This window comes from Nostoc sp. DedQUE08 (assembly GCF_034530895.1).
GTDB lineage: Bacteria > Cyanobacteriota > Cyanobacteriia > Cyanobacteriales > Nostocaceae > Nostoc.
On sequence record NZ_JAVRCD010000068.1, the window covers coordinates 1 to 43,385 of the forward strand.

Consider the following 43,385-nt stretch of genomic DNA (forward strand, 5'->3'; position numbering starts at 1 on the left):
CATGACCTTTGTGAAGGTTGGCTGCTTGCAAAAGAGACTTAACGGGAAAAGTCAGATATTGCACCTAGCCGTACAATCACAGGTAAGGTAAAAAATGCGTGATAAGTTACTTGTTTTATGGGTTTTGTTACTAAATCAAGGATTATTTTCTATTAATGAGTAATACAATCACGTCAATTAATCTTGGTGCAAAATAATTTAAAATTATTGTGAAATATTTTTGCTATTCGCCTCCCAGCATGAAATGCATAGAGTAATTTCATTATCCCCTAAACGTTTCATAACTTCAGGTGAAAATGACATATTACACTGTTCATCATATTCATAATACATCCACACAGTTATATCATCTTTGTTAACTCCAATGATAGAGAGCTTTTGATATTTTCCTTCTAAAATGTTTAAAAAATCATCTACGAAATTTACTGGAGGGTCTAAAGCTTCTTCAATCAGTGTTTGCTCCCAATATGAATTATTAGAATTAGAAGTGGTATCAACTCCCAAAATATCGTTGACTATTTTTATTTTGTGGTTTCCACAATCAATTCTCAAAATATATGTATACTTCACAACTTGGCTCCAAGTTTTTTTTTATTTACTCATCAAGCAGATCAGGGGCATCAGATACATCAGGTATGTCACTCTTGCCAAAAAAGTCAGATGCTAGAATATCTGTTTTAAAACTTTTTCCTTTAAATTGGCCTGTCCCTGTCAATACTATCTTCCCATTCACAACTTTAATATCGGGGTTCTTACCAACCTTGCCCTGAAATTTCCCTGCTTTGCTTAAAATATTAGGTTTAATATCTTTGTGAAAAACATCACTGTCAGCCTTAACACCATCTCCAAAGTAAATATCTTTACGGGCATTATGTACTAAAATTCCGAGTTCTGAAACATAATATGTATGAAACTCTTCAACACTAAAGTTATAAACCTCAAACTGCCCTTCTCGCTTCTCAATTCTATCAACATCAATAATTCTGCCATCTTCAGTTTGCAGCAATGACCCCACTTGCAAATCTTTAGCTTCCACCCAACCCTTATCAGGTGTCCAGAAAGGATGTTCCCCAGTAGTAGAAATAACTTCCCCATCCACATATAGATCAACTAAAGCAGTAGTTTTGCGTACAAACGTATCCGTTACCTGCCGTGCTTCAATTTCCCCTGGTGTAGTCGGATCATCAGCAATCACCCAATCGCCGACCTTAATATCCTCAATATTCTTTATACCTTCGGTAGTAAGAATTTCTGTACCAGCAACAAAGCAATTCCCGATTTTAGTTCCTGTATCTTGAGTCATTCGCAGGACATTATCAGGGCCTTTAGTAATATCGCCAATGACATCATCAGCACCAGCATTAATCGCCTTATTAGCAGCAAAGAACTTCTTAGTACCTAATATTGCCCCAGCGAAAGGTACATAAGCCAGGAGATTCCAAACATCCTCTCGTTCAAACTTACCGTTATCTTGGTAGCTTTGGTAAAGGTTATAAGTTGACTTAGCTGCATCGTAGGCATCTAACGCATCATCTATACGAGATACCCACTTCAGAGGGCCAACCGCAGTTTTTGCCCACGTCGCAGCCTTCATTCCAGTTATAAAAGATACTCCAATCCCCGCAATATTACCCGCGTTGTAAAGCATGGCGTGTTTTGGTTCAATCTTCTGACCAGTGGTATATTCATAAACATCAGTCAAGAAACCACCAGATACACCGCTAGCAAAACCTGCCCCCCATTCGCCAAACATACCCAGGATTTCTTCACCACTTGCACCATTAGCCGCAGCACCAGCAATGTAACCGACTCCAAAACCAATGCCACTAAATGTAGCCAGTTGCCCTGCAAGGGTAACAGCAGCCATTGCATCTCCCAAAGTGAAATAGCCACTGGGGTCGGTATATCTAACAGGGTTTGCGTGAGCATACTGGTAATCATGCTGACTGTAAGGGTCGTTTAAGTATCCAGGAAACTCATCCTTGGAGATAAACCGTCCTAAACTGGAGTCATAATACCTCGCCCGTAGATAATCCAACCCAGTTGCAGCATCCCGTTGTTCACCTGCAAACCCGAAGGAATTGCCAAAAGTACCTGTCTGATCTAACAATCCACCAAAGGCATCATAAGTGTAGCGGTCGGTAATCAAACCAACATTATCAGTAATTAGCCTAGTTGAACCCAGCCCATCAGTGTGGTAAAAACCTTCTCGACCATCATGGCGCGATTGCACCAATCCCATACCTAATGTATAATCAGTCGTGATTTCCCCAGCAGAGTCATATTCCATCAACACTTGGGGCAAATCCCAAATCGGTGCAGCCAAGTAATTAGTTCTTGCCCCATCAGAGATAGTGGCAACTCGGCTACCAAAGGCATCGTAGATATATTGTTGCTGAGAAATACCAGTTGCAGAAGAACTAATCACCCCAATCAGGCGATTTTCCCCGTCATTAATCCAATTGTAATTGATTGTCTGGCTACTATTAGCACGTTGCTTGAGTGAACCATTATTATCGTAAGTAAAGTTTGTGACTACGCTACCGATTGTTGTATCCTTGAGTCGATTATTGGCATCGTAAGTGTAGGTAGTTGACCCTTCCAGGGAATCAGTTTTGCTTAAACGATTACCTGCTAAATCATAGGAATAGCCAAAAGTGCGGTTGACTGCTGTGGCATCAGTGATTTTTTCTTCAGTCAGACGATAGAGCGAATCGTAAGTATAATCAACGCTGCGACCAGAGTATTCTTCTACTTTCTTACGGTTGCCGACTGCATCAAGGGTATATTTAAAGTCAGAGAATATTGTACCAGTAACGTTTTTCGTTGTTACTTGGGTTAAGCGATCGCGTGTATCATATTGCCGTGATTCAACAGAACCGTTAGCCAACTTCGTTTGAATTAAATTGCCAACAGCATCATAATCGTAATCTGCTAAGGTGCGATTGCCATCTTTAACGGTATCCAAGCGATTGAGCTTGTCATAGCCGTAGCTAGTGATTCCCGCTTGTGTTGTCAAGGATGTAACATTATCTAACAAATCATAGCCGTAGCTAACAAATTGCTGGTCAGGTTGAATGATTTTGGATAAGCGATCGCGCTGGTCATAGTTGTACTGTGTTACCCCGCGTCCATCCGTCACAGTCTTCAACTGGGATGTAATTGAATCGTAAGTGTAAGAGACTGTTGCAACTCTGGGGTCTGTGAAGGTCTTTTGTTGGAGGCGACCTATGGAATCGTAGCTATAGTTAATGGTGTCGCCATTAAAATCTTTTTGACTACTGACTTGTCCAAACTTATCGTAGACAGTTTGATTCCGCTGACCCATTGGCAGAATTGTTGCCGTTAAGCGATAAAAGTCATCATACTCATACTGAGTGATATTTTGATTTGCATCTTGAGTCTGAGTTAAAAGACCGAGATTATTGTAGGTATATTTTGTTTTTGCTTGATTAGCTTGTTCAACTTGAGTTAGTTGACTGAGATTGTCGTAGGTGTACTTAGTGGTATTTAAATTCTCGTCTGTAACACTAGTGACTCGGCTAAATTGGTCATAGCCGATTGAAACTTTATCGCCGTTATTGAAGAGAGTTTCTACCTGCTGGGCATATTCATCGTATTTGTAACGGGTAGAGTGACCAAGGGCATCAGTGACTTTTACTAGATTCTTGCGTTGATCGTATTCAAACTCTGTTCGCTGATTCAGAGCATTAATGACTGCGCTTACTTGACTGAAAGCATCGTATTCATAAGTGGTTGTTTGATTGAGTTCATTTGTTTCGGTCTTGACCCGTCCCAGTTCGTCATAACTTACTTGATAATGAGAGTTATCGAAGAAAACTGTTTCTTTAAGTCGCGCTTTGTCATCATAAACATAGCGGGTTGTGCGAAGGCGGGGATCAGTCACCGTCTCAATTTGCCCACCCTTATTGTAGGTATAGGTGGTGTCATTGGTGAGAATATCCTTTAAGCGAATTAGCTGACCCAGGTCGTTGTAGAAATATTCTTCCCGATTACCATAAACATCAGTTTGGGCTTTGACGCGACTTGCGGCTGAATACTCTGTTTTAACTGTTGGGTTGTCGTCCCAGTTATCGGGTGTTAAATCAGGTAGAATAGTCTTTGCTAAACGACCTAATTCATCGTAGATGTAGCGTGTTTCTAACCCAGTTGGTGAGATTTGTGCTACTAGATTGTTGGCTTGGTCATACTTCTTGATAACTTTCGGGTTATCGCTGTTGTCCAAAGGTGTATTATCTGGCAGCGTCATTTCATCGATGCGAGTGACGACTGACCCAGGTGTGGTTAAGGTATTGTTTTGCCCAGATGTCCCTTGCAAATCGTAGCGGTAGGAAGTGACATTCCCGAATACATCCGTCATTGATGAAACACGCCCAAGAGCGTCATAGCTCATCGATTGGCTGTTGCCTTGGGAAGTTCTACTAGCAATGGTTCGACCATTATCGTCATAGTCATAATCCATCCATTGGCTATATGTCTGCCCATTTAGGATGAATGTGGTTTTTGCTTTGTCGATTCTGCCATTGAGGTCATAGTCAGCTTTAACTTCATTTCCTCGGCTATCAACCATGCGGTTAATATGTCCTGAACTGTCATAGTCAAACTCTGTGACTTGACCATCTGGTGCAGTTTGAAAACGCAGTTGACCTTGTTGGTTGTATGTGTAAGTGGTTTTTAGACCATCTGTATCAATGCTTTCGATTAAATTGCCACGGAGATCGTACTTGGCACTAGTTGTTAAACCTGTTGGCGAAACAATATTATTTGCTTGACCTCTACTGTTATAGGTCATGCGGGTGATGTTGCCATCTTCATCTTCAATGGTCAACAGATTTCTGCGGTTATCGTAGGTATATTCGGTTGTGACACCATCTGCATCAGTTTCACTTAGGAGGTTATTGTCATTGTCATAAGTACGGGTAGTAATTCCCCCCTTAGCATCAATTTCTTGCAGGACATTTCCGCGTTCGTCGTAGATGTAAGTTGTAGAGTACCCGCGTGTATCTTTAACTACCTGCCTGGAGTTATTCGGGTCATAGGACATCTCGACGGCTTTACCGTTAACATCGATGATTTCCTTCAACCGCCCATCATCACCGTACTCGTTCTTAACACCAGTCCTGCCCAAGGGGTCGATGATTTTGTCAAGGTAGTGCTTACGGTCTTGGTCATACTCCATGCGTGTGGTGTTACCTTCTCTATCCGTAACACTAACTAAATCGCCCTGAGCGTTGTAATCGTATCGAATTTGCTTACCAGCCGGGTCAGTCACCGTCGCAATTCTGCCCTGCGCGTCTCTGCCAAAGGTTATTTTTTGCCCCGTAGAACTAGTGATATCCGCATCTGTATAGGTTAACATGTTCCCATTAGTGTCAGTAACAGTGAGCAAATCGCCCGTTGCGGCATCAATTTCATATACCACCCCTTCTTTCGTGGTTAACTTATACTTGCCACCAAATAGCGGATCGGCAGGATTGTAGGGGTTTCCTTGGAAGCCGTAGAATTCGTCGGCATCTTGTTGCTTGGTGATGAAATTGCTTTCAACGGTCAATGTACTCGTTACACCTTTGTCAGCAACAAATTCTGGCTGATAGAAATACTTAGAAAAATAGAGTAAAGAGCCACCATCGACTTGCTCGACTTGCTTGGCCTTAAATGTAAATGCTTCTCGTTTCCCACCAGGGAGAGTTATGTATACTTTAGTACCATTTTTGAAAGGATTTTGGTAGCCCACAAGTTGGCTGTCTTCGCTGGGTGGACGCAGAGAAGTCCGCAAGTCAGTATCTCTGAATTCCATCCGCCAGCCATAACCAAAGTCATCTGTGCTACCAGAATTTAGGCTATCGTAAGTACGAGTTAGGGTAATGGGGATACCAGTAACAGGCACAGTCAAATCTGTAAACGACAACCGGAAATTGCCCAACTTCAAATCCCCAGCAACATCAATCACCTCATCGGCGTAACTGATGTGACCACCATTATCCGCAACTTCCAGCCTGAGAATATACGAGTCATTTTGCAACAGCGATGGGTCGAATTTACCCAAGACACCATTAGCGATCGCACCTGGATCATTAACAAAGGCAATTTCTTTGAATTCACCACCATTAATAGGCGCGACTAATAGGCGGTAGTAGTCTATTTCTCCATCGTCTGAAATCGACCCTTTAATCTCAATGGGAGCGGTAATTAGTTTCCCAGCATTATCTCCCCAATCAAGACTTACTTCGGGAGCAGCGACATCATCAGGGTCGCGTACCAGTACATTAAAGGTGACTTCTTGAGAAGGATTGCCTGCTGTATCTGTAGCGATCGCTCTGGCTATCACTGTTCCTGCCTCGCTAGGAGTGAATCGCGCTATGCCATTGCCATCCAGCACTACTGGTGTATCGTTGATCCACAATCTTAGCCCAGCAACCCTAATATTATCTGTAGCCCTTGCCTGGAAAATGATAGTTTCGCCAGGGTCAACTACATCGTAATTTGCAATGAGTCTAACTTTCGGCGCTTCTGTGTCAGCTGCCACCACAAGGTTATACTCTTGTGGTCTGGACACAACGCCATCACTGACAGTTAAGACAACGTGGTGAGTGCCAACATTATTAGCAGTTGGTGTCCATCGCAAGCGCCCCAAAGCATCGAGGGTCATACCCAAATCACGGGATGCTTGGTCGAGATTATAACTTAGGCGATCGCCATCCACATCGCTAGCAATGATATCGTAAGCATAAGTACTACCAGGGGTTGCAGTTAATTTAGGATTAGACTGAATAACAGGGGCATGATTCTCTCTTGCAGTGAGAGTAAAGCCCTGTGCAGCACCCAAACCAGCAGCGTCCACCGCACCGACAACAATTTTGTAGTTACCAGCAACAGGATTATTCCAAGTCAGCAAACCAGTGCTTGGATCAATGTTGATACCCGTAACACCCGCAGGAACAGAAAGTAACTGATAAGTCAGGCGATCGCCAGCATCTGGGTCAGTAGCCTGTACCTGATAACTGTAAGGACTACCAACTGCGGCTAAGTATACAGGTGTAGAGGTGATACTTGGGGCAGTGTTGATAGCAGTTGCACCCACTTCAATGGCATAAGTTTGAGTGGTTATAGCACCTTGAGCGTCGCGTGCAAAGACTTCAACTTGTTGAGAACCGATTTGCGACGCTTGGGGTGTCCAGCGAATTGTGCCGTTGCTATCAATGGTCATCCCCGCAGGTTTGCGACCTAAGCTGAAGGTAAGGGGGTCGTTTTCTGGATCAGTTGCGACAACAGTGTAAGTGTAAAGCTGATTTTGGGCGGCTCTGGTTATAGGATTGGAGACAATGGCAGAAGGTGTGTTAACTCCAGTAACATGAAGTGTAAATTCTTGAGCAGCATAAAGACCATAAGCATCAGTGAGGCGGACTGTAACTGTATGCTCACCAATCTGGTCTGCTTTGGGTTGCCAGCGTAACGCCCCAGACTGTGGATCGATAACCATACTTGCTGGGGAAGAGTCCAAACTCCACACAAGCAAATCGTTATCTAAGTCGCTGCCAGAAAGGTTGTAAACGTAAGTCCGTTCTAAATTGGTAATGAGGTTAGGAGTGGAAGTAATATTTGGTGCATTGTTAGTGCGAATAGTGGAACTGACAACATCAATATTGAAAGCTTGAGTTATTACTCCACCACGACCATCACTAACTTTAATATTGACAGGGTTAGAACCAATTTGCGTCGCTCCCGGTTGCCATGTGATTCTGCCTTGTTGGTCAATGGTCATACCCTGGGGAGCAGTTTCCAAGGAGATAGTTAGGGGGTCGTAGTTGGGGTCGCTGGCTGTGACTATATAGACGTAGGATTGGCCCAGAACTATACTTTTACGAGGAGTTGAGGAGATAATAGGAAGGTTATTGGATGGAGATGAAGCTGCCCCAACAACAGAAATATTTAAATATTGAGTCGTTTTTCCACCTCTAGTATCGGTGGCAGTGATAGCAAAGAAAAGGTTAGTGCTGTTACCGTTTAAATCACTAGGTTTTGGAGTATATTTAAATACCCCTGTACTACTGTCTATAGTTGCTGTAGCTCCAGGAGGAGTTGAAGTGAGACTATAAGTAATCGCCTCATTTTCAGGGTCTTCTGCATGAACTTGGTACTGAAAAATTTGTCCAACAGCCGTTGTAGTGGATGATGGAGATGTTGTAAAAGTAGGTAGTGTGTTTGGTGGTGCAACGTTGATTTTAAAAGCTTGAATATCTTGTCCGCCTTGATTGTCCTGCACCTGCAATATGACATCGTGCATTCCTTGCTGACTTGTTGTTGGTTGCCAAACAAGAATACCCGTTTTTGAGTCAATAATCATCCCATCCGGGTTGACTAAAAGGTTATAAATAAGGGTGTCTTGATTGGGATCTTTAGCCACAGAGGAATAACGGAAGATTTGTCCACTAATCGCTTCCGTTAATGCTGTACTGACAAATACAGGCGATAAATTATCATTGGTTCCAATCTGATTGCCAAAATTTAAACCAGTAATAACTTGATCGCTTTTAAGAGTAACTTTATGGGTTTTACTTGTGGGGATAGTTTGCGTCCACCCAGACTGAATTTCTTCTGCAACTGTATAAGTTCCAGGATTGAGAGTAAACGAGTAAGCTCCATTAGTATCGCTTAAAGTAAAAGGTTCATAAGCATCGCGTTGACTGTTATTGTTGGTGTCTAAATAAATAGGAACACCTTGAAGAGGTGTAGGTTTTTTACCAGTCCAAATTTCAACGTTGTCTAAACCCCAAGATTCATTTCCAGTTTCACTTTTGACATCGCCGATGAAATTTAGGAGCATTGAACTAGCTGAATGATCGAAAGTGAAGGAGAGTTTATAAACTGAATCAGAGTATTGATTGTATTGAGGAAAAAGCCGTTTTATTTCACTAGCTCCAGTACCAGGAGCATTTAAGGGGCTAGAGGAATCAACAAAAGAATATGGGTAAGCTTGTCGTCGATTATCAACTCCGGTAACAGCGCCAAAAGCTGTCTGTAATAAAAGTTTTTCTTGTGTCTGCGTGTTACTACTGAATGTCAAGCTCCACAGGTCTGGTCCATAGCCATCATTGGGGTTGGTAATGCCAGAAGAGCTGCTTAAGAAACTACCATTCCAGAAACCAACAATGTAAAGGTCGAACGATAATGTAATAATGTCATGTTCGGGCAAATTCTTGAGAGTGAGAACTTGTTTTCTGTCAGGGCGATTGAAAAAGGTTTCAGGGTCATTTGTGGGTGAACCCTGATAAAGTCCGAGAATATGTCTGTTATCCACAGACGTTTCCCGTTTTGGTTGAGACCACTCACTGAGAGTCTTTGTTGAATTTTCAAAATCTTCGTAGTAGACTAGTTTGTCCTTAAGTCTGCCATCATCCTGATGGACTATTCCCATAAGTTGCCCAGGCTTGGTAGAAGATACATTTAATTGAAAGCTCTGGATATCAATCCCACCTCGATTATCTTGCACCTGTAGGGTCACATCGTAAGGTGTGGTATTTGCAACTGGATTATCCCAACTAATACTACCAGTATTGGAGTCAATCTTCATCCCAATTGGTGCAGTGACTAGTGAATAATTTAAGGAGTCATTATCTGGGTCAATAGCTTGTACAGAGTAGGAGTATTTAGGTTTTTGAACTATTGCAGCTAAATCACCTCGCCCAGCATTAAATTCAGAGATAATATTCGAGAAAAGTGTTGTTCGAGCAAAATTGGTATTTGGCTTATAGGAGAAAATATCATCTGTCAAGTTAACTTCGTAACCAAAGAGGTTACTAGTATTGTCCGCAGATGCAAAAGTTATCCCTGCTAGATATTGTCCAGGATCTGATATTAATTGAGTTAATGCACCTGTAGTAATGTTTAAAGTATAAATGCCACTACCACTGCCAAGAGAAGAATAAGTGGTTAAATAAAATTGACCTTGAGCATCTACAGCAATATCTGCTCCATCTAACAAGCTCAAAGGTTGCCCTGAAAACTTTAGGGCTATGGATTTCAAAATAGAGCCATCTAAGGGATTGAGATTGAGCAGTTCGCTTTTTGCAACATCAATAACCCAGAGATTATCATCTAAATCGAAAACAGCACCTCGAATCTCTCTATTAGCCAAAGGTATACCTAATGCCTTTGCTACAGACGTATTAGAGTTAATAGAGATGAGCGTGGAGCCAGTTGAGCTAAGTGCAAAACCCAAAAGTCCGTATTTCTCAGAAACAGCAAGTCCATCCGCATCGATTTGCGAATTGTTGAGAGTTACTACCCCAAGGTCTTTGAAGTTAGAGCCGTCGACGTTGAATGAGAAGAGTTTCGTAGGCGCTTGAGAAGATGCGTTGCTCCCCGGAGCTTGAGATTTTAAACCAAAAACGACTCCATCGAGAGTAGAACTAGGACTATAAACTTGAGTCACCGGTTCACTGATAATAATTGGTGCATGATTACCTGGTTCTGGCTGAACGTTAATCTTGAAGCTTTGATCGGCCACTCCCCCACGTTGATCTACGACACGAATTGTAACAGACACGAATGGAAGGGATTGAAACGATATTGTAGTCGGCACCCAGCTAATTTTTCCCGTACTCCCATCAATTGTCATTCCTGCTGGTGCATTGACAAAAGAATAGGTCAAAGAATCATCATCAGCATCGGAAGCATTGGCTTGGTAAGTATAACTAGTATTAATCGCTGCATCGACCACAGGAGTGGAGGTAAAAACGGGGGGACGATTCGGCGGAGCATCAATTACCGACAAACTGTATTGTTGTTGCGTTATGCCACCATGACCATCACCCACTTCCACGAGAACTGTTTGATTGCCAATATTAGTAGTTGCTGTATTCCAATAAATTAAACCAGTAGTTTGGTCAATGGTCATACCATCAGGTGCAACCAGTAGTTTATAAGTTAAGGAATCACCATTGGGGTCTGTGGCATCAACGTCATAGCTGTAAGAATGACCAGCAATTACTTCTTTATTTGCTTGAGTTAGAATCACAGGTGCAGCGTTTAACTGACTCAACACCGTTAGATCGTAAGTAAACTGCACCCCTTGAGGGTTATAAAATATCAAAGAACGCTCAAAAGTGAGTTCATTAGGGTCAAACTTGGTATCGCCAACCAACTTACTGAAATCATAGTAAGGCAGACCATCAGGCGTAAAACCATCAGGATTGCGAACTAACACTGTGGGGTCACTGATATGATTGACAGCAACAATTAGGGAAGAATCTACGCTGTAAGAGCCGATGTTACGTAAAGCGATGTCTGCATACAGAAGGTGAGTATCAGCGTTGAAGCTGGTGCGGTGATATTCAGTACCTATACTGCTAGAAACATCTACCAATAAGTTAAAATTAGGTGCTGTAGTCTGGCTTATTTGTTGGGGAAAATCTGTTTGTATAGGAGCCTGAGTACCATCAAGTGCATTTGTGAAAGCAAAATCAGTAATCCGCACATTGGTAGTAATGTCACCATCGTTGTTTACCAGACGAAACACCAACTGAGCATTGGTGCCTGGGTTAATACCAGTAAGATTTAAGCTGACAGTATGGGTTGCAGCATCATAACTTGTACCTGCACCTAAAGCAGTAGATTCGCCCTCAGTCCAATTGAAGAAAGCATCGCGCTCACCAGCAGCAGTATGAACTAGGGAATTACCATTGGTATCAACTAATGCCACTTCAAAAGCATCGTTAATTGAATTTACACTAGTAATGTCAAACTGAGGATCAATCTTAAAGCTAAGGATGGAAGGGGTAGATGGAATCAAGAGAGGTAGAGAACGGAAGACTGTAAAATTGTTTTCTTCTATATCATAGATACTAGGAGCAATAATAAAGTCTTGAACTGCTGTTAATCCAGCCGCATCTGTTACCAAAAGGTGAATGTTGCTGTTGAGATTGGAGAGGAAGTCTCTTGGTGTCCCACTCAAAGTTGCAGTTCCATCAAAGTTATCAACTAAAGTTAGCCAGCTTGGGAGATTCTCTGTAGTAATTTTGAGATTATCTCCCGCATCGGGGTCAGCAGCAACAATGTTGTAAGTGTAAAGACTGGCTAAATTGGCTGTAATTACAGGTGTAGTGAGGAATGTGGGAGCTTCATTAACGTTGGTAACAGCGATCGCAAAAACTTGGGTTAAGCTTAAGCCGTTAGCATCAGTACTGGTAACTGTAACAGAGTGCTGAGTACTACTTTCAAAATTGAGTAAAGTACCATCAGCAACTTGCAATTGATTGCCAACAATGCGGAAACGCTCACCAGCATTATCTTGTAATATATAAGTGTAGGTGTCATCAGGATCAGGGTCAACACTACTTAATTGACCAATGACTGTTCCAGTAGAACTGTTTTCTGCAACAGTATTACCTGTTAAGTTAATTGCTGTAGGGGGACTGAAACGGTAGATATTGCTAAGGAAAGTATTTTGATTGCCAGCAATATCAGTTGAACGTGCAGTGAAGGAGTTATCCCCGGTTGCTAAGGAAACATGGGCAAAGGTAAATTGTCCATTGTTGTCTGAAGTTGTTACCGCACCCGTTTGTTCTAAGACTACAGTAGAATTGGCTTCGGCAAGACCAGTTAATGTTACGGTATCAAATTTGGTCTGGAAATCACCAATTACACCAGAGTCAGATACGGCATTGAGATTAAAAATAGGTTCTGATGTAGTGCTGTCAAGAGTGAAGGAAAAGTCAAAAATATTGGATGTGTTTTGAAATTCATCCACTGCTTGCAAATGCAAAGTATGGAATCCATCCGGCAATGTACCACCATATATCTGCTCTAATTGGGCACGAGTCAAAGTAAAACTGCCGTCTGCAATCCTTTGCGCCAGAACATTTACAAAATTAGCGGGTTGTGTGCTGTCAAAACCAGCTTTGAATTCAACTACACGGCTAGCATCAATAACAGTTCCAGTAATTGTGGGGTCAAAAGTAATGGTATCGCTATTGGTTTGACCGTTAGGAGCAGTGTCTCGCTTTAAAGATGCAGTAATAACAGGTGCATCCAGATCAATAATAACTGTTACAGTATATTGAATTGTTTTAATATTGCCGGCGGTATCAGTAGCAGCAATAGTTAAAGTATGTTCTCCATTGCTCAGACCAGTAAAGTCTAAAACTTGGTCAAATCTGCCATTGGCATTAAAATTTAAAGATACATTTTGAAGATTGTCGAAGCGATAGCTTAATGCTGTGACTGGACTACCAGTACCATCAACACTGCCAGTAAGTTTATCTCCCAAATGCAAGTTAGATTGGTTGACAGGAGTGGTTAAACTAACCTGTGGCAAGGCACTGTCTATTGTGACATCTATTGCAGCAGAGGTTTTGGTATTTCCCGCAGTGTCGGTAGCAATGGCGTTGAGTCCGTAGACTCCATCAGTTAATTCTGATGTCGTGATTTGCCAAGTGCCATCTGCGGTTGCAGTTGTCTGTCCTTTGAGTTGACCATTGTTAAATAGTTGGACTCTAGCAAGAGCTTCTGCCGTGCCAATAATAGTAGGAGTAGTGTCAAGAGTAATGCGATCGCTATTACTCAAGCCACTATCGCTATTTGCAGATAGCTTAAGTGTAGGTACAGCAGTAGTGGTATCAAGTGTAAAAGAGATATCAAAGTTATTGGCAACAGAATATTTATCTACTGCTTGTAAGTGTAGAGTGTGATGACCGTCTGGTAAAATCCCGCCATAAATTGTATTTAATCGGTTGGGGCTGAGGGTAAAACTGCCATCAGAGTGCAAATCAGCAATTACATTTAGATAATTGGCTACTTGTGTGTTGTCGAAACCTGCTTTCAATGAAATAATCTGATTGGTTTCAGTAAGCGATACATTTGCGACAGCATTGACAATAGGGGTAACAGTTGTTAATGCATTAATAAAAATGCCACGATTAACAACTTTAACTGTGCCTGTAGTAGTGGGATCGAAGGTAATACCATCAGTGTTGGTTGTGTTGTCAGGAGCTGTATCATGGGCTAAAGCTGCTAAAATAGCAGGTGGTGTGGCAGCAAGATTTACCGTTACAGAAAAGCTAGCAGTAGAGAAATTGCCTGCAAAATCAGTAGCTTTGAGAGTAAAGGTGTGAGGCCCATCGTTGAGTCCAGTAAAATCAAGGGCATGGTCAAAAGCGCCGAGTGGACTAACTGATATGGGCCCAGCAGCTAAATTATCAAAGGCAACTGTGAGTGAGGCAATGGCGGAACCAGTGCCATTAACGATGCCAACAACTCTCGCTTGTGGCGAACCTGGTAGTAAATTGAGCGGCAGGACTGTAGCAGAAAGCGTAGGCGGTAAGATGTCAGGTAGCAAGGACGGTATTGAAAGAGAATTATTAACACTTCCAACTACTGGATCGCTAGTGCCAACGTTAATTAGAGGTGTATTAGTTGTTGCTCCTGTAAGTCGATCGAAACCAGTTTTATTGTCAGACTTTGTAATTTCTGATTGTTGAGATGTAATCAGACTAGAATTTTGCTGATTTTTGAATAAAGGTGAGTAATTGTTGAGATAATTAACGGGATTAGTACGCTTATTAGAGAAGTCTACAGAAGACTTGAACTTTTCCAAGTCATCTGTAGTACCTGTTAATTTTTCCTGACGTGACAACTCTGAAGAAATTGGGTCAGAACCATTAGGAGGTCTGAGTTTTATTTGCAAAGAACTTAGGGCAGAATTGTCATCTAATGCGGCACTTAAAGATGCACTATCTAGTAAAGATAGTGGTAAGATTCCGCCATTAGTAGAAGATGCACTATTAGTTCCTAAATTCTCAGAGCTACCCATGACTAACCCCTTGCCAGTAGTAAATTGTTTACTGTTTTAATTTAATAAAAAGTTCAGACGATTTTGTTTTGGAGTCAATATAGGACTCATATCTGATTTTTGAACAAGATTTCAGATAAAACCCCGATAAAACGGGCTTTTCAGTCTCAGTATGTTTTCAGAAATCAAATAGTAGTCCTATAGCGATAATATATTGTTGACTCCATCTCAAGATACAAGGCGATAAATCTACTTGTTGTGATGATTTTGAATAATGGAAAGCGAGGAGAACACCCAAGAGTTTTCTCCTCATCGTCAATTTTATATATAAATATTAGGCTACTGCACTAGCAGTCATCGTGAATACATTTGGCACCAACGTTGTATTGTCAGGAACTTTAGCTAGAAACTTGGTGCTAATAATCTCTTGATAAGCTGCCAAATCTGCTTGCCAATTATCAATAATTTGATGCAAATTTCCGAGACGTTCTGGTGCAGTTACACTCTTGACTTCATAGCTAAAACTGCCATTGAACAACACAATTGGAGTACTAGTTTCGTCTGGATTCCTTAATGCTGCTTCACTGACAGTCAGATAGAATGGGCAGCGATCCATTGTATAAACTAAGTTTAGTGTCGCTCGTACAGGTGCAGTCCCAACTTCTTGCCAAGGGCCAGGAGAGAGTAACGTTTTAGCTAAATACTGACTAGCTGCATCTTGCTGTCGATCAAAAGTTATGTAGCTTCTGGGATTAAGACCTACAGCTTCGTATTCTACGTTTGGTAGTGTTTGGACATATTTTTTAGCAATGTCTGCAACTATAATTTCTGCTGCTGCTTTACCTTCAATAGCTTCTATAAATATGACTCGCGTCGGTTCAGCTACTATCATCACACCGTTAGTGAAAGCAATTTGGGATACATTCTGAGTCGATATTGGTTGACGAGCCAATTCCCATTCTGCCGGAACTATACCACTATATTTGAGAAAATCTGGATTGAGGAGCGTGGGGTTATGATTTTTTGCAGCAATAATAATTCCCAACTCTTGAGTAATTAAGCTTTGACTCATGATGCTTTTCTAATAACTGTTAATTCAAATACAAAGGTTTTGCGCCAATTGATTCTGACGTAGGCTTGAAACTCTTGGCCCATAATCCATTACTGGACACTAGACACGTTTTTTACGGTCACTTGTAACTTTATACTCTCGTTATTCAGATTTACACCAGCGAATTTATGCTTAAAATTGCTTCGATACTTACTTAAGTACTAACTAAATTAAGTATATTTTTTTGATAAAGTAGCTAATATATTTAGAAAATTTAATTTTTAACAGTTTTTCTAAGTATTTCTAAGTATATGTAACAGGTTTTTTTGGGGAAATATACGTATACTTATCATTGTCATAAATAGAACCTACAATACATGATGCGATAGGGAAATTATTACATAGGTTCCTCTACCCTAACTTTCTAGCACCCTATGGCTCACCTAAGAATTGGCAACCAGATAATTAGCCAAGCAGAAATTACGCATTTGCTAGCTGGCTACCAAATGCTGCCGCAATTGTGCCGTTTGGTGATTATTGAAAGAGCGATCTCTCCTTTTGAACTCACTCCATCAGAAAAACTCGGTGTTATTGAGCAATTCTACCAAAACAATCAACTGACAACACCAGAAGCACAGGCAAAAGTCTTAAAGCATTACAGCATGAGTCTTGAGCAACTAGAAGCTGTTGCCACGCGAGAACTGAGGATTGAGAAGTTCAAGCAAGCCACTTGGGGGACAAAGCTAGAATCTTATTTTTTGCAATGTAAATCTCAGCTAGACAAAGTAATTTATTCCCTAATCCGCACATCTGATGCAGAGGTGGCCCAAGAACTCTATTTCCGCATCAAAGCCCAAGAACAGACATTTGCTGACTGTGCCTCACTGTATTCACAAGGGCAAGAAGCTCAAACAGGAGGAATGTTAGGCCCTGTGACTATAAGTCAACCCCACCCAGCAATAGCACAGAAACTGAGCATTTCACAACCAGGACAGTTATGGCCGCCGATGAAATTGGATGAGTGGTTTGTGATTGTGCGATTAGAAAAACTAATTCCGGCTCAACTAGATGATGCAATGCGCTCTACACTGCTCAATCATCTGTTTGAAACTTGGTTAGCCGAAGAAATCAGCAAAGCGCAATTGACCATACTTGAAGAGGAGGAGTCCGAGAGCGGGAGGTGGGGAGATGGGGAGGTAGGGAGAACAACTTCACCTCATCACCCCATCGCCTCATCACCCCATCCCCCCATCACCCCATTAGATACTGCTCTGTTAACAAGATGATAAAAAGCACTACCACGATTCAAGAATTTCTCGCCAGCATCTACCCATTTAATCAGCTTTCTATAACCAGCGTTGAGAAAATTGCAGAAAAACTTGAACCTTTGCGCTACCGTATGGGGCAAGCAATTTTGGTCAGAGAAACCCTTCCAGCTAGAATAGCAATTCTCTACCAAGGTCAAGCCCGTTTATTGGGATATGCCCCAGGTGCTTCTGCCCCTGATACCCTGCAACTACTAAAACCAGGATCAATCATTGGTTGGGCAAGCTTGCTGCGTGGTGTACCGTGTGAAACTGCGATCGCGTCAGTTGAAACTCTTTGTCTAACCCTAAAAGCCTCGGATTTCTTAAGTTTACTAGAACTTGAACCTACTATAGCGAATGCTTTTTGCAACTATTGCAGCTTAGTTGAAGTTTTTGACCTGTTGGGTACAGAATTAGAACGTCGGGGTAAAATTCCAGATAATCTCAAAGAACTGGCTATTGCTGCAACAAAACAAGCTACTATTCTTAACTTGCCAAATGGGAAAACACCACTCTCTTCATTAGATCCTAACTTGCTGTGGTTAGTTAGCAGTAAAGGGTCTAACTATGTAGTAGGCGATCGCCTAAATCTAACGCAAGCACAAGCCTATATCACAGGGTCAGTTCGCTTAATTGGTTTTACTGATCCTACTCTCTCACTCCCCCACTCCCTCACTCCCTCACTCTCCCCCGACTCATTGTCAGATACTGGAATTTGGGCAAACGCCCCATTCGCTCCAGAGCGCCCAGAAGAAACAGAAGAAGTAGAACCAGGGCAAGGAATTAAATACCCGCATATATCGGGTCGTGGGGCTGTAGATGGAACTCTTGCCTGTTTTCAAATGCTAGCGCAACACTTAAGAATGCCATTTCGCCGCGATGTCTTACGCCGTGCGTTAGTTAGTAATTTTCAGCGTACAGGGAGTACTTCTATTCAATTATGTGGTGCTTTGGCAGAACTAATGGGGCTGACATCTCAACTGGTAAATGTTCCTGCCGTTGCCATATCTAAACTACCGACACCAGTTTTGATTCCCTGGCAAGATAGCTATGTAATTCTTTACAAAGCGACAGAGAAAGAATTAGTTCTCGCTATCCCAGAACAAGGAATTGTCCGTAAAAAGCCAGCCGATTTTGTGGAAACTTGGGGGGAAGAGGGGCAAGTACTTCTACTGCAACCGACCAAAGAAACTCCTCAAAAGCGATTTGGCTTAAGTTGGTTTTTACCTGCCATCAAAAAGCATCGTACTGTTTTTATTGAAGTATTTATTGCTTCATTATTTGTACAACTATTGGGACTAGCAAATCCATTAATCACCCAAGTAATTATTGATAAAGTTATCATTCAAAACGGGATTAATACTCTCAATGTTCTGGGTTTTCTGCTCATAGCAATGGCTATAGTAGAGGGCATTATTACTTGGCTGCGTACCAACTTGTTTGTAGATACCACTAACCGGATCGATTTAAGTTTGGGAAGTGAAGTAATCGACCACCTGTTACGTTTACCACTACGTTATTTTGAGAAGCGCCCTGTTGGGGAAATATCCAGCCGGATCAACGAATTAGAAAATATTCGCTCTTTCCTCACTGGTACTGCCCTGACTGTTGTTCTAGATGCTATTTTCTCTGTTATTTATATTGTAGTAATGATTTTTTATAGCTGGCTGCTAACCATAGTAGCACTGGCAACAGTACCGCTATTTGCTTTGTTAACCTTTATATTTGCACCTATTATTCGCAGCCAAACTAGAACGAAAGCCGAACGCAATGCTGAAACTCAATCTTATTTAGTAGAAGTAATATCAGGCATTCAAACGGTCAAAGCCCAAAATATTGAACTGAATTCTCGCTGGCAATGGCAATCTCGTTATGGAAGATATATTAGTGCAAGTTTTGAGAATGTCCTGACAAGCAATACTGCTAGTTCCCTTTCCAACTTCCTCAATAAACTATCAAGCTTACTTTTATTATGGGTAGGTGCATATTTAGTCTTGCAGCAAAAACTAACTTTGGGACAGTTAATTGCTTTTCGTATTATCGCAGGTTATGTCACAAGTCCTCTACTACGGCTAATTCAACTGTGGCAGAACTTTCAAGAAACTGCTTTATCGTTAGAACGCTTGGCTGATATCCTCGATACTCCCCAAGAAACAGAAATTGCTGGACGTAATAACATCCCCATGCCTGCTATTGTCGGTGCTGTCGAGTACGAAAGTGTTACTTTCAGCTTCGCTAAAAGCCCTAATCCGCAACTCAATAATGTTTATCTTGATATCGAAGCTGGTATGTTTGTTGGAGTTGTGGGACAAAGTGGTGCTGGCAAAAGTACATTAACCAAACTCTTACCTCGACTTTATGAATTAGACTCTGGTCGCATTAAAATTGATGGTTATGACATTAATAAGGTAGAACTCTACTCCCTGCGTCAACAAATCGGTATGGTGTTGCAAGACACTTTGTTATTCGATACCACAGTGCAGGAGAACATTGCCCTGACCATGCCTGATGCCACACCATCAGAAATTGTAGAGGCTGCTAAAATTGCTTGCGCTCACGATTTTATTATGAATCTACCATCGGGTTATGAAACCCGTGTTGGAGAGAGAGGTTCAGCTTTATCTGGTGGACAAAGACAACGAATTGCGATCGCTCGGACTGTACTACAAAACCCACCACTGTTGATTCTGGATGAAGCTACCAGCGCACTCGATTATGCTACTGAACGTCAGGTGTGCTTGAATTTAGCCCAGGTATTTAAGGGAAGAACAGTATTTTTCATTACTCATAGGCTAGGAACAATTCAAAATGCCGATGTAATTTTAATGATGAGTCAGGGACAGATTGCTGAAAAAGGTACTCATGCAGAATTAATCGGGATGAATGGATTGTATTACTGTCTCTATCAACAGCAGTCAGCAATTTCTGAATAATTTTTCTATTTCATTTAGCAATCAGCAACCTAATAGAGAATTAACTAAATTTATTCAGCCTCTTACGTACTAAATAATAACTTATTACTAATTATGAATACTAATGGCACAAATGGAAACGGTAAGTCTTCACATAACGGTCAGAATGGAAACGGTAAACAAAGCTCTAATACAAATGGTTCATCTCCACTAAAACAGATAACTTCTTTACAGGATTTAGAAAAGTTATCACCAGAAATATCTAATCTTCAAGCAAAACCCCCCTCAACAGCACCGCGTTATGTTCCGAAATTCGATCAACCTGTAATTCTTAGACAATCTCGCAAGTGGTCACGTGCTATTCTTTGGGGTCTGATGGCTGTTACAACTGGTACAATTGTCTGGGCAAACATCGCCAAAATTGAAGAAGCAGTTTCCGCTACTGGTAAGTTAGAGCCTACAGGCACAGTTAAAGAAATACAGGCCCCTGTTGGTGGCGTAGTTAAAGAAATTTACGTTGAAGATGGACAGCAGGTTAAACTTGGTGAACATCTTCTCAGTCTTGACCCCACTACTGCTAATGCCCAACTTGACTCTTTAAAGAAAATTCGCTCATCTCTAGTTCAAGAAAATCAATTTTATCAATCTCAAATGACAGGTGGGGCTACAGTTACTGCCACCGATGTTAAAGTTTCAAATCAAATGCTTGACCTGACCAAAAGTCGCGCTATTCTAGTTGCAGAAAACCGATTATATCGTGCCCAACTAGATGGTACAGGTTCTACCAGTGGACTTTCTATAGAGCAAAAAGAGCGTCTAGTATCCACCTCTTCGGAATTGGATGCGCGTGTGACTGCTGCAAAGCTGGAAGTTGAACAATTAAGTCGCCAACTCAAACAAACTGAGATTAAGCTGGCTTCTACTAAAGACACTTTGGTAATGAACCAAGGTATTCTCGACAATATTACCCCGTTAATGAATGATGGGGCAATTTCCAAAATTCAATATTTCAAGCAACAAGAAGAAGTGAGAAATGCTCAATCGGAAATTGACCAACTTACCCAAGAAGGATTTCGTTTACAATCTGCTATTAACCAAGCACAAGCTAAGTTGCAATCAACTGTAGCTATTTCTCGTAAAGATTGGCTCACCCAAATTGCAGATAATAACAAAAAAATTTCCGAGATTGATTCTCAGCTTACTAAAGCCATAGTCGAAAATAATAAGAAAATTGCCGAAAATGATTCTCAGTTGAGTCAAACTCAAATGAATCTTCAATATCAGTCAATCAATTCCCCAGTTAATGGTACAGTTTTTGAACTTAAGGCACATACACCAGGATTTGTAGTCACATCCAGCGAACCAATTCTCAAAATTGTTCCTGATGATGCTCTGATTGCTAAAGTTTACATCACCAACAAAGATATTGGTTTTGTTAAAGAGGGGATGACAGTTGATGTCAGAATTGATTCATTTCCTTTTAGTGAGTTTGGCGATGTCAAAGGTAAACTAGTATGGATTGGATCTGATGCCTTACCACCAGACCAAATTTATCCTTTCTATCGTTTCCCTGCTAAAGTACGCCTGGAGCAACAATCGATTTCAATTAATGGGCGTAAAGTACTTCTGCAATCTGGGATGTCAGTCAGTGGTAATATTAAACTGCGAGAACGGACGGTGATGAGCATATTTACAGATATGTTTAGCTCTAGTGTCGAAAGTTTCAAGTTTGTTCGTTAAGCCAGTAAATGTGCTTTGAATCATAATTTTTCATGAAAATAGCAATTCTTCCTCCTGTTGCTGATAATAGTTTTAGAGCTAATTATCTAAGAGGTTGATTGTGGTCTTTGCTCAAAGCAGTCCCCCAGAAGTAATAACAAGTCGCCTTGCTTTAGACGAGTATCGGGCTATGGAAGAAACAAACCCAGAACGCCATGAATACCGCAACGGAGAGATTATTACTATGTCGGGAGGGTCAGAATCTCACAGTGCCATCGCCAGCAACTTCTTAATTTACCTGGGGTTTTTACTGAGAGACACCGATTTTCGTTTGTATAACAGCGACTTGAGAGTTTGGATTCCCGAATATCAGTGTGAGACTTATACCGATTTGATGGTTGTTAATGGTGAACCAGAGTTCAATGGCAATCGCAATGATGAAATTCTCAATCCAATGCTTATTGTCGAAGTTCTATCGCCCTTGACTGAAGCTTATGATCGAGGGGACAAGTTCAGAAAATATCGCTCGATTGCTAGCTTTTGTGAATATCTGCTTGTGAGCCAAACTGAACCATACATTGAACAGTATCACAACTTGGATCGTAACAGTAACGATCGCTGGCTATGGCAAGTTCACTCTCACCAAGAGATGACGATTATGCTACACAGTTTAAACGTAGAAATTCCCCTGACTGAAATCTATCGTCGCATTAATTTTTAAGGCTGCTTAACTCTCTTGGAACTAATTAGTGGGACTCGTTACCAAAAGAAGCACTCCCAAGGAAACTAGAAAAAGCAACTAACATCCAACCGAAACAAATATGTCTTTGAGTTTGCCAATCGTATCTCTCTTCTATTATCGGGATTGTGTTAGCTTCAACAATTTCTAATCCCCAGTAGCCTAACGCACTGATGCCAAACAACATAGCGCTGACGATAGACAATTTAGCGATGACTTGGAAAATGTAATTGCTTAAAGTGGGTAGTACCTGAAAGGATTGTCTGTGACGGTTGTGGATAGTGAGTTCACTTGGAGCTACAACCAAAACACGTCTTGGTTTTTGTTGAGTGAGTTGAGAGACAACTTGTTTATTATCAGTCATGGGTTAAACCAAAGCCTTTGGTTGTAGCTAGATTAGTTTCAGTAATTATATTGTAAACTTTCGTCAGTTGAATGTGGTGGAATTTACATAAAATTTCTATATTTAGAAAAGATATTCTAGTGGTTAAATGAGGCCATACGCAAAAACCCAGAGGACAAACAAGCGATTAAGCTGAAAGTCAGTTAAAAATATCCCCCAGCGCATACCGCACTAAGGGATATACTTAATCAATCCGCATCGTTAAAGTAAATCGGCTCTACATGATCCAATACAGATTCATCAGCGATAATCTGTGTTCGGGTGCTAAGTGATGTAACCTGTATATCCACTTCAGGGAAATTAATGCCTAACTGGTCACATATTTCCCTTGTTTTTCTTTCTTGAGAAGTTATCTCTTGTTGGGTATAAGTAAAATGTCCGTAAGGATTCAGGTCTAATATTGGGGAAGCAAAGAAGGGGGAGATTGAGAATTAATAGAGTCAGCCATTAGTGCTTGTGCAAAAAAATCAATTACAGACCGACCTTGACGGCGACAAGTCTGCACTACCGTCAACAAATTGGCAGTGTGTTGAAACCGCTCCATTGAACGTGAACCACCACTAACCTTACGTTTTGTCACAGCTAAACGCAGCGATCGCTCAGCCTGATTATTATCAGGAGGGACTTCAGGATAGTCAAGGAAATACCACCATTGATGAGCTTTATCTCGCAAGGAACGTAAAAGCTGGCCTGCTGTAGCTCCTGCCTTATCAATCCATTGCTCAATTGAGGATTGCAACTTTGATTTGAATTGATTGACCCAATCGTTGTAATTGGTGGAGTTAAGAGTCTCAAACCATCGCCCATAACTTCTAAAGGCTTCATCAATTAAATCAACAAACGCTTCACCAATAGCTTGGTTGTGAAGACCGGGAAGCTGAATTAACTTTTTGAAGTGGCGGCGTAGATGCGCCAAGCATTTCTGTTGGGCAAAAGCTTGATAGCCATTGTAAACACTATAGTTATCAGAACTGATGACACCTTGATATTGAGTTCCTAAAATGGCTTCTAGTTCGGCTCTAGAACGAGTATCAGCCGCAGTAAACAGGCAGAATTCTGAATTGGCAACTACCCACAACCATTCTTTAACTCCCTTGACTGACCAAGGCGTTTCATCTACATGAACGTTAGGTTGCGTCTGTTTTACCCAACTACTCAATTCATTAATGCTCGGTTCAATTGCTTGAGTAATTCGTTCATTGGTGGTGACTAAAGTTCCCAACCCAATTTCAATCTCCCCAAGTTCCCAGAGCATTTCTTGTTGTTTTTCATAAGGCAGATGTGCATAATTATTTGCCCATCCTAAAAACGCCTGTAATCTTATCCCTAAATCTTGCCCTGGGATAATATCTTCTGGCCAAGCGGCTGTTTGTACATTTTTACAGCACTCACACACGCAGGTGTGACGTTGATATTCAACTATTTCAATTGGACGTTCTACTAGTTGCGCTACAGATTGTTTTTCTACTTTTACTGCCACAGGAGCAAATGCTTTGTGACCACAACACAGACAGTCCGTAGGACGTAAAATTTCATAACGATCTATTCTCCCAAAACCCTTACGGGTCTTACCTTGATGCCCTGGTTGCCCGCCTGGTCTCTTTTTTGGCTGATTTGATTGGTCTTGTGGAGGAGCTTTTTTGTTTTCACTCTTTTTGTGAATATCTCCAGATGGCGGTTTCGACGAATTTGAGCTATCTAAATCTCGGCTAACTTTTAAACGTTCTACTTCTTGCTGTAGTTGTAAGATTGTTTTCTGTAATTCACGTATTACCTTATTCTGTTTAAGAATTATCTCTACCAGTTGTTCTTTTGATAACTGGTTCAAGCTTTCTCGGTCTAATTCTTGAGGCAGGTTTTGGTTCATATTTGTGATACTCCTACTCAAGTATCCCCTTTGTCAATACTCTGCCACCTGAATCCTTACGTACTTTCTTTTGAGAATTGTAACCCACTCGTCCCCATTCAACAGTCAAACTACTGCCTTCAACTTTCGCACCCCAGAATTTATTACTGTTGTTAACAGCGTCAACAAAAACAAGATATGTTTCCATAGTTTTCATGCTGTAATTAGTTATTGAATCGTCAATAATCGGGCATTGCCCCAACGCAATTGATGTTGTAAAGCTTCAAGTATCGTTTCTGCTTCGTCTGCTGTTAGTCCATTTAGCTCAGAACAAAGATTTATTAACACTTCTGGAATACCATCACACAGGAATCTCTCAAAGTCTCCATCTTTCAAAGCTTCTGTTAAAGAATAATCTTCAGGACTACATATTCGCTGCATGAAAATATATTGCGACAAAGTTGTACGTAGCAAGAGTTTGGTTTTTCTATCCAGTTGTTCTAAATATGCACCATGTTTTTCAACTAACTGGTCGATTTTTTCGGTTTGACCGTAATAAGTTACCAAGTCTGTATTTGCCATTTAATTTACCTTGAAATTAGAAATATCATTGTCAATCCAAGCCAATTCACTCTCTTTTTGGTGTAGCAATTGTCTCTTTTGAGGAATGCGATTTCTCTTGAACACAACAGGAGAAATCGCGGACTTTATCAATTCATATTGCGAAACTTGGCAGCCCTGAGAGACTGAGTTTTCGCTGCAACCACAGCACTACTAGCCCGTCGTGCGGTTGATGCCCAGGACTGCATCCGCTCGACTGCCGCAGCGTCCTGAATCGCAAGTGGGGTAATAGTTTGACGGCAGGTTTCCAGATCAGCAAGTGTTACCTGCTGCGGTCTACCCTCATCGAATGCCAACAGTGCGGCTTCAGATGCGAGAGTTTCTAATTCAGCGCCGGAGAATTTCGCACTGTTGGCTGCAACTGCTTCTAAATACTCTGATTCCAGGTGAATGCCAAAGCGTTGTAGATGAATCTGTAGAATCTGTACACGCTCAGGCTCCGTAGGAAGATCAACAAAGAAATTTTCATCGAAGCGGCCTTTCCGTTTTAGCTCGCTTGGCAGTGCAGAGGGGTCATTGCAAGTTGCCACGACAAACACACCACACTGTGATTCCGACATAAACGTGAGGATATTACCCAGAATCCTCTGTGAGACTCCACTCGTGTCACCAGTTCCCGAAAGTGCTTTCTCGATTTCGTCCACCCACAATATGCACGGGGCAATAGCTTCAGCAGTTTTCAAAGCACGTCTAACATTTCCCTCAGACTCACCGACCAGACTGCCCAAGAGGGATGCAATGTCTAGCTGGAGTAGCGGTAAATTGAGTATGTTGGCAATGTTCTTAGCGACACTCGTTTTTCCAGTACCAGGAGGCCCCGCAAGCAACACACCTTTTGGTTGAGGCAAGGAAAGCTCACGCGCTTCTTGTGTGAACAGCCGCCGCCGTCGATTGAGCCACTCACGCAACAAATCTAATCCTCCAAAGGAGATGCTAGCAGGCTTGCCCAATTCGATACCCATTTGAGACAACAGCCGAGTTTTATACTCGACTGCTTGGGGTATGAAATTACTATCAATTAAAATCCCATTTGATGTTAGGTTGTGTTTGACAGTTAACCGCAGGAAGTCGCTAATCTCCTCCAGGGTTAATCCCAAAGCAGCGCGAGAAAGAGATTCAATTTCACTTTTATTAAGGGAAATAGTGAAAGTCAATTCCTGTTCAATAGCAGACTGTTGTAGGTCATGCAAATAAGAATTGATATGAAGTAGTATTTGCTCAACTCCCGGTAGAGGAATTTCACAGTAAGGGATTAAGCGTACAAGTGACTCGTGTAATTGAATGTTTTGACCCAGCAGCACAATGCGTTTATCAGTCGGCTTGAGACGGTGGTAGAGATTCTTAACTTTGCTAACAATCTCCCAAGATAATGTTGGCGAATTCTTACCAATAAACGAGTGAATGTCACTTAATATGAAGACTCCATCACTACTAAAATTGGCAATGTAATCAAATACATATAACAATGGATCAGCATGTTGTGGTCTTTTATACTCTGCAACTGGCTTAAACACCAATCCCCCATCTGCTGCAATTAAACATTGCTCCAAGGTTGATACTCCCAGATTCCAGAAGAACACCGGACATGAGAGCTTATTGTTAGCTTCAGTAGTCAGCCACTGAATAATCGTCGCTTCATCAGGAGACAGCACGTCAAGCGCTGCGATCGGAATTTGTGAATCGAGCGTGGAAAGCAGATTTGAAAGTTTCATTGTTTTTCAATTTGATAAGGAACTGGAGATAATTCGTCGTGTGTGTTTACGACTTTTACGATCACCTCATAGGCTTCGGCATCGCCGTCAAAAACTTCTGCTATACCGTTGTTCTCTTGGTAGGCAATCGCTGTTACTATTGCATTCAAAAGTACGCACAAACCCTCTGTACTAGCTTTGATGATCGTGGGTTGTCTTGGTTTTTGCTGGGCATAAACGTGAACAAATGGGTATTCTTTAGCTAATTCGTTCATGATTGTTTTTGAGGGGGGAAGAAAGTTGATTCCCCCGTGTTGATTACTGACGCAAACGTGTTTGGCTGCTGTTCGTAGTCCGAAGTTGTTGGGTTTGGGCTTCATCCTTGTAAATGCGATCGCCCTCCACAACTCCAAGTGCTTCTTCAAACGGTTGTGTAGCCGATAAACAACTCAAACCCTCAAATCCCTCCGCTTCCACTCGAACTTCACCTGTAGCGCTGTCAAAATGAATCAGTATTGAGCGTTCCATAATTTATCTCCGTGCAAATTGTTTAACTTCTTGATGTCCGGCAAAGGTTAGGCGTAGAGTTTGCACAGTGCCGTTAGTTGATTCAGCGATCGCACATTCACCAAACCTTTCTTGTAACTCGGCAGCTTTGACACGAACCATCCGTTGTCCGTAAGCCAGCATTAGTTTATTGCTGAAAAAGTCTTTGCCCAGCTTCGGAACTGTTTCATAACTGTCGTGTATTACCTCGTACACACCGCTTGACTGATTCCACTTGAATCCGATGTCTGCACGGGCTTTTATGGTACGACCAGATACGATAATTTCAGCGCTTTGTCCTTGAGAACCACCGTAGTAGCCTTTTAGTGGCTGTGCTGTTTCATGAACTTGTGGTGATAGGTTTAGATCCGTGAGAGCTTGCACCAAACACTTGTGATTGCTTAATTTGGTTTTGACTGTTGAGAAATGCGACACAAGTTATCTCCTTAGTTGTAAAACTGGTTTGAGAAATAGTAGAAGTGAGATATCCTTTTTGAGGTGAACACCACATTTCCAATTCATTAGTTAGTCTTGAGCGAATTCACCCTCGCCCAAGACTGTTTTTTACCTAAACTTGAAGGACATCACGGTAGCTTTCGATAAGCCCACGTCGTCAGTTGCAAGTGATTGTAGATTGCGTTGTTCATCTAACAACTTGATGCGGATTTCTTGCATCTTTTGCTGCAAAAGACTTTGCGTATCAGAACCCAGATTCTTCGACTCAATCGCCGGATCGTTAACTATAGAATCCAAGTGCGCCATCATCGCCTCCAAGCTACTGCCTGCCTCCGGTGAAGCGTTTGCCAGTAGCACTTGAACCTTCATCAGATGACGCTCCATTTTCCTTTTAAACTGTATGGGTTTCCTCCCTGGCTCCCAATCAGCCAACTCTTCAAGCAATTGGGCGGCGAGTTGTTCACCACCTGCCAGGGCTGATTCCCTTAATCGTTGCTCCAGATTTTGGTCATACTGCTGAATGAACTTGGTAATCTGGTCTAGACACTCAGCTTGCTGCTGATTGAGTTGTTCAGAGAGGGCAGGAATAATCACTGGGCGACCAATAATGACCTGCAAATAGTCTTCGAGATCAGTGAGAGTTGGGAATGCTCTTAACAAGTTGGCTTTGACTGACTCTTGCTTATCCTGTGCTAATTCCCAAGTGTTAAGTGAGAGGAACTGGTCAATTCGCTCTTGATAATCTTCGAGTCCTGATTCATAATCAACTTTTAGCTGATTACGCAGTCCTGGGGCGATATTATCTCTGATATTAAGCAGTTGGCTCCAAACAAGTGGAGCTAAATCAATTGGACAAATCCAATCACCAGTATCCGCAGACATCCATTCTTGAACCGAAGCAATCTCTTGACGCAATTGGGCAGCAGCTTCATCAAGCTTTTTAAATACCTTGATACCTCGCAAACCGACTTCAGAATTTGTAACTTTCACGAGGTCTGATTCAATTTCAGAGACTTCAGCTTTTAAGACATCTGCCCATTTAGGAGCAGCAGACTTTGTACTTTTCTTTAGCTGAATGCGAAATCTAATACGGGTTTTATTTAATTGCGAGAAATTGTGGCGCTCGACTACTGCATCAGTTAGGAAATTCACAGCAATAGGGTTGTCAATTGCTCGTACCATTATTATTGACCTCAATCATTATTTTTCACTTTCGATTAAGCGAAGCTTTCTTTGTGGTGATTTCTCAAGAGAGCGAATGTCTGTAGTAGCCCTATAGATTACTTTTGTAGAGCTATTTTGTAGTCGAACAGGTCTTTTAATAACTGGCGGTTTATGTATTGACATGACTCAAAATAGTTGAAGTTGTTGCAAATTATCCTGTACCACAGGCTTTTTATAAACCATGCCTTCGACTTCATAACAACGAGTCATGAGTTTGTTTCGGTTTAGCCAAAAGCTGACTTTTTTCCTTTGATTTGGCAGAGGTACAAATAAATACTGTGGATGCTGTATACTACCTTCATCACCCAAGTATCGAGAAAGCGTACCCTCAATTTGGTAAACTTTTGATGAGCTTAATAGTGTCGCATCATACACTTTAATCAAATTTGTTTCCATCTTATTAGCAGTGAAGTGTGCCATAATTTATCGTGGAATCGATTTTCTCTACAGTCAGGCTAATTAAATCTGACTGTAGAGTTTTTCACGAATAACTCGTTACATTTGCGTTAATTATTGATTGAGAGTGACAGAAGATTACAGATAGAAATGCTCAAAAATCTGATGAAGTTTTTCCTTTAATTCATCAGGCAGAGCCTTAAAATCAAACTCGTCTGATTCCCAAATTTGATCCAGGCTTGTAGACTCATCGATAATATTTGCAATCAGACAAGATTCATTATCGTAGTTCCAACCATTTGCTAAAAGCCACGGCAGAATTCCCTTATATTGCAATAATTTCTCAATGTCGAACGAGTCAGAAAACTGCTGTAAGTTTTCGATACTGGGATGAACGATTGTAATAGTCATTTGTGATTAGCTGTGAATAGTTGAACAGCACGTATTAGCTGTAGACAAAGTTTGAGCAACTTCTAATTACAGTTGCCAAAACTCTGTTTACAACGAGTTAAAACAAAGTCGGAAGTCGTAGGTCGGAAGTCGCAAGTACAGTTTTTCCATGTGAATTTAAACCTCTTTTTCATTACGAGCTTTGGCATTGGGAGTCGGAATTTTAACCCCTTTATTTTGAAATCGTTGTTTTCACTTCCGACTTTCGACTTCCTATTTCCGACTTCGTTAAAACACCATCTCAAGAGCAGCTTTTGTTACAGCAATTGCCTGCTTGCTGACCTCACGCCAGTTCGTCTCCTCGTTGTAGGATGCCATAACTAATTCCGACCCAACCCATACCCGACAGAACAACACGTTTTCATCTGTCGTACCCGGAGTAGGCTGTAGTGTGATGGGAGAATACAATTGTTCTGGGGTCAAAGTTGCGATCGCCGCAAGTATGCACTTTGAGAAATGCGTATCGTAGCCTGATTCTAAAATATATGTCCGGTCTGCTTGCATAGTTATCAGCAACTTGCAGGTTTCTTTTTTACGGCGTTCTGTATTCTCAAACCGCAGTTCTTTAAGATATCCAGTTAAAGCAGTTTGAGGGACATCACTCGGTTCACCATTTAGTGTGTACCATAGCCCTCCGTGCTGGCGATTACAATATATCTTGCAATTGCCAGCTTCACTGTGCAATCCCAATTTCGGCTTATTGATTGCTGCGACTAACTGCTTGAGCAATTCTTCTTGGCGCATCAGGGCAGCAAGTAGTTCAGCATTTTCTTGAGGGTTCATTGTTCAATACCAATACATTTCACGCTTTCATTGGCGAAGCCGTTGGCTTCAGATGTATCTATCAACTACAGAGCCAATAAAACAGCGCTCCTGTTGAGACAAAAGCGCTTTATAAAACAGTTATTAAGTTATTAGATTAAGATTATCCGTGTGAATTAAACCTGAGCAACAACTCATTACGGGATAACTGAAGGCATAGCGGAGTAAATTCTTCTGGTGTTAACTGCAATAAACTATCGACTACTCTTGCTAATTCTTTATCCACAGAACCAAACCGGAATCTTAACAAGTTTTCTACAACTTGACGGCGTTCAAGTTGTACTCCTTCTTGTACCGCTTGCGCTCTTGCTTCTTGATAAGCTTCTGTTAAGTTCATGATTAACTCCTGGTCATCTTCTGTTAAGTCTGTTTGTGTCATTACACTGATACGCCACCTGTAAACCATTTCTAAAACATTACGGCGGACAAGATTCTCTGGTGGAAGGGCAACCAGTTCACTTACTGCAAGCTGTTGTACTGTCCCTCTTCCCAAAAGCCTGAACCATAGAGTTTCTTCTGTAACGGGTAACTCGTTGATCGCTATTATCGCGCCTCTGAAACATTCTTGAAAAAAGTAAACTCCAGTCATCCACTTTTCTAAGTCTAACTTAACCTCTAAATCTGCTAACAGAGAGGCTGAAGCACTAGGTGTCAAAATCCACAAACGAGCTAAATCATCTTCGCTAATGGTAGTTTCTTCTCTTTTGGCTTTGCGCTGAGAATCCGCAATCACAGTGAACAACTTCATGAAACAGTTACGTACTTCCGTCCTGCTGGGCTGATTCCGAAATGGTTCCAGTAGCGTTGTATTGAGTAGAGCAATTCTTCCCAGCAATCCTAGATTTTCTGCTTGGGCTTGTGGGGAAGGTAAAAATAATACATCTACAAATCTGGTTACATCCGTTACTTCCCTGTTAATTTTTACTTCACCCAAAGGAGCTAATAATTCCTCTAGAAATTCTTTGGCAAATTTGTCGTGAGGTTGGTGAGGTTGTTGGGTCATTTTGTAAGAGCGAACTGTGTTTTATTTTACAAGGATTAGTTATGGTTGCATGGTGGGCATTAATACCCACCATTTCACTTACGCCGCTACCAACTCTCGACAAACTTGCGGCAGTTCAATCGGAGCAGTTACCCTGGACAGTGCTTCTACAGCCTCTTTCACACTCCAGTACCGTACTCCATCCCCACACCGCCAATAGTAGGTCTTGGGGTCGTTTTCCCATAACTCATCAGCATTTCTGACCTTGAAGAGTATGCCCAAGAACTCACCATCCAGATATACATTGTGAGCCGTCTGGAGGTCAGTGCATCCTACATAGGTCAGTCGATAGCCGTCCACTGGCGTACACAAGTCTTCTGCACGAGTACCGCGATACCCACAGTTACCGCACCCATGCCCACCACAATCTGGACAGATGGCAGCAGGCATATTCCACTTCGGCAGGGTGAAGTCCCATTCAGCCGATGGCGTTAATATTCGAGCCTTGTGAGAGATATAACAGCCAGCATGACCAATTAACTTGTCAGGATAGTACTGGACGCTCAACGATAGCCAATCACAATCACCTAACAAGCCTATTTTCTCAGAAGCTTGTTTTAATTCCTTTTCTTCCTTGTGATTGCGCTCTACTGGAGCAGAAAGACTCGCTTTTACCTCTGCAACAGCGCGTTTGAAAGATTGTTTGTGGTAACGAGCATAGCCGTGGATCATTTTTACCCACACGATATCATCCGAGTTTATCCAGATAGTCACTACATCTTCGGGCTTACACTCTTTTGAGTAGTCCGACTGATTGACGATGGTTGCGATGATTTGGCGATCGCTGTTCGTTAGCGGATCTTTTGTTGGTGTAGGGGCTGAAATTTGTGTAATCATTAGAAATACCTCTAAATGGGTAAAAGGGCGATCGCATACTTTTCCAGAGCGGCGATCGCCCTATTTTTATTAGTCAGTTTGTTGTGCAAGCACAACACTCTCAATCTAGAATTGGCGAAGCCTTATAAAAGTGTTCAAGGGTAAAGCGTATTAACTGATATCAAAACACCAGACAGCACAAAGCTGTAGAGAAGATATTGGGATGTAACCGTGTCCTCTGTACAGCCGCGTAATAACAATTGAAAAGGCGATTGAGGAGTTCACAATCGCCTTTGTTCTGCAAAAATTGAAGTTTTTTACAACCAGTTTTTAGACTTGGTTGGTCATCGGAATCATCTCCGGTGGCTTGAGCAATACAAGTTTTTGGCTTCCGGCTGCTAGTCCCGGTGGCGGCTGGTTTTAGGTTTCGTGATTAACTCGATTTATAAGGGTTGAATTTTGAGCGCTTCTTTGTTTTTCAAAAGAGGCATCGCGCTCGTCTCCTCTCTTATGATTACTATATTACTACGCTCACCAGTGTTCGTCAAGCAGTTTTAGCTGGTAAGCGTAGTAGATAATTCTCTTAGCTGTTGTAATCTATGTTCCAAATAAGTGAAGTGATATCCCCATCTAAAGCAGCACAAAGTTTCTCTAGAATTTCTGTACTAACAGTCATCTGAGTTGGTTTTTTTGGTTTGTTAATAAAGACGTGAGGAGTCTCTAGCTGCTGAATATAAGCCACAGAAACTCCCACAGCATCAGATAGCTTTTGTCTACTATATCCAGCTTTGTCTCTTAGCTCCCTGAGTTTTTGGGCATTTTCTTCATTCCACCTAAACGCAGCGATGGGTGTTACATCTACTGTGATATTCATTTTTACTTTAATTTTATTTTCACTGCGCTCGCCAGTTGACATGATAATATTAGTAATATACTGGTGTCAACCATAAGGCTACACCAAGCAAAGGTGAAAGCGATCGCTTGCCCATTAGCAATGCGATTATTTTAGTCTGCGTCAACTGGAGAAACACAACACCTGTTCAAAGACACTTACGGTTAATTTCCTCAAGGTCAAGTGAAACTTACAAAGAATTCATTGCCGTAGAGATAAGAAACCGAAATCTAAAACTACTTAACGCCGCTTTGAGAATCCAGGCAAGGTTTAAGAATGGCTCTCACCAGCAGTAATCGTGGAAGGGTTTGAAAGTTGATATTGCTACCCTAATCTCTACCGACAGAAAGATTTATACAAACGACAAGAGGTTTAAGGTAGGTACAACCAACAGTAACGCAAGGAAAAAACAAATGAATCTACCTGCAACTGTTAGCACAAAACTCCAGAAAAGTGCGGCATTTATATTGCTTTCTTTAGCTTTAGTCGGTTTAGAAATTCCTTCTTCAAGTGGACAAAGTTTGCCAAATAGCTCAACCAAATCGGCTCCATTTGTTGATGGAACATATTTATACGGCGAAACTCCTAAACCTAATCAAATTGGGAAAGCCTACTTATTATTACAACGTCAACAAGGAAATATTGTCGGAGCTTTGTACTATCCTAATTCTGAGTTTAGTTGCTTTACAGGAAAACAGAATAACAACACAGTTTCTGCTAAATCACTTAGTTCCAATAAAGCAAAAACTGAAAATATGAAAATTAACCTATCTAATTTTCATCAAATCAAACTTATTAGCGCTAACGACCAACGCATCCTCACAGTCTGCAAGCAAACAACAGTTGCCTCTAAGCAATTAACTAATGAGATTACTAATCATATAGGCTTTATTGAATAACAAGACACAGATCACAACCTCAAAAGTCAGAGCAAAAGAGTAGGTAATTCGGCCCTACTCAGTAAACACTATTTTAAAATGCCCAAAATCAACACAGCGATCGCACTTGTGTAACATCTACAATTCCACACTCACGTTGTCCCTACCGTTGCCCCATGCGGCCTGAAAAACAGCGAGTGCTACGGCTTTGCATCGGATTAGATTGCTAGTGGTAAAGCAATGCATCTATGGCGCTACTTTTGGGAGCAACTGCTTACCAGGGGAAAATTCAGGCACTATCTAAATAATTACTAATTGGTAATTCGTAATTAATTCATTAATTGTGTAACTATCAGAATAGTTGTAAAAACTTTAAAGTTAAACAATTTTCTCCATGCGCTCGTTACTCTTTCAAAACTTAAAACTGACTATTCCTACAGCTTTATTATTTACGGTTCTTGGCTATATTCTAAGTCTATTTCTGAGTTTTCTTACCAACCCACAAGCAGCAAGATGGCAATTCCATCTAGAATTCGGGCCTGAACCCCAAAACCTTCATGAGCTTGCAATTTTTCAAGCTCAGGCAGCATTTGCAGGTACAGCACTCGGAATTCTAATAGCTCAAACAACTTTTTTTGTATATGTAAGTAAATTTGGACTCAGCAATCGTAGCACTAAGCAGTAATCGTAAGCGATGTTACTCGGCTTGCCGCTTGCGCGTCTTTGCCATCTGCAACATCCGCAATTTAATACTCACATTTCCCCTAAATTGCCATATCCTCTCTTGAGAACAGCAATTGCTACAGCTTTGCAGTGATTGAATTGCTAGTGATAGAGCAATTCATCTATGGCGCTACTTTTTCTTTAAACGCCTTGCCAGCAGAAAACGCAGGAACTTTAGTAGCTGGAATTGTCATTGGGTCATTAGTTTTGGGATTACGTCCCTCACGCTCTGAGCGTTCGCGTCGCTCGAATGACCCAAACCCTACCAGTGTTATCTTCTTTCCATTCGCTACAGCTTCGATAACTACTGACAAAAAAGCACTGATGATTTCATCAGCTTGCTTTTTTGTGACGTTGGCTTTGGCTGCTACAACATCCACTAGTTCACCTTTATTCATAAATTACCCTGAAGTATTGCAAATATTGGAAATTTAGCATTAATAACTCTTATTAGCAAAGGGAAAAAGGAGTAAAAATCTAGCGACATACGAAAATTGATAATGCGCGGTTACTACTGCATTCTTGCTCTGTCTCCCAGATTTCCTTTCATCAGCGCTCTATCAGCAGCCACCATATCCTTCGGTTAGTAAGGTCTGGTCAAAGTTACAATTTCTCAAGTGTTTGGTTGGCTAAAAATAGGCAGTTAGAGAAATAGATTAGAGAAGAAAAAATTATGTATTGCGATTGCACGCAAGTCAATTAATTAGTAATCAGAGGGCAGTGTAACCACCATCCATCAGGTGGAAGCTGCCAGTGACGAAAGAGGCTTGCTCGGACAATAGGAAGCTAACCATGTTTGCGACTTCCTCAGTTCGTGCAAGGCGACCTAAAGGATGCAAGTCAGCCATCTGCTTTCGCGCTGACTCTGGCAACTCTTGCATCTGAGGTGTATCAACATAACCTGGCCCGATTGCAGTCACCCGGATGCCCTGATTTGCGTATTCCAATGCTGCCGCCTTTGTCAGACCGATAATGCCGTGCTTGGCAGTGACATAGGGAGCAATACCCGCCACTCCGACCGCACCCGCGGCAGATGACATATTCACAATTGCCCCACCACCACTTTGGATGATTGCTGGAATTTCGTATTTTAGTCCAAAGAAAATGCCGTTAAGATTAGTCGCAATCACACGATGCCACCATTCAATCTCATAATCGGCCGTACTAATCCCATGCGGCCCGGTAAAGCCAGCATTATTGACTGCTAGGTTCAACCCGCCAAATCGCTCCACCGTTTCGGCTACCATTGCCTCCACAGCCCGATGGTCAGACACATCAGTTTCAATAACGTATGTCCGCCTGCCAGATGAATCCAACCGCCTAGCTACTTCCTGCGCTCCTTCGGCATTGATGTCTGCCAGAACGACCCGCGCACCGTTTTCGTACAGCTTGACAGCAATGGCTTCACCAAGACCTCTGGCTGCACCAGTGACAATAGCTATCTTGTTTGCAAACTCGGTCACTGGCTTATCCTCCAGGACAAACGCATCTAAATTGCTCTTGCTCACGACTAACCATAAAAACCAAGGAAAAAATTAGCGTTTTTCATTTGATTTCTTTTTCAAGCCTTAAAGCAACACCTGTGAAGGGCTAGACTAACGCCTAAACTGCTATCAATAAGTATAGCTTAATGCGATTGTATTTGAGCTTATTAGCAATAAAGCACCCCTATTGATTCTGATGTGACCGCCCTGCTTCAGGTGCTGCAAACCAACACTATCTTATTATGGACACTCAACTTCGACAGCAAAAGAAATTATTGGTACAAATGTATTGTAGGCTATGGTAAGTTAAACAATGCACCTTCTATGGTTCCGTCGAGATTTGCGTTTAACTGACAATGAAATTGTCACCTCTTCATCTGGTAATGACGCAAGAGTTCTGCCATTCTTCATTATTGACCCTTGGTTTTATACCTGGGCTGATGTCGGAGCTGCTAGAGTCCGCTTCTTGTTTGAGTCATTGGAAAATCTCAACTCAAATCTGCAAAAGTTAGGTAGTCAGCTGTACTTATTTGAAGGTAATTCTACAAACATCGTGCAAGAGTTGACTAGGCAGTTAATCATTGCAGGATATAAACCCAAACTTTTCTTTAACCGTGATGTGCAGGTAGAGTACGGTGTCAGCCGGGATAAAACCGTAGTTGATTTCTACAAACAGTTAAACCTTGATTACCATATTGGACTAAACAACTTTCTGCAATCAGCAGAGCAACGTGACGAGTGGTTTAAGGAATACTACACCTATCAAAGACAATCTCAATACAAAACACCAGCAACTATTAATACGCCTCAAATTACGCTCAATCTACCACAGTTAACATTTGAAGAACTTAAACAAAAATACCATCGTTTTTGGGCAGTAGAGAAAGTTTACTTTCCAGGGGGCGAAACACAAGCACAAGCTAAACTAGACTCATTTCTCAAAAAAAGATATTACGGATACCATTGGAAACTTTCTCGTCCAATGCTCTCGCAGCTTGGGGCAACATCTCATTTATCACCACACCTGACTTTTGGAACTATTTCAACTCGCACTGTTTACCAAAACACTAAAGCTTTAGCAGGAGAATTAAAAGCTCAACCCAAAGCAGAATTTTCCCTCAAAACATTTCGAGACCGTTTGCGTTGGCATGATAGTTTTACCGGGCGGCTCTATTTCCATCCAGAAATTGCTTACACTAACCGTTACCCAGAATTTGATCAACTATATACCCCATCAGCGTTATCAGGAGCAAAACAAGAATTATTCCAGGCGTGGCAACAAGGAATGACAGGCTTTCCATTGGTTGATGCCAGTATGCGACAACTCAAAACAATGGGTTGGATGAATTTTCGGATGCGGGCAATGTGTGCCACATTCCTAACTATTAACTGTGGGATTTCCTGGCATCACGGCGCTAGACATTATATGAACTATTTAGTAGATGGAGATTTAGCAATTAATAATTGGCAGTGGCAGATGCAGGCTGGTGCAACGAATCCACTGAGCGATACTTTCCGCATCTATAATCCGTCAAAGAATGTTGCCGAAAAAGACCCTCAAGGAGACTTTATTTACCACTGGATACCGGAACTACAGGGCTACAGTTTACTAGAAATTGAACAGGGAAAATACGTTGACAATAGTAACTATCCTAAAGCGATTCTAGATTGGTCAAAGACGCGTAAAGTTAATGGCAAAGTTGTTTCTGACTTACGAAAGCAAACCAAACAACGATTGTTAAGCCAAGGTGGAGATGAATACAACAACGCGAACGCTGCTAAAGTAACAGTTGAGAAATACTGGCAGCATCAAGACAGAGAGTACAAAGAATATCAAAAAAAGCTTACTGAGTTGCAGGAGTAAAGCTGACAAGCAAGAAGAAATTAATGTGTAATTTTTTATTACAGTTAAATAATCTATCGCTTTCAAAACGCCTTATTGTATTGCTTCAATGTTGACTAATTTTCTGCCATTACAAGTTAATCAACCCAAAGACCCAGAGACGATCGCTTTCATCCAAAGTATCGAGAGAATTAACCTTGTTACCTCCTTGAGCGACCAACCAGTGTCCACAACCTATATTCACAAAGGTTGTGGAGTCACACCAATTCTGCTGCTTCACGGCTTCGACAGTTCCATCCTTGAGTTCCGCCTTCTTTTACCATTACTTGCTGCTCAAAATGAAACATGGGCAGTAGATTTGTTAGGTTTTGGCTTTACACAAAGACAAAAAGAAATAAGTTACAGCCCAACTACAATCAAAATTCACCTTTACAATTTTTGGAAAACTTTAATCAATAGACCAATCGTACTAGTAGGCGCATCAATGGGAGGTGCAACTGCAATCGATTTTACTCTCACTTCTCCTCAAATTGTCAAATCGCTAGTATTGATTAATAGTTTAGGTTACACTAGTTCTCCTGCTTTTAGCAAATATTTATTTCCTCCTTTTGACTTTTTGGCTGTTGAATACCTGCGTCAGCGCCATATACTGGCATTAAACTTATGTAGTGTTTTACCTAATTTTGATCCCCAAATAGTTTTGGCAATTCAGTGCGCCATGCTACATCAACAAATGCCACTTTGGCATGATGCTATGATTGATTATGTCAAAACTGGAGGTTATACCAACTTGGCAGATAGAATTGCCCAAGTTGAAAAACCAACATTGATTTTATGGGGAGAAGCTGATGACATGCTCCCACTTGGGGATGCAGAAAAATTTCAGCGCTCCATTGCCAATTCTCAATTAATAAAACTTAAAAACTGTGGTCATGCCCCTCAAATTGAATAGCCGCAAATTACATCTCAACATATTTTGCAATTTTTGAATAAGTGTAGTTTTTAAGTGATTTCAGGGAATTTTGAAAGTATTAGTTAAAATTCCATCTGTCAGGTTTATTTGTTGCTCAACTGGTCAAATATAGCGAAAAAACCTTTTCTTAAACCCAACGGGCAACTTGGTATAAGAAATAAAATCATGCAATTCGGCGATTGAATTGTGCAATTATTCCATTCAACAGTGCCATAAATTAATCCCCCTAGCGATCGTAACTCCCGAAACCCGCCTCACAAAAATGTCAAAGCCCACTTGTGACACCAATAGCACAGAGAAGTAGAAAAATACCAACTGCGTAAGCAGCTAGTTCCAATTCTGGGGGAAGGGGCGATCGCCAGGGCTACAGGCACAACCAAGCTGTTATTTGATGTACCTTATACAAAGTTTAAGAACATAAGGAACGCTGATTGTCAAAAGATGTGAATAAAACAAAAACAGAATAAAGAACTGACAAAATTCCCGCAAGTGAAAATGACACAGCAAACCCAAATATTAGAGAACCTGCTTTCTCCCGAGTTATTGAGAGTGAAAAACTTGGCACAATAACTATAGACTACGCACTAATAACTATGAACCAAAAAGATGTAGTTGTAATTGGTAGTGGTATAGGGGGGTTAAGTTGTGCTGCTGTTTTAGCGCGACATGGCTTTGATGTGACTGTTTGCGAGAGTCATACAATTGCTGGTGGAGCGGCGCACAGTTTTGAGCGTCAAGGATTTAAGTTTGATAGTGGCCCTTCTCTTTACTCTGGGTTGTCTTACACTCCTTCGGTTAACCCTTTACGACAAGTGCTAGATGTAATTGGCGTGGATTTGCCATGTGTGACTTATGATACTTGGGGTTGTCGGCTACCAGAAGGTGATTTTGATACATCTGTGGGTGCAGAACAGTTTTGTGAAGTGCTGGCAAGGCTACGAGGTGAAGATGCAGTGTCCCAATGGCGACGCTTGCAAGCGGTGATGACACCACTAGCCGCAGCTGCAAGCGCTCTCCCTGCATCTGCATTACGTTTAGATATAGGTGCAGCTTTGACTATGAGTAAATTTGCTCCATCGTTAGCTAAACATACTACCAATATTCTCAAGTTAACGGGGTCTTTTGACCGGATCGTGAATGGTGTTGTCCATGACCCCTTTATTATTAACTGGTTGAACTTGTTGTGTTTTCTCCTCTCTGGACTACCAGCATCAGGAACGGGAGCCGCCGAAGTCGCATTTATGTTTGCGGAGTGGTACAAACCAGGAGTAGCGTTAGATTACCCTGTTGGTGGTAGTGGTGCTTTAGTCAATGCACTGGTGCAAGGGTTAGAAAAACATGGCGGGAAATTAATGTTAGGCTCTCATGTTGAGCAAGTTTTGGTACAAGGTAAACGCGCGGTAGGTGTCAAACTGCGAAATGGGGAAGAAATTCGGGCGCGGCGAGCAGTTGTTTCTAATGCTTCGGTATGGGATACGTTAAAACTATTACCAGAAGGAGCAGTACCAAACAAATTCCGCAGCCAACGCCAAGCCATACCAGAGTGTGATAGTTTTATGCACTTACATCTTGGTATTGATGCTCAAGGTTTACCAGCAGATTTAGCTTGTCATTATATTGTGGTTAATGATTGGCAATTGGGCATTACTGCACCGCAAAATGTTGTGGTGGTATCAATACCCTCAATTCTTGACCCATCCCTTGCACCCCCAAGTAAACACGTAATTCACGTTTACACTCCCGGTAATGAACCTTACGCACTTTGGCAAGGACTAGATAGGAGAAGCCAGGAATATGAGCAACAAAAGCGATCGCGCGCTGAGGTGATGTGGCAAGCTTTAGAACGAATCATCAGCGATATCCGCACCCGTTGCGAAATCACCCTGGTTGGTACACCCCTCACCCACGAACGTTTTTTACGCCGCCATCATGGTTCCTATGGCCCGGCAATTTCTGCTGCTAAAGGTTTATTTCCTGGTCACGGTACACCTTTAGCGGGGTTGATGTGCTGCGGTGACTCCACATTCCCCGGCATCGGTTTACCCGCCGTCGTCGCTAGTGGGATGATTGTTGCTAATACCCTGGCTCCTTTGAGTAAGCATTTAGCTATGTTGGAGGAGATAAGTTAAGATTATGCTTTCTTAATATTGCAGCAACAGACATAGCAACATGAAGCCATTATGGAGAACTCCCATAATCTTAACTGCGTAGTTTACCGCCGCAGGCATCGCTGGAGCTACCATAATCGCTATCTTGATTTTCCAAAGAACTAACCAGCCATCTATCGCACTTACCGAAGAATGGACAGCTACACAAGTGATAGATGCAGACAGCATCACAGTCCGCCAAACTGATGGCAGCCAAATCGAAGTTGAGCTTTGTGGAATTGATGCCCCAGAAATGAAACAAGGTGAAGTGTCAGCACAACCATTGAGCAATGAAGCAAAACAGAAACGAACTCTTGCTAATTGCTGCCGATAAGCAACTGTTGATTATTCCAGTGGCAAAAGACAGCGATGGGCGCACTGTTGCTGAAGTCATGGTTCGCGGACAGGGTGAGGCTGAGATTAGTTTTCAGGAAGAATTACTCAAGAGTGGTTTGGCTAAAACGCGGCTTGGTGGGGTAGAATGCCCGAATCAAATAGCTTTCGAGAATGCTCAGGGATTAGCGAAAGCTTCTAAAACTGGAGTGTGGAGTCAGGTCAAATAAAATCAGCTTTCAAATTTCAAATTGAGTGCTAAGAGCTGATTCGTAAAGTAAATCTTAAGTAGCTAATCGCCTGACCATGAGACGAAGCAAAGAACCATAAATCATCGCTTCACTCACCTCTGAATACACCTCATAATCTTTGCTTAACCGCCGAAATCGGTTCAGCTTTTCCATTGGTACGCTCAACAATCCACCGCTTGGGCAACTGCTCAAAGGTCTCAGAGGTTCGTTTAATCACTTCCACCCGCACTCGCTCACCACAGACCTGCTGAACAGCATTGGCAAAGTTTTTGCCAGAATACCCCTGGTCTACCCAGATCACTTCTAATTTGGACAACTTCTCTTTTGCTTCATCCAACACAACCACCGCCCCTAATCGTTCTGAGGCATTTGCTTCGGTTACGAGAACCCCAATCAACAATCCTTGAGAGTCTACGACGATATGCCGCTTACGTCCTTTAACCTTCTTGCCACCATCGAAACCGTAGACCTCCCCTTTTTTTCCGTTGTCTTGACGGATTGAGAATCCGCGATGTCTACGACGGGCTACGCCTACGCAACGGTGGACTCCTCATCCCTGCCTAATTCCGTTCGTAGTCGTTCCCGAACTTGGTCGTGCATTTGTTGCCAGATGCCAAAGCGATTGCCATTTTTGAAAGTAGCCATACACAGTGGTGTAGGGTGGGAGGTCATGGGGCAGCATTTCCCATTGGCATCCAGTACGTTGTACATAAAATATGGCATTGAGAATCTCGCGGAATTCGATTTCGACCGGATGACCAAACCCTTTAGGTGCAGGTACAAGCGGTTTCAATACTTCCCACTCAACATCACTGAGATCGCTGGGGTAAGGTTTCCTTTTAGGATTCGCTATTTCAGGGAGACGAGTCATGTTTAGTGCAACTATTCACTTGATCTAGCATAAAATCTACTCAAGCTAACCCAGAAGCTCTTTAGATTTTCTTTACGAATCAGCTCTAAGAAGATTTTTTCACATCAGCTAATATAAGAGCGAGCGCAACTTCTAAAAAA

At 41.7% G+C, this 43,385-nt stretch carries 30 protein-coding genes and 2 pseudogenes; 11 read left to right on the plus strand and 21 right to left on the minus strand.

The annotated features are described in order from the left end of the window. Positions 1-204: 204 nt before the first annotated feature. From RMY64_RS30930 to RMY64_RS30940, 3 genes are all read right to left on the minus strand, one after another. On the minus strand, positions 205-570 hold the full coding sequence (locus tag RMY64_RS30930; RefSeq protein WP_322702032.1) for a hypothetical protein: 366 nt from the start codon (positions 568-570) through the stop codon (positions 205-207). A gap of 25 nt (positions 571-595) precedes the next feature. Further along, positions 596-14,830, minus strand: coding sequence for a putative Ig domain-containing protein (locus tag RMY64_RS30935; protein ID WP_322702033.1), 14,235 nt, complete (start codon positions 14,828-14,830; stop codon positions 596-598). 313 nt (positions 14,831-15,143) lie between these two features. Next, positions 15,144-15,881, minus strand: a complete 738-nt coding sequence (locus tag RMY64_RS30940) for a hypothetical protein (RefSeq protein ID WP_322702034.1) — start codon at positions 15,879-15,881, stop codon at positions 15,144-15,146. A gap of 413 nt (positions 15,882-16,294) precedes the next feature. Between RMY64_RS30940 and RMY64_RS30945 the strand changes: the two genes are divergently transcribed. From RMY64_RS30945 to RMY64_RS30960, 4 genes are all read left to right on the plus strand, one after another. Further along, on the plus strand, positions 16,295-17,146 hold the full coding sequence (locus RMY64_RS30945) for a peptidylprolyl isomerase (RefSeq protein ID WP_322702035.1): 852 nt from the start codon (positions 16,295-16,297) through the stop codon (positions 17,144-17,146). Continuing rightward, on the plus strand, positions 17,143-20,100 hold the full coding sequence (locus RMY64_RS30950) for a peptidase domain-containing ABC transporter (protein WP_322702036.1): 2,958 nt from the start codon (positions 17,143-17,145) through the stop codon (positions 20,098-20,100). Before RMY64_RS30945 ends, RMY64_RS30950 begins: the two co-directional genes overlap by 4 nt. A 93-nt stretch (positions 20,101-20,193) precedes the next feature. Next, entirely contained in the window at positions 20,194-21,819 is a 1,626-nt protein-coding gene (locus tag RMY64_RS30955) for an HlyD family efflux transporter periplasmic adaptor subunit (RefSeq protein ID WP_416212168.1), read from the plus strand. A 100-nt stretch (positions 21,820-21,919) separates the two neighbouring features. Beyond that, entirely contained in the window at positions 21,920-22,519 is a 600-nt protein-coding gene (locus tag RMY64_RS30960; RefSeq protein WP_322702037.1) for a Uma2 family endonuclease, read from the plus strand. Positions 22,520-22,544: 25 nt separating this feature from the next. Here RMY64_RS30960 and RMY64_RS30965 read toward each other — a convergent pair whose 3' ends face one another. From RMY64_RS30965 to RMY64_RS31030, 14 genes and pseudogenes are all read right to left on the minus strand, one after another. Continuing rightward, complete coding sequence (locus RMY64_RS30965; protein ID WP_322702038.1) at positions 22,545-22,901, minus strand: hypothetical protein; 357 nt, start codon at positions 22,899-22,901, stop codon at positions 22,545-22,547. A 433-nt stretch (positions 22,902-23,334) separates the two neighbouring features. After that, positions 23,335-24,807 carry an IS66 family transposase gene (tnpC, locus tag RMY64_RS30970; protein ID WP_322702039.1) on the minus strand — a complete coding sequence of 491 codons (1,473 nt, stop codon included), beginning with the start codon at positions 24,805-24,807 and terminating at the stop codon, positions 23,335-23,337. Between the two features lie 61 nt (positions 24,808-24,868). Continuing rightward, positions 24,869-24,994: pseudogene (locus tag RMY64_RS30975) on the minus strand (WGR domain-containing protein); the annotation flags it as partial. Positions 24,995-25,014: 20 nt separating this feature from the next. Continuing rightward, the gene (locus tag RMY64_RS30980; RefSeq protein ID WP_322702040.1) at positions 25,015-25,368 is read right to left on the minus strand and encodes a hypothetical protein; all 354 of its coding nucleotides are present in this window, start codon (positions 25,366-25,368) and stop codon (positions 25,015-25,017) included. Positions 25,369-25,496: 128 nt separating this feature from the next. Continuing rightward, the gene (locus tag RMY64_RS30985; protein WP_322702041.1) at positions 25,497-27,119 is read right to left on the minus strand and encodes an AAA family ATPase; all 1,623 of its coding nucleotides are present in this window, start codon (positions 27,117-27,119) and stop codon (positions 25,497-25,499) included. After that, positions 27,116-27,373, minus strand: coding sequence for a hypothetical protein (locus RMY64_RS30990; protein ID WP_322702042.1), 258 nt, complete (start codon positions 27,371-27,373; stop codon positions 27,116-27,118). Before RMY64_RS30990 ends, RMY64_RS30985 begins: the two co-directional genes overlap by 4 nt. A 43-nt stretch (positions 27,374-27,416) precedes the next feature. Beyond that, on the minus strand, positions 27,417-27,626 hold the full coding sequence (locus RMY64_RS30995) for a DUF2997 domain-containing protein (RefSeq protein WP_322702043.1): 210 nt from the start codon (positions 27,624-27,626) through the stop codon (positions 27,417-27,419). Positions 27,627-27,629: 3 nt separating this feature from the next. Beyond that, complete coding sequence (locus RMY64_RS31000; protein WP_322702044.1) at positions 27,630-28,079, minus strand: DUF1257 domain-containing protein; 450 nt, start codon at positions 28,077-28,079, stop codon at positions 27,630-27,632. A 129-nt stretch (positions 28,080-28,208) separates the two neighbouring features. Beyond that, a complete protein-coding gene (locus tag RMY64_RS31005; RefSeq protein ID WP_322702045.1) occupies positions 28,209-29,282 on the minus strand; it encodes a hypothetical protein in 1,074 nt (357 codons plus the stop codon). Positions 29,283-29,450: 168 nt separating this feature from the next. Then, positions 29,451-29,744, minus strand: coding sequence for a hypothetical protein (locus tag RMY64_RS31010; RefSeq protein WP_416212169.1), 294 nt, complete (start codon positions 29,742-29,744; stop codon positions 29,451-29,453). Positions 29,745-29,858: 114 nt separating this feature from the next. Beyond that, positions 29,859-30,131 carry a hypothetical protein gene (locus RMY64_RS31015; RefSeq protein ID WP_322702046.1) on the minus strand — a complete coding sequence of 91 codons (273 nt, stop codon included), beginning with the start codon at positions 30,129-30,131 and terminating at the stop codon, positions 29,859-29,861. 267 nt (positions 30,132-30,398) lie between these two features. Beyond that, on the minus strand, positions 30,399-30,953 hold the full coding sequence (locus tag RMY64_RS31020) for a hypothetical protein (RefSeq protein WP_322702047.1): 555 nt from the start codon (positions 30,951-30,953) through the stop codon (positions 30,399-30,401). A 142-nt stretch (positions 30,954-31,095) separates the two neighbouring features. Further along, positions 31,096-31,995, minus strand: a complete 900-nt coding sequence (locus RMY64_RS31025) for a hypothetical protein (protein ID WP_322702048.1) — start codon at positions 31,993-31,995, stop codon at positions 31,096-31,098. Positions 31,996-32,073: 78 nt separating this feature from the next. Next, on the minus strand, positions 32,074-32,871 hold the full coding sequence (locus tag RMY64_RS31030; protein ID WP_322702049.1) for a hypothetical protein: 798 nt from the start codon (positions 32,869-32,871) through the stop codon (positions 32,074-32,076). A gap of 15 nt (positions 32,872-32,886) precedes the next feature. Between RMY64_RS31030 and RMY64_RS31035 the strand changes: the two genes are divergently transcribed. Then, the gene (locus RMY64_RS31035; RefSeq protein ID WP_322702050.1) at positions 32,887-33,015 is read left to right on the plus strand and encodes a hypothetical protein; all 129 of its coding nucleotides are present in this window, start codon (positions 32,887-32,889) and stop codon (positions 33,013-33,015) included. 418 nt (positions 33,016-33,433) lie between these two features. Here RMY64_RS31035 and RMY64_RS31040 read toward each other — a convergent pair whose 3' ends face one another. Then, complete coding sequence (locus RMY64_RS31040; protein WP_163937968.1) at positions 33,434-33,766, minus strand: helix-turn-helix domain-containing protein; 333 nt, start codon at positions 33,764-33,766, stop codon at positions 33,434-33,436. Between the two features lie 389 nt (positions 33,767-34,155). Here RMY64_RS31040 and RMY64_RS31045 point away from each other — a divergent pair, with 389 nt between their 5' ends. Further along, positions 34,156-34,641, plus strand: a complete 486-nt coding sequence (locus RMY64_RS31045; protein WP_322702051.1) for a hypothetical protein — start codon at positions 34,156-34,158, stop codon at positions 34,639-34,641. 824 nt (positions 34,642-35,465) lie between these two features. Here the strand turns inward: RMY64_RS31045 and RMY64_RS31050 are convergent. Together RMY64_RS31050 and RMY64_RS31055 are read right to left on the minus strand one after the other, a co-directional pair. Next, complete coding sequence (locus RMY64_RS31050; RefSeq protein ID WP_322702052.1) at positions 35,466-35,741, minus strand: HU family DNA-binding protein; 276 nt, start codon at positions 35,739-35,741, stop codon at positions 35,466-35,468. Positions 35,742-36,053: 312 nt separating this feature from the next. Further along, the gene (locus tag RMY64_RS31055; protein ID WP_322702053.1) at positions 36,054-36,806 is read right to left on the minus strand and encodes an SDR family NAD(P)-dependent oxidoreductase; all 753 of its coding nucleotides are present in this window, start codon (positions 36,804-36,806) and stop codon (positions 36,054-36,056) included. A gap of 334 nt (positions 36,807-37,140) precedes the next feature. On the opposite strand from RMY64_RS31055, the gene RMY64_RS31060 reads away from it, so the two are divergent. The 5 genes from RMY64_RS31060 to RMY64_RS31080 all read left to right on the plus strand — a co-directional run bounded on the left by RMY64_RS31060 (position 37,141) and on the right by RMY64_RS31080 (position 42,353). Next, entirely contained in the window at positions 37,141-38,691 is a 1,551-nt protein-coding gene (locus RMY64_RS31060) for a deoxyribodipyrimidine photo-lyase (RefSeq protein ID WP_322702054.1), read from the plus strand. Positions 38,692-38,779: 88 nt separating this feature from the next. Then, entirely contained in the window at positions 38,780-39,622 is an 843-nt protein-coding gene (locus RMY64_RS31065) for an alpha/beta hydrolase (RefSeq protein WP_322702055.1), read from the plus strand. Positions 39,623-40,236: 614 nt separating this feature from the next. Then, positions 40,237-41,772 carry an NAD(P)/FAD-dependent oxidoreductase gene (locus RMY64_RS31070; protein ID WP_322702056.1) on the plus strand — a complete coding sequence of 512 codons (1,536 nt, stop codon included), beginning with the start codon at positions 40,237-40,239 and terminating at the stop codon, positions 41,770-41,772. A gap of 124 nt (positions 41,773-41,896) precedes the next feature. Continuing rightward, positions 41,897-42,124, plus strand: a complete 228-nt coding sequence (locus RMY64_RS31075) for a hypothetical protein (RefSeq protein ID WP_322700455.1) — start codon at positions 41,897-41,899, stop codon at positions 42,122-42,124. After that, a complete protein-coding gene (locus RMY64_RS31080) occupies positions 42,081-42,353 on the plus strand; it encodes a thermonuclease family protein (protein WP_322700454.1) in 273 nt (90 codons plus the stop codon). Before RMY64_RS31075 ends, RMY64_RS31080 begins: the two co-directional genes overlap by 44 nt. A 54-nt stretch (positions 42,354-42,407) precedes the next feature. Here RMY64_RS31080 and RMY64_RS31085 read toward each other — a convergent pair. Then, positions 42,408-43,245: pseudogene (locus RMY64_RS31085) on the minus strand (IS5 family transposase). Positions 43,246-43,385: the final 140 nt, after the last annotated feature.

What these genes read in the sequence shown, in the direction of transcription:
- RMY64_RS31045 (WP_322702051.1), top strand. Translation starts at nt 34,156, where the DNA reads ATGAATCTACCTGCAACTGTTAGCACAAAACTCCAGAAAAGTGCGGCA.
- RMY64_RS30965 (WP_322702038.1), bottom strand. Translation starts at nt 22,901, where the DNA reads ATGACTGATAATAAACAAGTTGTCTCTCAACTCACTCAACAAAAACCA.
- RMY64_RS31015 (WP_322702046.1), bottom strand. Translation starts at nt 30,131, where the DNA reads ATGACTATTACAATCGTTCATCCCAGTATCGAAAACTTACAGCAGTTT.
- RMY64_RS31040 (WP_163937968.1), bottom strand. Translation starts at nt 33,766, where the DNA reads ATGTCAACTGGCGAGCGCAGTGAAAATAAAATTAAAGTAAAAATGAAT.
- RMY64_RS31065 (WP_322702055.1), top strand. Translation starts at nt 38,780, where the DNA reads ATGTTGACTAATTTTCTGCCATTACAAGTTAATCAACCCAAAGACCCA.
- RMY64_RS31080 (WP_322700454.1), top strand. Translation starts at nt 42,081, where the DNA reads ATGAAGCAAAACAGAAACGAACTCTTGCTAATTGCTGCCGATAAGCAA.
- RMY64_RS31050 (WP_322702052.1), bottom strand. Translation starts at nt 35,741, where the DNA reads ATGAATAAAGGTGAACTAGTGGATGTTGTAGCAGCCAAAGCCAACGTC.
- RMY64_RS30950 (WP_322702036.1), top strand. Translation starts at nt 17,143, where the DNA reads ATGATAAAAAGCACTACCACGATTCAAGAATTTCTCGCCAGCATCTAC.
- RMY64_RS30955 (WP_416212168.1), top strand. Translation starts at nt 20,194, where the DNA reads ATGAATACTAATGGCACAAATGGAAACGGTAAGTCTTCACATAACGGT.
- RMY64_RS30980 (WP_322702040.1), bottom strand. Translation starts at nt 25,368, where the DNA reads ATGGCAAATACAGACTTGGTAACTTATTACGGTCAAACCGAAAAAATC.
- RMY64_RS31035 (WP_322702050.1), top strand. Translation starts at nt 32,887, where the DNA reads ATGGGTAAAAGGGCGATCGCATACTTTTCCAGAGCGGCGATCGCCCTA.
- RMY64_RS30940 (WP_322702034.1), bottom strand. Translation starts at nt 15,881, where the DNA reads ATGAGTCAAAGCTTAATTACTCAAGAGTTGGGAATTATTATTGCTGCA.
- tnpC (WP_322702039.1), bottom strand. Translation starts at nt 24,807, where the DNA reads ATGAACCAAAACCTGCCTCAAGAATTAGACCGAGAAAGCTTGAACCAG.
- RMY64_RS30935 (WP_322702033.1), bottom strand. Translation starts at nt 14,830, where the DNA reads ATGGGTAGCTCTGAGAATTTAGGAACTAATAGTGCATCTTCTACTAAT.
- RMY64_RS31070 (WP_322702056.1), top strand. Translation starts at nt 40,237, where the DNA reads ATGAACCAAAAAGATGTAGTTGTAATTGGTAGTGGTATAGGGGGGTTA.
- RMY64_RS31025 (WP_322702048.1), bottom strand. Translation starts at nt 31,995, where the DNA reads ATGACCCAACAACCTCACCAACCTCACGACAAATTTGCCAAAGAATTT.
- RMY64_RS30945 (WP_322702035.1), top strand. Translation starts at nt 16,295, where the DNA reads ATGGCTCACCTAAGAATTGGCAACCAGATAATTAGCCAAGCAGAAATT.
- RMY64_RS31010 (WP_416212169.1), bottom strand. Translation starts at nt 29,744, where the DNA reads ATGGCACACTTCACTGCTAATAAGATGGAAACAAATTTGATTAAAGTG.
- RMY64_RS31005 (WP_322702045.1), bottom strand. Translation starts at nt 29,282, where the DNA reads ATGGTACGAGCAATTGACAACCCTATTGCTGTGAATTTCCTAACTGAT.
- RMY64_RS31020 (WP_322702047.1), bottom strand. Translation starts at nt 30,953, where the DNA reads ATGAACCCTCAAGAAAATGCTGAACTACTTGCTGCCCTGATGCGCCAA.
- RMY64_RS31060 (WP_322702054.1), top strand. Translation starts at nt 37,141, where the DNA reads ATGCACCTTCTATGGTTCCGTCGAGATTTGCGTTTAACTGACAATGAA.
- RMY64_RS30990 (WP_322702042.1), bottom strand. Translation starts at nt 27,373, where the DNA reads ATGAACGAATTAGCTAAAGAATACCCATTTGTTCACGTTTATGCCCAG.
- RMY64_RS30985 (WP_322702041.1), bottom strand. Translation starts at nt 27,119, where the DNA reads ATGAAACTTTCAAATCTGCTTTCCACGCTCGATTCACAAATTCCGATC.
- RMY64_RS30995 (WP_322702043.1), bottom strand. Translation starts at nt 27,626, where the DNA reads ATGGAACGCTCAATACTGATTCATTTTGACAGCGCTACAGGTGAAGTT.
- RMY64_RS31030 (WP_322702049.1), bottom strand. Translation starts at nt 32,871, where the DNA reads ATGATTACACAAATTTCAGCCCCTACACCAACAAAAGATCCGCTAACG.